At 67.8% G+C, this 44229-nt stretch carries 20 protein-coding genes and 3 pseudogenes; 12 read left to right on the plus strand and 11 right to left on the minus strand.

The window, feature by feature from the left end:
* Positions 1 to 628 precede the first annotated feature (628 nt).
* Together ACLJQE_RS32570 and ACLJQE_RS32575 are read left to right on the plus strand one after the other, a co-directional pair.
* The gene (locus tag ACLJQE_RS32570; RefSeq protein WP_410643358.1) at positions 629 to 1471 is read left to right on the plus strand and encodes a recombinase zinc beta ribbon domain-containing protein; all 843 of its coding nucleotides are present in this window, start codon (positions 629 to 631) and stop codon (positions 1469 to 1471) included.
* 159 nt (positions 1472 to 1630) lie between these two features.
* Positions 1631 to 1825, plus strand: a pseudogene (locus ACLJQE_RS32575) (helix-turn-helix domain-containing protein); the annotation flags it as partial.
* Between the two features lie 185 nt (positions 1826 to 2010).
* On the opposite strand, the pseudogene ACLJQE_RS32580 reads toward ACLJQE_RS32575, so the two are convergent.
* The 3 genes and pseudogenes from ACLJQE_RS32580 to ACLJQE_RS32590 form a co-directional block, all read right to left on the minus strand.
* A pseudogene (locus ACLJQE_RS32580) lies at positions 2011 to 2148 on the minus strand (LysR family transcriptional regulator); the annotation flags it as partial.
* Positions 2149 to 2509: 361 nt separating this feature from the next.
* On the minus strand, positions 2510 to 5785 hold the full coding sequence (locus tag ACLJQE_RS32585; protein WP_410643359.1) for an ATP-binding protein: 3276 nt from the start codon (positions 5783 to 5785) through the stop codon (positions 2510 to 2512).
* Positions 5786 to 5850: 65 nt separating this feature from the next.
* The gene (locus ACLJQE_RS32590) at positions 5851 to 6546 is read right to left on the minus strand and encodes a Crp/Fnr family transcriptional regulator (protein WP_410643360.1); all 696 of its coding nucleotides are present in this window, start codon (positions 6544 to 6546) and stop codon (positions 5851 to 5853) included.
* 145 nt (positions 6547 to 6691) lie between these two features.
* Here ACLJQE_RS32590 and ACLJQE_RS32595 point away from each other — a divergent pair, with 145 nt between their 5' ends.
* Positions 6692 to 6931 (plus strand): hypothetical protein, encoded by a 240-nt coding sequence (locus ACLJQE_RS32595; RefSeq protein WP_410643361.1) that lies wholly within the window; start codon positions 6692 to 6694, stop codon positions 6929 to 6931.
* A gap of 385 nt (positions 6932 to 7316) precedes the next feature.
* Here the strand turns inward: ACLJQE_RS32595 and ACLJQE_RS32600 are convergent, their stop codons facing one another.
* The 3 genes from ACLJQE_RS32600 to ACLJQE_RS32610 form a co-directional block, all read right to left on the minus strand.
* The gene (locus ACLJQE_RS32600; protein WP_410643362.1) at positions 7317 to 8306 is read right to left on the minus strand and encodes a hypothetical protein; all 990 of its coding nucleotides are present in this window, start codon (positions 8304 to 8306) and stop codon (positions 7317 to 7319) included.
* 116 nt (positions 8307 to 8422) lie between these two features.
* Positions 8423 to 9097 carry a hypothetical protein gene (locus tag ACLJQE_RS32605; protein ID WP_410643363.1) on the minus strand — a complete coding sequence of 225 codons (675 nt, stop codon included), beginning with the start codon at positions 9095 to 9097 and terminating at the stop codon, positions 8423 to 8425.
* A gap of 17 nt (positions 9098 to 9114) precedes the next feature.
* The gene (locus ACLJQE_RS32610) at positions 9115 to 13125 is read right to left on the minus strand and encodes a hypothetical protein (RefSeq protein ID WP_410643364.1); all 4011 of its coding nucleotides are present in this window, start codon (positions 13123 to 13125) and stop codon (positions 9115 to 9117) included.
* A 35-nt stretch (positions 13126 to 13160) separates the two neighbouring features.
* Here ACLJQE_RS32610 and ACLJQE_RS32615 point away from each other — a divergent pair, with 35 nt between their 5' ends.
* A complete protein-coding gene (locus ACLJQE_RS32615; protein ID WP_410643365.1) occupies positions 13161 to 13544 on the plus strand; it encodes a hypothetical protein in 384 nt (127 codons plus the stop codon).
* On the opposite strand, the gene ACLJQE_RS32620 is transcribed toward ACLJQE_RS32615, so the two are convergent.
* The 4 genes from ACLJQE_RS32620 to ACLJQE_RS32635 are packed head-to-tail and all read right to left on the minus strand — an operon-like array spanning position 13526 to position 21865.
* Positions 13526 to 15994, minus strand: coding sequence for an RNaseH domain-containing protein (locus tag ACLJQE_RS32620; RefSeq protein ID WP_410643366.1), 2469 nt, complete (start codon positions 15992 to 15994; stop codon positions 13526 to 13528). The two genes, ACLJQE_RS32615 and ACLJQE_RS32620, sit on opposite strands and share 19 nt — an antisense overlap.
* A complete protein-coding gene (locus tag ACLJQE_RS32625; RefSeq protein WP_410643367.1) occupies positions 15988 to 19239 on the minus strand; it encodes a hypothetical protein in 3252 nt (1083 codons plus the stop codon). Before ACLJQE_RS32625 ends, ACLJQE_RS32620 begins: the two co-directional genes overlap by 7 nt.
* Positions 19236 to 20339: a hypothetical protein gene (locus ACLJQE_RS32630; RefSeq protein ID WP_410643368.1), complete on the minus strand. Its 1104-nt coding sequence runs from the start codon at positions 20337 to 20339 to the stop codon at positions 19236 to 19238. Before ACLJQE_RS32630 ends, ACLJQE_RS32625 begins: the two co-directional genes overlap by 4 nt.
* A complete protein-coding gene (locus tag ACLJQE_RS32635) occupies positions 20336 to 21865 on the minus strand; it encodes a PD-(D/E)XK nuclease family protein (protein WP_410643369.1) in 1530 nt (509 codons plus the stop codon). Before ACLJQE_RS32635 ends, ACLJQE_RS32630 begins: the two co-directional genes overlap by 4 nt.
* A 153-nt stretch (positions 21866 to 22018) precedes the next feature.
* Between ACLJQE_RS32635 and ACLJQE_RS32640 the strand changes: the two genes are divergently transcribed.
* Together ACLJQE_RS32640 and ACLJQE_RS32645 are read left to right on the plus strand one after the other, a co-directional pair.
* Entirely contained in the window at positions 22019 to 25051 is a 3033-nt protein-coding gene (locus ACLJQE_RS32640; protein ID WP_410643370.1) for a DEAD/DEAH box helicase, read from the plus strand.
* Between the two features lie 721 nt (positions 25052 to 25772).
* Complete coding sequence (locus tag ACLJQE_RS32645; RefSeq protein WP_410643371.1) at positions 25773 to 26504, plus strand: hypothetical protein; 732 nt, start codon at positions 25773 to 25775, stop codon at positions 26502 to 26504.
* A gap of 204 nt (positions 26505 to 26708) precedes the next feature.
* Here ACLJQE_RS32645 and ACLJQE_RS32650 read toward each other — a convergent pair whose 3' ends face one another.
* Entirely contained in the window at positions 26709 to 27680 is a 972-nt protein-coding gene (locus ACLJQE_RS32650; protein ID WP_410643372.1) for a hypothetical protein, read from the minus strand.
* Positions 27681 to 28593: 913 nt separating this feature from the next.
* Here ACLJQE_RS32650 and ACLJQE_RS32655 point away from each other — a divergent pair.
* The 6 genes and pseudogenes from ACLJQE_RS32655 (at position 28594) to ACLJQE_RS32680 (ending at position 44089) form a co-directional block, all read left to right on the plus strand.
* Positions 28594 to 30120 carry a lipase/acyltransferase domain-containing protein gene (locus ACLJQE_RS32655; protein WP_410643373.1) on the plus strand — a complete coding sequence of 509 codons (1527 nt, stop codon included), beginning with the start codon at positions 28594 to 28596 and terminating at the stop codon, positions 30118 to 30120.
* Positions 30121 to 30130: 10 nt separating this feature from the next.
* Entirely contained in the window at positions 30131 to 33760 is a 3630-nt protein-coding gene (locus ACLJQE_RS32660) for an AAA family ATPase (protein WP_410643374.1), read from the plus strand.
* Entirely contained in the window at positions 33753 to 37334 is a 3582-nt protein-coding gene (locus ACLJQE_RS32665; RefSeq protein ID WP_410643375.1) for an AAA domain-containing protein, read from the plus strand. The genes ACLJQE_RS32660 and ACLJQE_RS32665 overlap by 8 nt, the downstream gene beginning before the upstream one ends.
* Before the next feature lie 8 nt (positions 37335 to 37342).
* Positions 37343 to 40492, plus strand: coding sequence for a hypothetical protein (locus ACLJQE_RS32670; RefSeq protein ID WP_410643376.1), 3150 nt, complete (start codon positions 37343 to 37345; stop codon positions 40490 to 40492).
* Positions 40492 to 42900, plus strand: coding sequence for an ATP-binding protein (locus ACLJQE_RS32675; RefSeq protein ID WP_410643377.1), 2409 nt, complete (start codon positions 40492 to 40494; stop codon positions 42898 to 42900). Before ACLJQE_RS32670 ends, ACLJQE_RS32675 begins: the two co-directional genes overlap by 1 nt.
* Before the next feature lie 360 nt (positions 42901 to 43260).
* Positions 43261 to 44089 (plus strand): annotated as a pseudogene (locus ACLJQE_RS32680) (IS5 family transposase).
* The last annotated feature ends 140 nt before the right edge of the window (positions 44090 to 44229 follow it).

Consider the following 44229-nt stretch of genomic DNA (forward strand, 5'->3'; position numbering starts at 1 on the left):
CTCATGACCATCGGGATCCCCCCAGATCCGTGCGTTCGTCGCGGTTGCCGACAGCGCGACCGCCGGTCGCGGTGAGCAGATACACCGAATGCGGGTGGCGCCAATCCTTGCGCGGTCACGCCACCGGTCGTCGAAGTCGTCGAAATCCGATTTCGCGCGCGCCAGGCGGACTCCATATAATTGTCAGGAGCAGCCTGGACACACTGGTGAATCGCCTATTCAAATCCCCTGAAAGATTTACAACCCACGCACCGGCCGCCCCTGACCGTCGCGCTCATCTCTTCAGCGTAGACGCGTCGGCCCGAGGGCGTCAACGGGCACACAAGGGACTCCGGGCAGTTGCCCTGATCGGAGTACGGCCCATTGCGAAAGTCCACGCCGGCAGGGTCAGTTCGCCGTGGAATTCGAAGCGGGGTGCGCACCGAAACGACGTGCGGTCGATTTGACCGAGCGGCCGACAGTTCTCGTTGAAATCCATAAGGGCCACGGTCGTTTCGAGATCGTTTGTGATCTGACCTGATCGGGTCGGTGTGTCGGCGAGGGCGGTGGTCTACGAGGTTGCCGACCGCAGCGTCGAGATCGCACCGGCGCAGCCCCGTCCCACTGGTCGCCGGGCACGAGCCGTGGCGTGGTTTACTGCCCGTGCGGCCGTCGCATGGTGGGGGAGATCCGGCACGGCCGGGCCTACTACCTGTGCCGGCCGAGCAACAACAACCGCGGACGGCCCGACAACTACCTGGGCCACCCCAAGACCCTCTACCTGCGCGAAGACGTACTCCTCGACGCCGTCACGGCGTTCTTCGCCGACCGCGTCTTCGGCCCGGAACGCCGAGCGATCCTCGACGCTCAGCTGGCCGGCATGGACACCCGGGAGGCCGACGAGCACGAGGCCCAGCGCGCTCAACTGCAGAAGGCCTTGGACGGCCTTGCCAAGAAGCAGGAGTCGGTCCTCGAGCAAGCGATGAACGGAGACCCCGACGACGCGTTCACCAAGGCACTGAGGGGGCGGTACAACGACCTCGAAACCCAACGAGCCGATCTGGCCGCCAAGCTTGCGGCCGTTGACGCGTCGATCGGAGCCGAGCCGGACACGCCGAGCATTGAAGCCCGCTCGATCCTCGACGCGCTGCCGTACCTGGCGGTGAACCTGGCAAAGGCACCCGAGGAGCTCCTGAGGACCCTCTTCGAGGTGGTCCAGCTCAGCGTCCAGGTCCACGACGAGGGCGAGCATGCGACAATGACGATCACCCTGCCCGCCGACCAGGTCGGCGAGGTGGCGAGCACAGCAGAGAGGATTGGCGACCAGATGAACCCGCAAGGAACGCCCGAGGGGCGTGCCGGTGGGGTTCTGGATCGTGCCCCCGGTGAGATTCCGGCGGCAATCACACCAATCGTCCTGCCCGAGGGGCTGCTGATCCGGGTCGACGTGCTGCTGGTGATGGAGCGTCGGCCGCGGGGTAGTGCGCAGTGAGCGGGGTTGCGCGTTCGGCTCTCCGGCAGAGCGTCACACGCTAGATGTTGCGGGTTATGACGTTGGTGACGCGGGCGAGGGCCTGAGACAAGGGACGGGTCTTTCAGCGGCAGGATGAGAAGTGCGACCCACTCGTCCACCGAACAGAAAGACTCGTCCGTGTCCCACCCTAACGCCCCGCTGTCTGTCGAAGGCCGCCGCCGGCTCGTCGCGCGTTGCCAGACCCACCCGATCGCCCACGTCGCCGCCGAGATGGGCATCTCCCGCCAATGCGCATCCAAATGGGTCAACCGCCGGCGCCGCCACGGCGAGGCCGGCCTGCTCGACCAGCCCAGCGTCCCGCGCCACCAGCCACCGCGAAACGGCAAGGTGCAGAAACCGCTGTAACCCTCAACCTGCACCAGCCCGCCGTTCGCCGGCCTGTTCGGTGAGAGCACAAACCCCGGCCAGCGCAGCCCGCGCATCGGCGACGACATCGGCCCGAGCGGAGTGGGCATGCACCCGCTAGGAGAGCGGACGAAGAGAGTGTCTCCAACGGCCCGTTCAACGCGGCGCAGAAACTCGGAGAGGGCAGGTTGCGAGAAGTAGAGGGTGCGAGCACCACGGGTGAGACTACGCGCATCGGCAACGACCACGAGCGCGCGCAAGTGGGGCAGTTCAAGCTCCACGGCCTTCACTGTAGGCGGAATGATCAGCGGAAGCAGCCGACGTGAGTCGGTCCCGGGGCAGGTGATCTGGGTCAGCGCCTCGGCAAGAGAGCGCTGCGGCGTGGTGACGAGGACGCTGAGCCTGTCGAACAGCCGAGCCGACCATCAGCTGGGCCACTGCGCCGGGTCGCGTTGACGAGATCCGGTCTCGCTCGCCGGACACCTTCCCGGTGGGTGCCGCTCCCGCAGTGCGGCACCCACCGGCCGGCCGAGCCGAGGCACGCCAAGGTCCTCGTCGGCCGGGATGTCGGCTCGCGACCGCCACCCTGGGCCGTCATGGCAAGGGCGTCGGCCGGGTGGCCAAGGCGACGCTGACTTCGCGACCATGTCCTCAGGGCGCCTTCAGGTCTCCGGCGGACACTCGGATTAGCCGGATGCCTGTGATCTCGGTCAGCTGGTCGTACAGTTTGGGAAGAACCGCATTCGCCGCCCGAAGCGACTTCTCGTCCAGGACGTCCTTGCACAACCGATCGAACCAGTCTTGAACCAAGCTCACCTTGGCCTCCGATGCCGTCTTCAGGTACTTCTCCAGCTCGGCGATGTGATCGTGCCGGCGGTTCAAGATAACGCGCGGTCGCTCGGTCGCACTTGTTTCGAATCGTCGCCTCACGAGACCGACGTCGCGCGCAACGCGCTTTTTCCCCGGTAGCTGCAGAGTCAGCGACGCTCCGAACACAGTTCCTTCCGCCAGGGCGTAGTCGGCGCGCAACAACCGCCAGAATTTTCCCTCGCGAATCTCCGGCAGCACGGCCTGGAAGTCTTCATACAGTTGCGCCGCTTCGTCGACGAGCCGCAGCCGGGTGTCATGCGGCCACGCCTGTTCCAGCAACGAAAGCTCGTGCTTGCTACCCACCACGATCCACTGTGACAGGTCGGTTGCGCGGACGAACGCCGGGAACGCGGCGTGCGCGCTCAATGACTCGACGATCGCGACGGCGCACTCCTCCGGTGCGATTTCGTTCAGCATGATGTAGCGAATCTTGCCGTCCGCGCCGGATACCTGCACAGGGCAGTAGTTCCGATACGCCGACGCCGCGGCCTCGAGAACCTCCTGATTCGGATGAAATTCCGTCACTGCGCCTCGGTGCCAGTAGTTGTGAGAACGACTGCCGACCAGAAGGTCCGACAGGGCCGCGTACACCGCGTTGTGCTGGTCTCGGGCGGTGATGCATGACGCTCGCACAGCCTGTGCCAGGTCAGGGAGGATCTGGGACACTTCACGGTGCACCAGCTGCTCGAGATTCCGTTGAAGATCCTCGTCGAGGTCGAGAGCGTTACGAGATGCTGTCACCGGCGCGTTGTCTCGTCCGAAGTCGACAGTGATGTAACACCCGGACAGGTGCAGGTCGCGCTCGTACTGGCGGTTTTGGTTGTGCGGATTGTCTCCCGGCTCGTCAGGGCTGATGTGCCGGTGATGCTTGACTCGCACCCCGTCGACGCAGTATGTGATGGCAGTGTTCCCCATCTCGCTGTATTGAGGTTGATCGGAGTAGCGGTCCTTGCGCTTGTGGGGCTTGGGATGGTGCAGGATCTCGATCTTGAAACCGACGCGGTACGGCCCCAGTTCCTGCATCCCCGATCGCGCGATGGGTACCCTCCCCTTGCAGTGCTCCTTGTATCGGGTGAGGCTGGAGTACTCCGCGAGTGATGCCGGCAGCCCGAGGTCTGGTGTCACCGTGACACTAGGGGGTAGGTAAGCGAAGAAATCCGACATTGCCTCGCGGAATTCGGCCGCCGTCAGCCTGTCGGACAACGAGATCCGGATTTCCGTCCCGACCGGGCACTGGGTGAAGTCGGTGTAGAACGGGCGGTCGGGTCCGGAGAACTGGACGGCGATGCCGTACGCCGGACGGGCGTCCACGGTTCGGGTCTGCACCTCGACCAACGAGGCGACGCTGAACACGGACGCGAACCCGATCCCGAATCGTCCGAAGAACGTGCTTGCCTCATCCGTTCCTTTTTCCGCCAGGGAGTCCCGCCAACCTGACCGGCCCAGCACCGCCAGCTGAGTGGGTATCTGCTGGTAGGTCATGCCCACGCCGTTGTCCCTGACCGTCACGTGCTGAGGCCCGTTGAGCTCCACTTCGACCCTCGGCACGTAGGTGCTGGCCCTGTGGGAGCCGAGTTCCGTGGCGTCGACTGCGTTCTGGATCAGCTCGCGCAACCACACGTGTTTGCGATCGCCGTACAGCGCACGCCCCATCAGCAGCCGGGTGATCGGCCGTGGATCCACACGGACCTCGTGCACCTGGAGGGTACGGGCACCCCAGCCCGGGGTGTGCAGTTCGAAGTGGGTGGTGGGAGCGATCAGGTGGGACCTCCGCCACAGGTCCTCCAGGTCGGCGAGGTATCGACGGACCATGTGTTGCGCCTCCGCAGCGAGGTGGAAACCGCTTCGTTCGGTCACCGCCAGGTCGATGTGCACCCGGCCGTCGTCCGCGGCGGCGCGGAGGTTGACGATGTTCCTGTTCCGCTTGCTTCCGGGGGGCAGTTCGGTGCCCATCAGGCCGGGCATGTCGAGCAGCTGAGTGAGCCGGGCGAATGCCCAGAGGAGGCTGAAGCACCGGGCGACGGGCGAGTTCTGCACGCTCGTCGCCCGCTTGAGCCGCTCCGGCTCGGTCAAGCTGACCGACTCGACGAGGCGCCGGGTCACCTCGAAGTCGGCGATCTGGCTGCTTGTAGCTACTTCGGCGAGCAGATCCATATCGCGCTTGGTCTGCGCGGCGCACCGGAACTCCGCGCTGGCGTCCGCAGGGTTGCCGGTGTTGTGGATAATCGACAATTCCGCCAGCACGTACGCCAGCCCGAGCTGGTCAACATCGCCGTACGCCGTCAGCGGCGCGTTCGCATCGACGAGCTCGACGACCTGGCTGAACATGTCCAAGGTGTGCCGGGTGTCGGAGTCGCATTCGAAGCGCCCGGCAAGAGTCGCGCGAAGCTTGTCCACGACGGGCGCCATGCTTGCCAGGCTGGACGCTCCCGGCGATCTGCGGTCGCTTTCCGCGACGACGGCGTGACGGAGCGCCTCGACCTCTACTCCCGGCATCCACATCCAGGCGTCCTGGGCGAATTCCTTCTCTTCTACGTGAACCCGAACGAAATGCGAGGGTGGGACCGTGGTGCGCCCGGCGACGACCACGTCGGTGTACAGGTCGTGCGACAGTACCGCGAGCAGGTGTGCTTCGGGCACGTTCGCCAGAGCTTGCCGGGCACGGTCAGAGTCGATCAAACGGCTGACCTCGACCACTGCCTTCCCGACGAATCCGAGAGGCCCCGGGCATACTGGACCGTGCGTGATCGCCAGCCGCAGCCTCAATCGGGAATCCAGCGGCCGGACGCAGTTGCGCCGGTACAGTTCCGTTGCGAGCCCGCTGATGAACGCGTCCAGGACCCGATGTTCTGGTTCGGACGCCGGGATCAGCGCCAGCTCCTCGTCGCCTCGTGACTGCTTGATCCAGGCATCGCGGTTTAGGCCGGCAGCCCGCGCTGCAGTGTCGAGGACGTCGCTCAGGTCCTCTTGAACTTGGGACTGTTTGACGTCATTGCCCTTGCCGTATCCCTGGACATCGACCGAGAGGCACAGCCGGCGTGTGAAATCTTCTTGCATGCGCGGCAGCCTGGCAGGTATCGGGGAGCGAAAACCGGTGCGATTCCCGGTTTCCCGTCATCACTTCAAGCCGGATCCTCGTACTGCCGCAGCAGCTCGACGTCGGTGATCACGATGCGGCGATAACTGTTTTCGATCAAGGCATGATCCCGCAGGCGACGCATGGCCTGCCGAACGGTCTCCTCGCTCGCGCCGATGAGCTGGCCCCACTCCCGCTGTGACAACTGGATCCCCACCGCGCGTCCCTGTCCGGTGGCGTGGCCGAACCGATCGGCAACATCGGCGATCATGCGCGCCAGCCGAACGAGCACCGGGTACTGCGTGAACTCATGCCGACAGCGATTGGCCCAGTTGAGCCGGCTGGCAAGCATGACCATCAATTCACGTTGGGCCTCAGGCCACTCGGCGAGGAATTGATCAAAACTGCCGCGTGTGAACTTCCGAACCGCGGTCGCGGTGCACGTCGTCACGGTCGCTGTGCGGGGCGCGCCGCAGATGGAGGCGAGTTCCCCGATGACATCTCCGCTGGTTCGAAGGCCCAGCAAGCTTTCGTCGCCAGCTTCGGAGGTGACGACGACCTTCACGCAGGCACGGGGGCTTGATCGGGCGTTTTCCAACAGGAGCACATCCGTGTCCCAGTCGCCTTGGCGAAGCAGCGTTATGCCCGCAGGGTACTCGGTCCAACCACCGCGGGACGACAATGCCGACTGGGCCGGGAGACTCAAGCGGTTCATGAACGTGCCGTCCGCCCACTGTGTCATCCCGGAATCGTAGCTTCACCGGCGTGCTGGTATGACGTGCGGAATCGGCAGGGGCAGCGGTCGGCCACTGAGAAACCGGTCTGGCGCCTTGTCGGTGATGGTCCCACTATTCGCACATGTTGTCTCGTAGTGGGTGCGCTGTTCGGTGATCAACGTGATCCTGTGGGAATGTCCTGTGCACAATGGCCTCGGTAAGCCGCACCCGCGCCGGCACCGTCTTCAACAGAACCTCTGCCAAAGATGTCGGCAACCGGCCGGCGCCGATTACACCTACGACGCCGTCGGCCAGTTCACCCGACGCCTTGGCGCGCGGGCACCACTTCAGTTACGACTTGTCGCTGGTCGCGAACATCTGCTCGGCGCCGAGCTGGAAGCCGCAGGCTGAATGCAGGTACGGCACTGCCTGACGCACGGCTTGGCCAGTGGCGCGGCGCCCGAAGTCTGGCCGGCCCCGTCGCGGCAAGGCAAGCCGCATGCGTCGACAGTTCTGCGGCCGAGACAGAATGGAAAGCACTCGGTGAACCTCTACGGTGCGATCAGCTGCGCTCGCGTCTACCTCGCCGGGGCACAGCACATGGCCGATTCGGTCGCAACCGAGCTGAACCAGCGACTGACTTGGAAAGACGTCCCCCGAGTTCCGCTGCTCGCCAACCCTGCGTAGGACGGGCGGCGCACCCTCGGAGGCCGACGGCAGCTCGTTGCTCGGGTCGATCGCGTCGAGGGCGGGTTCGCCTGAGCGGCTTGAAGCGAGCGGCACGCGGGCCCCTGCCTCAACGGCGTGGCCGGTAGAGCCAAGCACGCCCGGAGAACCCCTTTTCCGGCATGGAGACCGCGGCTTCGACGAAGTCCTGCCCCGTCACGCCGCCGTAGCCGTGCCGGCCCACGTCCTGGTAGACGGTGTCCGAGACGATGATGGCGCAGTCGAGTTCGGGATGCTGCGTCAGCATCGAACGCAAGGGCGGTGAGTCGAGGAGCCGGTGGATCGCGATCGTTGACCAGCCAACCCAGCCGTTGACGCTGGGTTGGACGAGACCACGGTCGATCGCGACCCGGATGCGCAAGCGGGCGTCGTCTTCGAGTGCGTCGTTCGCCGCCCGGGTGGCGCGCACGAGGCCGTCGAGCAGCCGGGGGAGCACCACTGATTCGTCGAGTCCGGGAGGCAGCACCGCGTACTGGCCGTCCCCCGAACTGTCGGTGACCACGAGTGACTCGGCTATGCCGGAGTGGGCTCGTGCCGACCTGAGCAACTCCACGAACCGCTGCTGCACCCGGGCTGATTCAACGGTGGGTATCCGGCTGTAGGAAGCGATGTCCGCCGCGACGCACAGCCGTACCGACGCCCGGGAAACTGCTGCCACCGGAGGAGTCGGGCTGGGAACCGGTGCTTCCGGATCGGCGGGCAGCGAAACCGGGAACGTCCACGGCCTGTCGGTGCGGCCGTGCTCGACCCGGTTCCGGAACGAGAACGCCGTCCGTGGTTGACGGAACGAGGCATCCACTCGGAGGGTCAGTTCCGCATCGCGTGCGCGGGCGGTCGCCGGGACGACCAGTTCGAGCAACAGGGGGCCGGACGGCAGGTGTCCGCGGTCGAAACCGCCGATGTACCAGCTGAAGGTGGAGCCACCGATCCCCGAGACCGTCGTGATCCCGGAAGGACCACTGAGATCGGCGACGGTCGCCGTCGTCAGGGTGCCGCGGACGAACACGACCGCCAACCGCCGGCGGTCCGACCGCGGTTCGAAGGTCAACGAGACCGTCAACGCGATCGTGTGGTCGGGCCGCGTCGTGACACTGACCGGCCAGCAAACGGCTGCGGATAGGGCAGGGGACGTGCTCGGGCCGGTGGTGAGCGTCCGCCGCTCTGGCGCCACCTCGCTCATCGGAGCGGGGGGAGGTCGTGCCGGGTCCGGTCGTCCCCGATGAGGTATGCCGCGTGCGGGGCGATCAAGGCGGCGCCGGCGCGGCCGTGCTCGATGTCGGACGAACTCGCCTCGATGATGGTCGGCACGGCCGGATCGGCACTCAGCTGGAGCAGGGTGCGGTGCAGCACCAACGCCGGGCGGCTCGCCAGGACGAGGCCGTGGAACTCGAGGTGACGCAGCTGTTTGAAGGACTCGCCGGGAACGGGTGCCGGCCCCTCGACCACGGTGCGCAACGGCGTGAACCCGAGCTCGCCGACGTGGTCGGCGAGCTCGGGAAAGCCGACCAGGTCCAGCTCTTCCGTCAATTCTCTTCGCAGGCACTCCACGGCGTCTTCGCGGTAGACACCAGCGGCGAACCACCGGGAGAACTCCGGAACCGCCCGCGCCGGCAACCGGCCCCGCAGGTCCGCGGACATCCCCGAGTCGCGCGCTACCCAGCGTTCCGGCCGGAAGTCCCACGTCTCCAGCAGGTCCGCGGCGGGGGCGAAGTACTTGAACGCGCCGCCGGGCGGCGTGAAGGCACCCGGCCTGGATTCCGAGCTGAACAGCACGTAGCGGTCGTCGTCGCTGATCCGCACCAGCGCTGCGCAGGAGATCCGGACGGTGCTCGAGCCTCGCCGTGCGGCCACCGGCCGCCGGTGCCGGATCAAGCGTGTGGCCGGTTCACGTCGTCGCACGGGGGTTCTCCTTCCGGGGCGCCGGACTCGGTGTTCGAAGACAGCTGTGCCACGGCGGCGCGCAGAACCTCCGAGATCGGGCGGTCGACCGTGCCCGCGTTCGAACTCAGGGTCAGTGCGGTGTCGCCTGCCGCCGCGGCCAGTTCCCGCAGATGGGGCACAGCGGTGCGCATCCCTGCCGTGACGACGGCCCGAGCCCAGCTGTCGATCTCGCGAGGCGGTGTTTCCTGCTGCGGCCGGGAGGCCAAGAGGGCCGCCCGCGCCGGGGCGCTCAAGTCGTCGGGACCGGCCTTGCCGGAATCCAGGACGTCCCAGCTGGCCAGAGCTTCGATGCCGAGCACGACGTCGGTTTCGTCGCCGCAGAGGAGGCGGTCGAGGTCGGCCAAGCCGCCTCGGCACCGCGCCAGCGCCAGCTTCCACGGCCAGTGGTGACGTTCGGGTATCTCCCGCGCGGCGAACGACCGCGTGGCGGTCCACGCGAGCCGGACTCCCCGTTCGCGATCGGCGCGGAAGAGGGCGACCACCAACGCGGACATTCCCTCGAGCGGGGGCGGCCCAGGAGCGGCGAGGACAGCCGAGAAGAGCCCTTCGGCGTCGTCGACATTCGTTTCGTCCACGACCGCGGCGGCGATCAACAAGTGGTGATTTTCCGCACTTCCCCAGTCCACCGCCCACCAGACGTCGCTCGACCGGCCGGGCGCGTCCCGGAGCAGCCGGTGCGCGGCCTCGGCCGCTTCCGCCGTCGAGCCGTGACCGATCTGGGCGAGCCATGCGTCGGGGGCCGGAACGGCGGTGCCCGGCACGTGGGGATCGAGCAGTGTTGCGACACCGGAGACGTCGAACGCGAACCGGTGCCGGAGCAGGATCTCCTTCGCCGAAGGGTGGGGCGCGATCGTTTCCAGGAGATCGAGGCGTTCGTGCCGAAGGTGCCGGGCGTGGCCGACGTCGGTCGCGGCGCCGAGTTCCTCGACCACCGCGTCAAGCCGGTGCTCCACAGCGTCGTGGTAGGCGGCGCGTTCCGGCTCCGGAAGCGCGACTCCGAGCTCACGCAGGGCTTCCGCGGCGTGGCGGACCACTTCCCACGAGTCCGGTTCGGATAGCTGCGCGGCGATGTGGAGTTCCAGGCCCCGCAGCCGGAACCGGCTGACGGCACGCAACGCCGCCACTCGCAAAGCCGGGTCGGCAGGGCCCGCCAGAACTGCGAGGGCCGAGTCGGTCAGTGCTGCCCGTGCCGACCGGTGCTCGAAGCCAGGGCGGGCCCGGTCGGTCAGCCGTTCGAGCGTGGCCAGTGCCGTCGCTCGTGCGTCGGACCGGGCTGCGCGATCGCGCACGACTTCGGCCAGCGCTTCGGGGTCGCCGAATGCCTGAAGCCCTTCGGGCCGCAGCTCGGCACGAAGGAGCTCCTGCTGGGTCCGGACGAAATGCGCGACCAGCTCCGCCGGCGCGTGGTGCGCGGCGCGGAGCAGCTCACCGGCCCGGACCGGTTCGCCGGAGAGCTTGCCGATGATGCGGCGGACGATTTCCGGGCTCGTAGTCGGCAGGCTGGCGAACAGGCACAGCGCGTGGTGCCAATTCGGCCGGGCGGCTTTCGAGACCTGTTCCGCTCCGGTACGAGACCGCAGGGCGTAGGCGGCGAGGAAGTCCCGATCGGACCGATCAGCGAGCCGTGACCCCGAATCGCCGTCACGTCTGAAAAAGTTCATCGCGGCGTGACACGCATCCGGTTCGACGACACCACCATCGAGCAGACCAGCCGCAATCCGGGCGGCGGCAGCGAACCCGTCGTCACCGAGTTCCTTCCGGAGGCGCCGCTCGTGCAGGGAGTGCGGCCGGGCCGGGAGCGCACCCGACCGGATGTGACCGAGCAGCATCGCCAGCGACCGCGGCTGGCGGAGGTCGAGCGGTGTCCACACCGGATCGTCCAGCAGCGAGTGCAGCAGCACCGGAACCGCCTCGGGAGGTGCGTGCTGGTAGAGGAAAGCGCCGATCGCGGCCTCGTCGAAATCCTTGAGCCGCAGCTCTGGGAACGGCAAGCCGTGGTCTTCCCGGCCGGCGACCACGATCGAGAGGTGGGGATGAGCCGTGTGAATTCGCTGAAGCTCCGCCACCGCTGCCGGGCGGTCGGGTGCGTCGTCGAGATCGTCGACGAGCAGCAGCACGGCCGCAGTGGACAGCGTCTCTGTGGTCAGCAAGGGAGAGCCGACGTGCCCGGCGGTGAGCAGGACGGGGATGCGGCGGCCGCTGACCGCCGTCCGATGCGCGATCTCCCGCAGGAGACTGGTCTTGCCCGAGCCGCGCCCACCGGTCAGCACAGAAACGGTCGTCCGCAGCACGGCATCGACGGCATTTCGCGTTGTGCCCGGTGTGCTTGTGTCCTCGACGAGCAGGTCGATAAAGGTCTCGTGGTCACGCCGGTGCCCGGCCAAGACCTGGTCGCGGTAACCCGTGCTGAGTGCGCTGACGATCCTAGGCCGCAGGCCGGCCACCGCCCGTTCGCGGTCGACCGGAGACCAATGGGCGAACGGAGACGGTTCGGTCAGCCACTCCGTCGCGACCGCGGCCGCGGCCACCACGGCCCGGATCTTCGCGGGGCTCTGCACCGCGCCGCTCCACTTGAGCGTGCGATGACCCGCGAGGAGGAGGTGGGAACGGTGGTCGTGCACCCATTCCGGACCGGCGTCGTCGTGCGGGTAGCAGGCGTGCGCCCGCGCCCTGATCCTGAACAGGACCTCGAACTCGGTCGTCCCGGCCCCCGTGAGCAGGCCCAGGCCGAGGTTGCAGGCTTCGTCCGTAGTGGCGCCGCGTTGGAGCAGATTGCTCGCCACAGCCAAGGCTCGCTGCACCTTGAGGAGGTGCGGGAGAGCCGCGTCGGCGAAGACGTCCCGCAGGAAGGAGATCTCCAGCCACGCGTAGTCGGCTTGTTGCGGCGCCTCGCCCGTCGTGTGGGCGTAGTCGATGAAGCACGGGTGGTCGCCCACCACGACCACGTTGCCGACGTTCAAGTCGCCGTGAGCGGCGGAATACACGCGGTCGACGGTGTTCTCGGTGAGCACCTGAGGGAGAGCCGCGAACGGGTCGGCGAACACGTCGTCACCGACGTGCCACCTGCCACCGGTGACCTCGTCCGGACACACGGAGTCCGTGACCAGCCGGCGTCGTTCGGCACCGCGGGTGGTGAGCACGGTCCCGCGGACGACGCTGGTTCGTCCGAGCTCTCCGCGGTAGCCGATCTTGATGTCCTGGCCCCCGAGGAACGCGCCGTCCGCTGCGAGCCCGCGCACCTCGACCCGGTCACCCGGCTGCAGATCGGTGTCGAGTCCGCCCAGCGTCCGCCGGAGCACGACGTCGTCGGGGTGCCAGGGTGCGGCACCGTCGTCGAGGTCCAGGGTGAGACTCGGACCGAGCCCAGGATTGAGGGAACGCAGTGAACGGATGCCGGGATGCAACTTGTGGGTTCGGTGCAGGGCTGCGGCGGCGCCGCGCAGGGTCCGGTCGAGAACGGTCAGGGCGGCCGGGAGCCGGGTGGCGTCCGCGTGTGCCGCCGCGACGAGTTCGCCGAGTGTCAGGACCGCATCCCCCGGTTGGCCCGTGTACTCGGAGGCCTCTCCGTAGACGAGCGCACCGAGCTCGTCCGGGCTCGTGCCCGTGACGACGTCCGAAGTGGCCGCGATGACCGGCGCGAACAAACCACTGACGAGCGTCTTGACATGACTCTGGTAAGCCTGCCACTCCCGGTGGAGATCGCCCGTCCGGTCGATCTTGACGACACATCGTGTCCGGTGTCGTGCCTCGTGCCGGTCCGCGAGCAGCACGGTGCCGCCACTGCGGCCCCCTCCCAGCGCGCGGACGACCTCGACGTGATCGGTGGTGGCGGGCCAGCTCCCGGCGCCGCTGTCGGGGATGCGTCGCACCAGCCACCGGATTTCGGGGGACCCGGGTGATTCGGGGCCGAAGGTGACCTCGACACTGTGGTTCAGCATCGGTACGCACCAGCTTCACGGGCGGAGGGACGACGGTGGACGGAAGTTGCACGTGGTCGACGCTCTGCGCCCGGTACGCCGAGATCAGGGGTGACGCACACGCTTACGACCTCGGCAGCCGGTGGCGGCGGCTGGTCGACGCCACCCGTGCGGGGACCGCGACGCTGCTCGAGTGGGACGCGCTGCTGGACGAGATCGAAACGCGTGCCGACGAGGAGCTCAACTTCATCAGCAAGGGCAACGAGCGGGCGCGGCGTCTTATCGCACTGCGCGCTTCCGCGGGGGACTTCGGGTGCCCGGCCGATCTGTGCGACCGGCACGCGCCGGAGGAGCGTGCCGACCGCGCCCCGGTGTGCCCGTTGCTCGAGAAGCCCATGGTCCCGGGCCGTGGACGGCCCGGTCACCTGGCGGCCCGGTAGGAGGGGTGGTCCCGGTCCGCGCCCACCGCGAGGTGCAGCGGAACCGGGAACGACGTGCGGTGGTCCCATGACACCGGGTGCTCGCACAGCCGTGCGGTGATCGCGGCGAGCTCGGCGGGCTCCCAGCCGCCGGCTCGCACGACGAGGATCTCCGTGGCGGTGTAGGCGTGCCAGGAGGCGCGTAGTTCCTTCTTCCGCTCAGCGGGCAGCGTCCACCGGGTGAAGTTCATGCTCGGCCGGCCCGCCAGGGAGTCGAGCTTGCGGGATAGCCGGGGGAACAGCCATAGCGGCTGTGCCGATTCGGTCAGCCGGTAGAGCTTGGGCTTGCGGCCGGGCGAACCCGGGGTGTCCGGGTCCGCCGGGCGGCGGCCGCCGAGCCGGTCGACCGGTCGCCCGATTTCGGCGATGTCGTCGTTCAACCGGACGAGGGCAACGTCGTGGCCGTCCTGGACGAGGCGGTCTCCGGGAAGGGCGCCGTCGCCGAGCGACTGGTCCCGCAGGCCGGGCCAGATCGATCGCGTCGCGACAGTGTCGACGAACAGGACGACCGGAATGCCCACGCGGTCCCCCGTGACCAGCTTGCGGAGCATTTCGTCGACGTGGGCCCGCGTGCGGGCGGCCTTCTCTTCGGACCGCCCCAGGTACGGGTCGCCGATCGAGCCACCGTGGAAGTCGGTGATGCCCCGCGCCGCGGTACGCCAGTCCTGTGTCGTCGTGCTGGCCATCAGCGTCGACCACGATCCCTCGGGGCACGCGTGGACGGCGACCAAGGTGAGCACCAAAGGCACCTCGCCGTCAGCGGTCTGCTGGCGACGTGCGTGGATGCCGACCAGCAGCGCTTCCCTGCCGAGCAGGTTCTCGTCCGCGCCCGGCGGCCGGGCCAGGTGCCGTCCGGTGGCCCCGGCGATCCGGAAGAGATCGCGGAGGGCGCTGCGGGCTGCGTGCGCCTTCGCCTCGACCTTCGCCTCCCGCTGCTTCTTGGTCCGCGGTTGACGGACGCCGGCGGGGTCGGTCGCCAAGAACTGCGACGGGATACCGTGCTGGGCGAGCAGCCTTCGCAGGTATGGCTTCTTGTCGTCGTCTTGCTTGATGTCGACCTCGGGGTGGTATTCGGTCTCGACCCACGCGACCACGAGCTGGTCGTCCGCGGGTTCCCAGTCCATCGTGCTCTCCAGCAGCGCGGCCCGGCCGCCCGGCCCGTGCCGGAGAAGGTCGGGGCAATGCCTGATCAGCACGTCCACGCCCTCGATGACGGGTACGGCCGGGCCACCCTCGACCGGGGAAACGTCGGTATCGGCCAACGCACGGAGTTCGCCGAGCATCCGCTGGTGGGCGTCGGTCGTCGCGTACAGGCAGGTGATGAGCACGCGCTGGAAACCGGTCGAGGACACGTCGACGTCCGGTAGTCCGCTCTTCGACGGCCGTTGGGGGACGGAGATCTCTTTGGCCTGCCGGTAGGTCAGCGTCCGCAGCTGCGGAAGGCAGTTCGTGACGTGGGCGTGGAGCCGCGCCATGTAGCGCGGTCCCGGGCCGCTGCCGACATCGTGGCGCTGGAACTCGCGGGTGCTCGGCCGCGCCGCACCCGGTTCCGGCGGCAGTTCGGTACCGACCTCGATGCCGCTCGTCTGGCACGCCTCGAGAACCTTCACGATCGGTGGATCGAGGTAGGTCACCCACTCGTCCTCGGTGCGGCGGTGCCGGACCGGGAGACGCAGGATCGGCTTGTCGTCGCCTCGGTACAGCCAGGTGTTCTTCGTGAAGGCCCAGTCCGTCGTGAAGCGGGAAATGTGCGCGTCGAACGTCACGATCAAGTCCTCGACGCCGCCGCGGGTGGTCAGTTTCGCGCTGATGCGGCCCATGGCGAAGATCCCGGGACGACTGCCGGCGAGCAGATCGGCCCGATCCCACGCGAGGAGGCAGCCGTCCGTGTCGATCATCAGCCGCTGGCTCCTGTTGCCCGCCAGGGCCAGCGGGCGCTCCGCGAGTCTCCGCATCAGCTGCCAGGTCGCGATCCGGAACACCCAGCCGGGTGCGAGCGGGACCGCGCCCGGCCGGTATTGCACGTGCTCGGCGAGCAGGCGCGCTTTCTCGGGCGGCGGAAGCCGGTCGGCCAGCTCGGCGTCGGCGGCGCCGCTCCGGACCTGCCGCTCCCACGCCCGGACCGCCGGCTTGAAGCGGTGGTCCAGCGCCTTGTCGGTGATGAGCAGCATCCGGTTGCCTCGAGCGCGTTCGTCCTCCCCGAGTTCCCATTCACCGAAGAGGCACACGCGCTGCCCGGTGGCCGCCGTGAGCGCGGTGGCGAGCGCGGAGTACGGCTGCCGGTGGGTTCCGCGCCGGGGCAGCTGATCCCAGATCCGCTGGAACTCTTCCGACAGGGGATAGGCGGTGACCGAGCCGAGCAGGTCAACGACATCTTCCCGCGGGAGCCGGAACGCGAGTGTCGTCAACATGGTTTCTCCGGGGTGTTCGCGTTCTTGTCGGCGTAGTCGAAAAAGGCCTGCAGGGTCGTGCCGTAGAGCGATTCCATCCTGGCCAGCACACCGGTCGTGCGCCACTCCTGCCTGAGCTCCTGCACGAGGGCGGCGAAATTGGGCCCGCGAGACGGGTTCAGGAACGCTCCGTCGACGAGGTGCAGTCGTGTGTCGGTACCGCCGCGACGTGCGCGTCCCACGAGCTGAATCGCGCCGTTCAAGATTTCGGCGACGACACCGAGCTGCGCCGGCCGCGGCTGGCTGCTGAAGTAGGGCTTGCTCCGCACGATCTCGTCGAAGTAGGTCCCCGCCTCAGTCCTGCGCCGCTCCAGCACCTCCAGCGGGTCAGCGGCGTCGCCCGGGACCTTCCGCAGGGCCGTCGACTGGATGTGGGCGACGAGCTCTTCGGGCTCGTCGATCAAGGGGATCGGCCGGACGAGCAGCCACACCGACCCCAGCGCCGAGCGGTCGCCGGCGCCGATGATGTTCACCCCGCGCTGCACCCGCGCGAGCGGAGCGATGAGGATGTTGCAGGGATGCCGGGGCAGCTCGTCCAGTTTGTCCGCGGGGAGTTCCCGCCAGCCGTCTTCGTGGGCGTGCACCTCCGCGGGCGTCCGCTCGCTCTTGTCCGGCCTGGTGGCGAGGCAGATCCTCGGGGGTTCGACCCCCGCCGCCACGAGACCTTCGGCGATGAGCTGCCCCGAGGCGTACGACGTCGTCGCGAGCAGGACCCGGGCGCGGTCCTTGTCGTTTTTCTTCAGCTGGGCCAGCTCGTCGCGCAGGTGCTCCTTCCAGAGGAGCGTCGCAAGCTCCCGCGTCGCCGCGTCCCGCTCGGCGCCGCTGAGCCCGGAAATCCGGATGGCGCCGCCGACTTCGGCCGGGACGACTTCCACCGAGTCCGTGTCATCCCGCACCCACCACCGCGGTTCCACGTGGACGTGGTGGTGCGGTGCCAGCGGGAAGAACGCGGTGGCGGACAGCCCGAGCACGACGCGCCGGGTGCCGGCGTGGGCCAGCGCGGTCGTGCCGCCCAACTGGGCGACGTAGACGTGCGGATCACCGCCGAAAGCAGCAGCTCGCAGCCACGCGTCGTCACTGTTGTCGGCGTCGACGTGCTCGGTGAACGCGAAGACCAGCCGCCCCAGCGGACCGGTCGGGGTGAACCGCCAGCGCCCGTACGTGCCCAGCGCGTCGGCGATCACCTGCACGGATTCGATGCCGGCGTCCACGAGCTGAGGGCTGTTGTTCATCAGCCGGTGCAGGTAGACGCGGATCCGCTCGAGGATGGCCCGGCGCACGAGGCGGTCGACCACCTTCGCGCGCTCCTTGCTGCCGGGGACCACCGCGCGCTCTTCGGCTGTCTTCTCATCGGACTCTTCTTCCTCGTCCGCCGGCCGAGGGCCGAGGAGACGGTCGAGCTCGGCGCGCACGGAGGCGACGGTGCCCGCGCCCAACCCGGCCGTGGTCAGCAGTTCGAGCAGCGGCCGCATCGCGGGGAAGAAGCCGGGTTCCCCGGCGTGGGGGTGGCAGTCCCGCCCGGGGAACAGGGACTGGAACACGACGACCTGCTCGGGTGCGACGTCCTCGTCGGTCATGCCGAACAGGCGCGCGGTCAGCCACGCGTCCCACCGGCGGGGCACTGTCCACCGGCGATGCACGCCCGGCGCGGGTTCGCCGATCCGGCCGTAGGCCAGGTGGCTGACGTAGTTCTCCGACAGGTAGCGGATCGCGTGGTAGGAGTCCCGCACGCTCGCGTCGACCTGGGCCCGGACGCGGCCGAACGCCGCCCCGAACTCGTTGTCGAGCCGGCGCAGCTGGGTGTCGATGTTTCCGGCCTCGTCGAGCACGAGTCCCCGGCCGGCCTGCGAAATCGTGCCGCGCTGAAACTCGTCGACCTCGTCGATGACCACGACGTGACTGCGCCGCATGACCAGCTCTTCCACCGACATCCGGTCGGTGACGCCCAGGCCGTCGTCGACCGGGAACTGGAGGACGCCCAGATGTAGGTTCGCGTGCGAGGTCACGATGACGTCGGCCGAGAGCGCCGCTCGTACCAGCCGGTAACGACCGCAGGTCGTCCGGAACGGGCACGCGACGGTCCGGTCCCCGTCACCGCGTTTGCGCGGCTGCTGCAGCGAGGTGCAGGGTTCCTTGCCCGGCGTCCAGGTGTCGACCGCCTCGTCGGTGGAGGCCGCGGCGGCGAGGGCGCAGCCGTAGCCGAACTGCCGCCAGACCCACTCGGCCGGCGGCCCGGTCACCATGCGGGCCACGTCCATCATGGACCTGGGCGAAATCAGGGGCGTCACGGTTCTGCCCGGCCGGATCGCGGTGAAGGCCGTTTCGATGGTGTGGGCGTACTTCGCCACTTCCGCGTTGTTGGGCAGGACGTAGGTGACGACGACCTCGTTCTCGACGGCCCAGCAAGCGAAGCTTTCGATCAGCACGACCGACTTCCCGAACCCGGTGTAGGCGATCAGCTCGTTCAGCTCACCCGCTTCGAGGACCAGCTTCGTCCCGGTCTCGTCGAAGGTTCCGGGGCGGCCTCGGATCTTGTCGATGAACCTTCGGACCGACTTGGTGCGGTGCTCCGTCCCGAACCGCTCGTCGAGCGTGACGGCGATGTCTTCGAGCTCGTCGAGCGGAACTTCGATCCGTTCTCGGTCGGCGGCGGTGGTCACCACCGCCGGGTGGCTCGCGTCGGGAAGGTGGTGCTGCCGGATCTCGTAGCGGGCGTCGACGATTTCGTCGTGCCCGCCCTCGCGGGGGACGCGCAGGATGGAGCGGTGCCCGCCGGGCTCGGCCACGGGGACGCACCGGGGACGCTTCTGCTCCAGGCCGTCCAGGACCGCCAGGCAGTCGTCGGTGAACCGCAGGGGCGCCATGCCGAGCTCGACCAGGAGCAGCCCGGAGGTTTCGTAGTCGTCGGCACGACGGCAGCCCGGGAGTTCGCCGGCGTCTAGCAGTTCGTCGAGGACTTTCCTCGCGACCTTCGCGTCGGCGAGCCGGTTGTGCCGCATGCGCATCAGCCGGCCGAAGCGCAGCCGCTCGGCGGACGGCAGGACGCGCCACCGGTCCCAGGCCTCCAAATGACCGTCGAGCACGAAACCCACGTGGTCGGCGCGGACGAGGTCACAGCCCGGCGCGGGGGAGTCGACCGGGAAGTACGCGGTGGCCAGGCCGAGTGCGGCTCGCACCGCGAAGAGGACCTTCGAATCGTCCTTCACCGCGCCTCCCCGGCCGCCCGGCGGGCCAGCTTGACGGCGTCCTTTTCCGAGAGCGCGGCGAACCCGGCCTGCCTGAGCGGGTCGATCTGGTGGGAATGCGTGTCGGGGAGCAGGAGCATCGCTTTGGCCCCGTCTTCCCGCAGCCGCCTGATGAGCTGCTTCAGGGAAGCGCATTCCTTAACGTCGTAGTGGTAGTCGCCCGTGACGACGTGGAGGTCGTAGGTGTCGAAGCCCGGCCAGAGGTGTACCTCCGAGTACCTGCGGAGCCGTTTCGCCAGCCGGAGTTCGGTCACGCCCGGGACGACGACGGACCGCCACACCCCGGCGTCGACGCACTCCACCCCGGCCGCCGATCGCGCGGCCGGTCCCCGGTGCCCGGCGTTCAGGACGAGCCGGGGCCGTCGCGCCGTTTCGTCCAGGCCGAAGCGTGCTCGATGCAGGCGGTACGGGCAGCGGACCTCGGGTGGATCGACGACCATCGGGTACTTGCACACCGGGCAAGGCCACCAGTACTCGCGCCCGTCACGACCGGTGTGCTTCTGGTGAGCTGCCAGCGGCCCGCATCGGCCGGCGGGCCGGGCGCCGGCCTGGAGGCGCTCGTCGGGAAGCAGCTCGGGCAGGCCGGTCGGATTCTCGATGATGAACTGGCGGGAGTTGACGTAGACCTTCTGGGAACCGTCTTCGATCAGGGCGCGGAACACCTCCCGGCTGACGCGGTCGGACCGCATCCTGGTCCACGACGGCAGCCAGTCGCCGGTGCCGGCACCGGTGCGGTCGAGTGGACAGGCGTACTCGGCCGCGAGATCGTGTGCGGCGTCGGTCAGCTCGTCGCCGTCGAGCAGCTCGATCTCCCCGACCCCGGTGTCGTCCGACGAGAGCATGAGCCCGCGCAACGGCCGGCCGAGGGCCTCGACGAGGTCCAGCGGACCCGTCGGCGACTTCCCCGGGCCGTGCGCCTCCATGATGACACCGGTCATCCGGCAGATCTCGGTCATCGCCTCCCCGCCGTGCTCGTCCCGGGTGGACCACGCGTAAGCGGCTCGCACCGCCGCGGCGATCACCCGTTCCTCGCGGACCGGCACGGTGTCGTCTTCGTTCACTCCTCGTCCTTCTTCGCGTCGGGACACCACAGCGCCACTTCGCACGTTTGGCAGGCATCTCCGGGCTGCGCGGCCATCGTCAGGTCCGCGTGCCACGGCGCCGCGAGTTCGTGGACCACCTCACGGGCGCGGGCGACGAGCCAGTCCTGGTCCGGTGAGAACCTGTCGACCAAGGGGCCCGCCGGAGTCAGCCGTTCGAGTTCGATGCGTGAAGTCGGGCCGAACACACCTTCTGCGGCCAGCACCAAGGCCAGTGCGACCTGCGGGTATCGGTCCAGCAGGTCGCCCTCGTGGATCTGCCCGGTCGACTTGGTCTCCCGGACGACGACGGTGTCTCCCTCGGTGTAGAGGGCGTCCACGGAGGCGTACACCACAACGTCGGCCTCGGGGTCGTACACGACCACGTCCTGTTCGGACCGGATCGTGTCGGCTCCGCTCATCGTCCGGACCGGGCACCACAGCGAGTGGTCGCCGATCATCTGTTCGCCGAGCAGCGCCGCTCGGCCGGTGACCCCCCACGCCGGCCACCACGACGGTCCGGGCGGGACGTCCCCCGGACGGCACGGACGCGGTGGCTTCCGGTCGTGCTGGTGTTCGAGCCAACGGTGCACGGCCTTGCCGCGCCGGGCATCGAGGCCGTACTCCCGATCCTCCGGGTAAGGCAACCGGAGGTCGCGCAGGTGTGCCTGCGCAGGGCACGTCCGATACCGGCGTCCGGTGGTGACGCTCCAGCTCCGGGCCGGTTTGGACTTATCGTGGATGCCGAGCAGGCCGGGCCGCCGCACCAGTTCTGGGCAGTCGGAGCGCAGCGGGCAGCGGACGCAGTCCCGGCCCGGCCGGTAGCCCGTTCCTTCGGTCACGTCTCGCAGGACTTGGCGCGATACCTCCCCGTAGAGGTGGCGGACCCTGGTCGCGGTTTCGTCGAAGACCACGGCCCATGAGCCATCGGAGAGTCCGATCTCGACTATGCGGACGCGGTCCACCGCGGCCGCTGCCGGGCTCACGACCAGCGGGGCGCTCCACGGGCCGATTACCGTGTGACCCGCCACGAGCACGAACGCGATGGCGGCCAGTTCCGGAAGCTGAGGTGGCGGCACCTCTCGCCGGTCGGGATCGACCGAGTGGGTACGCAGCAACCGGATCTCACGGACGTCGCCGTCCTCGCTCTCGTACCACCGGCCGGAGGCCCGGATCTCGAACACGTCGTCGTCGGGTCCCGGCCGGATCGGGTACTGGACGGCCCACTCGCGAGAACGCGGGTGCAGACGCCGCCCCGACGCGTGAGCCAGCGCCTCGTCGGCGCGCAGGTAGCCGAGCACCGCGTGCTCGGCCCACCGGAGGAGGCCGGCGTGGCACCGGGAACCGGAGGGGGAAGCGCGGTGGCGGCGGTGTGCCTCGGGGACGCTCATCCCTTCGAAGACGATGAGGTCGAGTACATCGCGGACGGCCTGGTCAGCGAAGGTTTCGAGCCCCCTCTTCTTGATCGGCTCGTCCGGGCGTGTCCGGGAGCCGGGCCGGCACTTCACGGCAAGACTTCGTGGACACGCTTTGTCGGCCTTCGCGATGTAGCGGGGGCTGAGCCGCAGGATCGACCGCTGGGTCGGCGACACTCAGCCGGCCTTCCGCGGCTTCGCCGCTATCCTCGCTGCTCGTCCAGCGGGATCGGAGGTGGTGAGCTGGTGGGGCACGGGCGAGGTTCCTTCCGCGGGCTGTTCGTCGGCGTCAACACGTATCTGTCGGACGGGATCACTCATCTGCGTACTGCCCGTTGGGACGCCGAGACGCTTCACGCGTTGTTTTCGGACAGCTTTCCCGACGAAGACTTCACTCTTGTGGTTGACGAGAGTGCGACGCGAGAACGGCTGATCACCGAACTCGGAAGGCTGCGCGCACTCGGCGCCCCCGAGGACACCGTGATCATCGTGTTTTCGGGCCACGGATCCACGACGCACGACTTGCTCACCCATGACGCCGATCCGGCCGACCTCCCGGGAACGGCCGTGCCGTTGACCGTCCTCTTCGAGCACCTGCACGCGCTGGCGGCCCGGCGAGTCGTGGTGGTGCTCGACTGCTGTTTTTCAGGCGGCGCCGGCGCCAAAGTCGTGGCGTCGGCGGCCGTGAACCCCGGAGCGACGCCCGAGCTGCCATGGTCTGGTGTGGCCGGTCGCCTGGTGCTGACCGCGTGCGCCGCCGACCAAGCCGCCTACGAAGATCGCGCCGGCGGGCACGGCCTGCTGACTCGCCAGCTGGTCCTAGCCTTGACCGGCCGGGCCGAGGTCACGGCCCGGAACGAGGTGCCCGTCGGCGAGCTCCTCGAGGTCGTCCGGCGTCAAGTGGCGGGGCGCGCCGAAGTCCTCGGGCTCGAGCAGATCCCCGCCGTTCATGGCACGGCCACCGCGGACATGGTCTGGCCTCGTCTGCTGCCGGGCCCGCGGTATGCCGCGTTGGCGGCCCCGGACGACCGGGAACCGGTGACCGCCGACGTCGGCGGACTCCGGCCGTACGGCATCCCGGACGTCGTGCTGGCCGGATGGCGCCGGCGGATCGGGGAGCTTAACTCCCTGCAGCGCGAAGCAATCAACCGGGCTCACGTCCTCCAAGGCCGGAGCGTCGTGATCGTGGCGCCGACGGCGGCCGGCAAGACGATGGTCGGTGAGATGGCGGCTGTGCGTGCCGCGTCCGCGCGGGGACGCGCGGTGTTCCTGGTGCCGACCCGGGCACTGGTCAACGAGCTGTACAGCCGGTTCGAAGCCGAATACGGGGCGGCCGGGATGACGGTCGTCCGTGCCACGGGCGAACTCGCGTCCGACATCCCGGCGATCGTCCGGGGCCGGTACAGCCTCGGCGTGCTCACCTACGAGACCTACGCGGGCCTGGTCCGGTCCCACCCGGAGCTGCTCGACCAGATCGGAACGCTCGTCGTCGACGAAGTGCAGAACATCGCCGACGACCAGCGCGGACCCGCGCTGGAACTGCTGCTCGCCTCGGTGCTGACGATGCCGGAGCCCCGCAGGCCGCAGATCGTGGCCTTGTCGACCGGTCTCGGTGACGATCACAGCCACTTGGACACGTGGCTGGAGGCCACTCCGCTGAGGTGGACCGAGCGGCCGGTTCCCCTCGTCGAAGGCATCCTTCGCCCGGACGGCGCTTTCCGCGGCCGCACGGACACGGGGGAGGAGGTACGGAAACAGCTGGTGGTGCGGCCGAAGTACGACCCGGGCTTCGACGCGACCACGGCCGTGATCCGGGAGGAGATCGACCACGGAGGACGGGTGATCGTGTTCGTCGGCACGCGCAGTGCCGCGGTTTCCGAAGCCCGGCGGCTGGGGGAGGTGCTCGGCCTGCCACCCGCCACGTCACAGGTGATCCTGCCGCGAGGGGACGACACCCGCCTTAAGGCGAAGCTGGTGGAGTGCCTCGGGCGGGGCGTCGCGTTCCACACTGCCGATCTCGGAACCCGGACGAAGAAGGCGCTGGAAGACGCCTTCCGCTCCGGTGGGGACATCAAGCTCCTCGTCTCCACGGCCACCCTGGCCCAAGGCGTCAACCTGCCCGCCGACCTGGTGGTGATCCGCGACATCGGGAACCGGACCCCCGGTGCCGCGCGGACGGTCGCGGCCTACAAGAACATGGCGGGACGAGCGGGCCGGGCGGGCCCGGGCCGAGCGGTCGTCCCGGTCACCACGGCGGAAGAAGCGGACGTCCTGGACACCTACGTCGCCGGAACGCCCGAGCGAGCCGTGTCGGCGCTGCTGCGGCACGAACCCGACCTCCCGACGTTGGTCCTCCAGATCGTCGCCGCGCTGCACCGCCGCAACCACCGTGTCCGGACGGGCGACGTCCACGGATTCCTGAACCGCGGTTTCGCGAGTCACCAGGGCCGGCTGGGCGGAACGCCGGTGACCTGGAACCGCAGGTCCCTCTGGGACGCTGCCGAGCACCTGGCCGAGCAGGGCCTGCTGGACATTCACGACGACCTCCTCGCACCCACGCCGCTCGGCGAGGTAGTGAGCACCGGCACGGTGAGCGTCACCTCCGCGGTCCGGCTGATCCGCCTCCTGCGCGCGATCGGCCCGGACGACCTCACGGACGAGGTCCTCCTGGTCCTCGCCCAGTGCACGGAGGAGCTCGACGCGATCGATGTCGAATGGACCGTCTCGTGGCGGAACCTGGTCCCTCACTTCGCCGGCCGGGCCTTGCCCAACGTTATCGTCGGGGCCGTGGTCAACGCGCCGAACAAGGTCGACCGGACGGCACGGGCGCTGATCTGCCTCACCTGGACGAAGTTGATCTCGATGGATCAGCTCGAACGCCTTCTGCTGGGCACGGCGAACCGCCGGAAGCCGATCATCCCGGTCGCGTCGGTGCTGGGGCGGACCCGCGACGTCATCGACACCATCGTCGAGCTCGCGGGCGAAGTGCACCCGATGGCTCGGCAAGGTGACCTGGCTCAGCTGCCGCTCCAGCTCGACCACGGAGTGCCGTCGGCGTACGCGGACTTGGCTGCGCGAGCCGGTGACGCGCTGGATCGGTGGGACTACCAGTGCCTGTGGCGGTACGAACTCCGTCACCCGCAGGCGATCGCGGAAACCGACCCGGCGACTCTGGCCTCGATCTTGGGTGATGATCACCGCAAGGCGCGCGCAGTGCTCCGGCTCGTCGCGGAGATGGTCGAGGCCCAGCGGGCCTTCGACAGGTTGGCGAGCAGCTGACCCCGCCGGACTGCCGTACTGGCCGGGTGCAGGTTCATCTGTTCGGCCGGGCAGCGAGTCGGGCCCAGTTGCCGGTGGCGAGTCCGCCGAGGCAAAGGACGCAGCGGCCGGAACCAGCGTTGGCTCGATGGCCGAGCGCTGCACTTCGATCCCGGTGCGGGCTTGGATCGAACAGGCAGGCGTTACCGGACTTCGCGGCACATCCACGACGTCCAGTATGGGGCCGGCATCGCCAGCCCGGCCATCAGGCCACGGCGCTCCTCGTACGCTCCAGCAGGAGTGACTTAGAGCAGATCGAAGAGGAAGGTTCGTTGCGACGGACCGATTCGAACTCACACGGCTTGACCTGGACAAACGCGTCCACCGAGTCGCTGCTTCGACTAGGAGTATGGCGCTGACCTGCGAAATCTCCGTGCCCCCGGTGAGATTCCGGCGGCAATCACACCAATCGTCCTGCCCGACGGGCTGCTGATCCGGGTCGACGTCCGGCTGGTGATGGAGCGTCGGCCGCGGGGTGCGCGGTGAGCGGCATGGGCAGGTTCGAGTCTTCGGCAGGGCATCACACCGACGGCCCTGCGTCTGACCAGGGGTTCTCCACCGGAATGCTGGTCATCGAGGGCGGCTTCCAGCTCGCCAACCCGAGTGGCGATGCCTGATGGCCATTGCAGACCGGAGTCGATCGTCCGATACTTCCACTATCGTCCGGGCAGTCTCAGTGATCATGGGTACCGTCGTTGGGCTCACGTTCCTGTTCGGCTTCGGCAACGTCCTCAGCCTCGCCCTCCAGCTGGGAGTGCCAGCCTGGGTGGCGCCGCTCGTCGCGCCCGCAGTTGACCTCTCGATTCTCGGTCTGCTGCTCAGCACCAGGCACTTGGCCCTCACTGGCGCTTCGCCAGCTGTGCTCCGTCCGGCCCGCCGGCTGCTGATCTTTGCCAGCATAGTTACGCTGGCGCTGAACGTGGCGGAGCCGCTCGTGGCGGGGGAGTACGGGAAGGCGGCGTTCGACGCTGTTGGTCCGCTGCTGTTGATCGGTTGGGCCGAGGTCGGGGCCGGCTTGCTGCAGGCGATCGGGGAAGCCGGTCAGAAGCAGGCAGCCCTCGACTTCGCCGATGTAGAGCAGGCTGAGGAACGAGCTCAGGAGAAGTCGAACGGTCGCTCGGCGTGCAGCCAAGTGCAACCTGCTGCGCCGCAGGACGGTCGGCGGGTGCCGGCCGAACGCGCGTTTGATGCGCTCCTGGACCAAGCCCGACGAGAGAACGCCGCTCATCGTGCAGCTCATCAGAAGCCGATATCGGCCGATACTCTGCGTGTTCGCCTGCGCGTTGGTGCCGCTCGAGCGCGACAACTCGTCAAGATCGTCCGTGCGGAGGACCAGGCGGAAGTTCCATGTAATGCGGTCGGCGGAAAACCCGCGCGTGACGCACAGAGTCGTCCAACAGCTCTGGTCGCCTGACCGCCGGCAAAGACGGCTGCCATATAGCCGTCCGTATAGCTATTGCGGAGGTTGTGCTCACTGTTGAGCGGCCGATCGCGGACGCGCGGCCGGATTGGCTCCAGAGGAGTTGCTCGAGCATGTGTGCTCTTGCGACGCGACTACTTGTCTGGGCCGGGAGAGACCGGGCGCTCGATGGATCGCTCAGACGACAACTGTCTCAGGTCATCCTCCTTTGCTCTGCACAACAATGACCGTGATCAAGATGGCGATGATGGTGATGCCGACGGCGCCGGTGATCAGTCCAGCGCGGAAGCGGTCTGTGACGTGCTGGATTACCGTTCCGCCATAGTCATCGTGGCTCGTGTTGTACGCGGAGCTGTTGAGGTCCGCCACGACCTGTGACAACTGTTGGGACGCGCTCACGACCTCGCCGGCGGCCTGCTGGACGTCATACGATGACCAATTATCGAAAATCGATGAGAAGTCCGTTGCCGCTGACTGGAGCGATCCTGCGGTGTCGGCTGCGTCAGCGAGCCGCGACGCGGCCGAGCTGAGCATTACAGCGCTGTCGCTCAGGTTGCCCAGTTGTCCCGCGGCGGAGCTCAGCATTGCCGCCGAGTCTGGCAGGTGCCGCAGGGCTGTGGCCGAGTCTGCCAGCAGTGCCACAGCATCCAGATCGAGGTAGGGCCGGTCGAACGTCTCTGCGAGGAGTTTCCGCAGTGTCGCAGCGGTGCTCTTGCTGACCTCGGCAACCTCGTCGATGGCGTCGAGGATCTCGTCCTTGGTCTCGGCGACGACCGAGACCAGCATGTCGTTCAGGTCGTCCTTGCCCAGTACGTCAAGTCCTGCGAGTCGGTCGTAGGAACTACCCTCTCTTTCCCGTTTCCAGCCTAGCAGTAGGGCGACGGGGTACTTGTGCTCTTTGATCTTGTCGTCCACTGGGCCGTGGTGGGCCTGGCAGAGTAGGAGTAGATTGCCGAAGCTGTTCAGCTTCGATATCGGAATGGTCGGGTCGAAGCGTGCGCTGCCCGGATTCAGACCGTTGATGTGTGCGATCTGAATATTGATGCTCGGGTCGTCGTCGACCATGCGTAGCACGCGCTGCGGGCACTTGGGTGCATAGCAGCGGCCTCTGCTCAGCATGAATAGAGCTTCTTTGACGCCAGCCTTGTAGTAACGCTCGCGGCGGCTCACTGCGACACCGTCTCGGCGATGGCCGCTGTGTTGGCGATGGATCGAGACGGGCATCCAGATGGTCGGTAACTGGGGACGGTCATGTGCGTGCTCCTCCCACTTGCCGCTATACGGAGCACCATAGCGAGGGGCACCGACAAACCCGGCCATGCATGAGCCCGATCGTCGAGTCGCCGGTCGCCGTAGCTGAAGGCGAGCCTACAGTGGTGGTGTTTTCGCCAACGTCGTCGAGCATGCTGATCAGATCGACCCGGCCGATGAACGTGTCGAGCCACTCGGCCCGCCTGCGAGTTTGCGGCATGCCGTACGGCTCGCCGGATAGCTTGCCGGTCGTGACGGGGTAGTCCTCGTGCCGGAAGGCCCCGGCCATGCGCTGACAGACGGGCAGGAGCGCGGGAACCTGCTCGAAGGCGAGTTACTCGTAGGGGCGGTCGTTGACGTCGTTCCCGCTGGTGATCCAGGAGGCAGACCTACGTCGGCCGCAGCGTGTTGGCACGTGGCCAATAGTGACGGTTATGATTGGTGCAACGCCACAGATCGAGGTGTCGACTCGCATGGGGGCAATCTGGGTCGTCTATGGCCTCGCTGCAGTCGGCGAAAACCTACCTTCCTCCAGGTGGTAATCGACCGGATTCGAACTAGGTGGAGTCATCGCACGGTAAGTGCGGTACGTGAGTCGAGACGATCGACTTTTCGAACAACTGCACGGATAGAATTTACCGGCGCGTTCCTCAGTCCGGTGGATGACCCGACGCGACAGAGTAGCATTGGGTAGCTTTAGGGGTCCCGGCACGGTCGATCGTTGCTGGTGGCGTGTGCTAGGCCGATCTCTCCTGTGCGATTTGCTCCGGCGGTATCGAAACCTGATGAAAAATAGGACCGCGCTACGTGAGTATGTGGGAAATTTCTCCCCTTGGTTGTATCGATTGAGGTGAAGGGCGGTGCGCTGTGTAACAAGCGCCGCGATCGCGTCGACCTTCTGTCCATGCCTTCGACTTCACCCAATGTGCCAAGCGGGCCTTCGCAGATAAGGCTGCTGCACGACGCCGTGATCGTCGTGCCCGGTATCATGGGCAGCACGCTGAAAGACCTCGCCACGGGTAAGACCCTGTGGGGCGTCGGCGAACTCTTCAAGTACAGCGTCGGGATGCATTCCGACCGGCTGCGGGCTTTGGCGGTGACCGACCGGGAGCGTTCGGGGCAGTGCGTGCGGATCGAGGCGACCGGCGTGCTGAACGTCGCCGACTGGCTCCCGGGGCTCGGCGGTGCGCAGCCCTACAGCGAGATCATCCGGCGCCTGCGGAAAAATGCGGTCCACAAGAACGCTGTTATGGCATTTCCGTACGATTGGCGGCTCTCCGTCACCCATAACGGAGCCCTCCTTCGGACTGCGGCCCAGCGTCACCTGCGGACCTGGCGTGACCACGCCGCCCACCGGAGATACCTCCAGAGCCATCCCGAGGCAGGACCCGCAAGGCTGCTTTTCATCGCTCATTCGATGGGCGGGCTTCTCGTTCGCGAACTCATGCGCTACGGGGACATCGCGCGCGAGATCAGAGCAGTGCTGACTGCGGGGACGCCATTCCAAGGGTCGGTGAAAGCCGCGATCATGCTCAACTCTGGCGAGGGTGCGCCGGTACCGATCAAGCCTCCGCTGCTGCGCGAGGTCGCCGCGACGATGCCGGGGCTGTACGACTTGCTCCCCTCGTATCGCGCGCTGGACGACGGTCGCGACATGCGAAGGCCGGGCGTGCAGGATTTCGTGGCACTGGGCGGGCGCGAGGACCTGGCGCGGACGTCGTTCGAATGGCGGCAAGGAATAAGTGGATCACCTCTGCCGAAGCACAGCATGGTTGTGGGCTTCGGGCACAGAACCTTGCAGAGCTACCGCATGACAGCGGCTGGTGCGGTGGGTCAGGAATTCATGTATACACGCGACAGCGGTGATCGTGTGCTCGTCGGATCAGACGGCGTTCCCCGGCGCGAAGACCGCCAGGGAGACGGCACGGTGTACCGGTTCGCCGCGCATCTGCGGGATTCCGAAGCGGCACTAATCTCGGTCCGGCAAGAGCACAGCGCCCTCATCCGCAGTAGTACGGTCGGCGACTTGGCGATCGGCATGCTGAGCGGCCTGAGCCATCCGGACGAACTCGGCGTCATGCTGGGCGACGGACAGCTAGGTCTCGACGTTCCGGAATGGGCCGAACCAGGCAAGCCATTTCCCATCGGGGTAACGCAATGGGACGGAAAGTCCGCTCCCACCTGCATCATCCGGGAAGTCACCGGTAGCGGCGCAGTCCACCACCTTGAGCTCCGCCCTGCGGAGGGCCGGTTGACGACGAACTACACACTTCACCAGACCGGGCTATACGAGATCGAAGTCACCGGTGGCCGGGAACCGGTGTTCCGGCTCATCCTGGTCGTGGCACCGGAGCAATGAGTGGTGTGTGATGGCAAACTTCGACGTCCACGTGATCCCCGTCGGACCGGTGAAAGACTTTCCCGAAGCGGATACCGCGAGTGAAGCCAAGCTCGCCGCTGCCACGCTGGCACGAATGGGCGGTCGGCCCGTCGAACCCGTGGAGAATCCCGAGCTGATTGGTTCCCTCGCCGAAGCGGACGACGCGCTGGCGCGGTGGTCGACCAAGCGCGACGGAGCGGGCAGGTCCTCGGCCGTGTTGTGGTTCGGCCACGGCCAGACTCGTCCTGTCGGCGCCGTCCTTCACGTGCCGCGGACCGGGCTGGACGTCGGAAATGCTTTCATCACGCCGGAAATGGTCGGCCACCACATCTACGACGAACAGACCCACCGCCGCCGGATAGACGACGAACTCTGGGCCATCGTCGTGATCGAGGCGTGTAACGGGAAGAACTTCGCCGAGGACGTCGCGAACCTGTTCTCGGGCAGCCGGAAGCCTTCGGGGCACGCGTTACTGCTCATCGGCTCGGGGCAGATCGACGGCCCAGGCTATCTGGGCAATTTCCGGCGGGCGCTCGAGCAGTATCTGGGCGATCTGACGCACCAAGACCAGGTCTTCACCTTCCGAGATATCCAGGACAACGTGTGCAAGGACTCCGACGTCTTCTCCGCACGGGTCCTTGGCGACGCCAGTGCCGAGTTCCGGCTGGCGCTGCCCGACAATCTCCAGGGCGCAGGTGCGATGACCGTCGCCGATCGGCAGCTATTGAAGGCGGGAGAGGTTGCAGTGCCCGCGCCGGTCGGCGAGGCCGTCCCCGGGGCCGGTCAGCTCGAGACGACAACACGGTTCGCCGGCCGGGCGGCCGATCTCCGGGAGATCGCTGAGTGGGCCTCGAACTCCGGCACGCCACCGGTGTTCGTCGTCACCGGCCCGCCGGGCGCCGGCAAGTCCGCTCTGCTCGCCGAACTGGTGAGGCGCGGTGCCTCCGCCGGGGTGCCTGGCATCGCCGCAGTCCTGCCGCTGACCGGAAGCACGCCGGCTGATGTGGTGGATCGGCTTGCGACTGAGCTGGCCGTACCGGATCGGACTGTCCGTGCCCTCGATGCCGTGCGCGCCCACCTCGAAGCCGGCGTCGGCGGGCTGATCGTTGCGGACGCGCTGGACGAGGCCCGGGATCCGGTCCAGGTGGCATCGGTGCTCCGCGAGCTCACCGACGTGCCGGGCGTCCGGCTGCTCATCGGCACCCGGCCGACGCCGCCGGGCGCCGCCGGCATCGACCTGCTCGAAGTGCTCGGGTCGCGTACCGAGCATGCACAGGTGTGGCAGCTGACACCCGATGCCGGCGCGGCTCGCGAGTACACGGAGGAGAGCGTCCGCCGCTTGGTACGGAACGCGGCGGGCGGGGACGACTGGCGCGAGCGAGTCGTTCGGATCGTGGCCGATGCTGTCGAGGCGCACGTGAAGCGCGGGGACTGGCAGTTCCTTCACGCAACCCTGGTGGTCCGGGAACTCGAAGGTAGAGTCACCCTGCTCACTGACGGCGAAGCCCTGCAGCAGCTTCTCCGAGGAGATCGGACCGGCCTGTTCGGCGCGGCGGTGGCGCGGATCACCGAGGGTATGCCGGCGGCGAAAGCATTCCTGCGGGCGCTCACCCACGGACATGGGCGTGGCCTGCCGAGGGCGGAGGGCATCTGGGAGCGGGCCGCAGCTGGCGTCGCCGGTGACCGAGTACCCACGGTGGCCGGTGACCTGGCGCGGTTCCTCCATCGCGCCGCCGCTTATGTCCTCTTGGACGGCGAGGATAAGCGGAGTGTCTACCGTCTGGCCCACCGCAGCCTCGCCGAGCAGCTGCTCGAGAGCGGTGACGCCGAGCAGGAGCGGCTCGGCATCCTCACGGCGTTGCTCGACCTCGCCGCCGGGCAGGCTAGCCGCGGCGAACGGCTCAGCCCTCACTTGCGGGCACGGCTCGCCGAGTACGCGGCGGACTGCGGGAGCCGTGGCTGGGCGGCCCTCGCAGCGCACCCCGCGGTTCTGGACCGGCTGCCGATGCCGTCATTGAGTGCGCTAGCCCTCAGCCCGCGTCCGGAGGCCGGTGCCGCCCCCCTCGACCTGCCGATCGAGGTGCTCGGCTCGATCACCTCAGCGCACCTGATCGAGCTGTCCGAACCGGACGACCGTCCCGGGCTCCGCCAGCTGGGTGGCCTGCGGGCGACCGGCCGCCTGCACCCGGCCGGGCCGGAAGCGGCGTGGCAGGTCCAGCAGGGACAGGTGCGCCGCGTGCCGCCGCACCTGCAGTTGGAAGGTGTCGACGGCGCGGTATCCGCCGTCGCCTCGAACGCCTCGGCGAGCTGGCTGGCGACGGGTTCCCTCGACGGTACGATCCTGGTGTGGCAGCCGTGGCGGCGCCACCGGCCGAGCACACTGGTGCGGGAGTGTGCCCATGCGGTGACTGCGATCGCGGCGCACGGCCGGGCCTCCGGACCGGACCACCCTTCGGTCCTCGCTGCCGCCCACGAGAACCGCACAGTCCAGTTGTGGGACTTCACGCAGGAGCGGCCCACTCCGCACACGGAAACCGCTCGCGAGGTCATCAAGGCGATGGTCGCGCTGGACCATGCACCAGGGTGCTTCGCGATCGCGGGCGAAGCCGGGTACTTGGCACTCCTGGACTCCGCTGGAATCCGGCCGCATGTCACGGAACCCCCGTCGCACAGCGACGTAATCGGGATCGCCGCGGTCACTGGGCACGACGGCGAGCAGTTCGTGGTGACCGCGCAGCAGTCGGGGCACTTGGTCCTGTGGTCAGTCGCGGGAGCGGCGCCGTCGCGCAGGTCCTTCGTCATGACACGCGGCGAGCCGGTCGGATTGACCGCTGCCACCTCCGGCGGCAGGACGACGCTGGTGGTGACCGCCGCGGACGGGGCGGTCGAATACTGGGAAATCGACGACGGTGACCGACTCGTGCCCGAAGTCTCCGGTCGGCGGGACGACCGGCCACAGAACCTCGAGTACGGCGCGGTGCCGACTTTGCTCGAGCTGTCCGGGCGGCTCGTTCCCGTCTTCGGTTGCCCGGAGGGCACGCTGATGGTGCCCCGCCCCGACGGACGGTTTGAGCCGGTTCCGGTGGGCACCCGGGCAGTCCGGGCAATCGGCGTCCTGCGCGGACCTCACACGGGGCCGGTGCTCGCTGTGATCGTCGAGCGCGACGCGCGCGTCCACTTCTGGGATCCGTCCGTCGCGATCGGACACGACGGCGACGATGGAACGCCCCTGGACTTGGACGCCGTATGGCAGCAGGTCTTGGCCGACGCCGAGCTGCCGGCGCACCCCATTGCGATTGAAGACATACCGGAGGACTTCAGGGAAATCGCCGGAGGAAAACACAGCCGGATGGTGTCTGCGGTGACGCTTGACCACGCACCCGGCGACCCGATCGTCCGGGCGCTCGCCACCGCGGGCCGCGACGGCAAGGTGATGCTTTGGCAGCCGGCCTCCGGCGGGCAGTGGACACGGGTTCGCGTGATCCAGCTCGGCTCGCCGTGCCGTGACCTCGTGGCGCTGGCGGGACGACGGCTGGCAGTCCGCACCGATGACGGCGTTCTCGTGCTGAAGCTGGGAAAGCCGCGGAGACCAGGCGAAACGGAGAACGGCGATGAGTGACGACCACGAGCTCCACGACCTGATCGACGAGCTGTTCACCGGCAAGAATCCCGCACACGGCAGCTACACCCTGGTCCGGCCACCGGAGGTGGTGATCGAGGACCGGCTGGTCAACCTGGTGCTGCGGAAGGCCGAAGACAAGACGGAAATCCGGAACGCGACCCTGTTCCTCGGCCTCCAGCCGCCCGGTGGTGAACTCTGGGAACACGAGGTACGCAGCCTGCTGCGGCTGCAGACGTTGGGACACCCCGCGCTCCCCGACATCGAGGACGGTAAGTTCGATCGCGGACGCGGTGTCGCGTACATCATGACCAGGTTCGAGGGCACCCCGCTGGCCGGCGAATGGCGGGACGTGCTGGCCGGTTGGGCGCCGAAGCAGCCGGTGGTGGCGTTCGAGCAGTTCAGCTTGCTGACGGACGCGCTGTGCCAGCTGCACGGCACGCGCATCATGCACCGCAACCTCGGTTTGGGCGCGATCCGTGTCAGGACAGTGCCGGGAAACCCGAGCAAGACGACTTTCTCACTCGCGCGGTTCGAGGTCAGCGCACTGCTCAGCAACCTGTTGCACGCCGTGTTCGGCGAGGCCGGCCGGTCCGAGTACGAGCGCCTGGTGCAGGTGCTGTTCCTCACCCCGCCCGAGTCCGTGACCACCGCGCACCACCTGGTGTATCTGCCGCCCGAGCGGCACGCCGCCATCTTCGACGACGTCGCCTTCCGGCGGCTCGACTACGGCAGCACGGATGTCTTCGGACTTGGCGTGCTCGGCTGGGAGTTGTTCGTCGGCCCGGTCGTCAACAAGCTCCCAGCCCAGTGCGAGGCGGTCGAGCGGGCAACCCGAGCGGACCTCCCCGCGGCTCTATCGGACCTGCATACGGCGATGCGGCGAGAGCTCGACGGCTCGCCAACTCTTCCTCGGCCGTTGCGTCAGACATTGCTGAAGATGCTCGAGCCTTCGCCGGCCGCACGGTACACCTCCTTCGAGGCGTCAGGCGAGCTGCAGCGCCACTGGAGCAAGATCTGCGTGATCCTAGCCGGGGAGACGGCCGAGACGACCCCGAAACTCCTCGCCTTTATGCCGGATGACTGCATTGTCACGGTCCACAAGGTCCGCGGCTGGACCGATCACTCGCCGGGCACCGCGGAGGGCCGTGCCGAACTGCAGGTTTTCCTGGAAACCGAACTGCGCGAGGCGGAACTCGTGTGCCGCCACGGTGGCGCTGCCAGCTTCATCAAGGGAACCAAGAAAGACGTCGTGGCGCTACGCGAAGCGAAGTGGGTGCTGATCGGTGAGCAGGCCGTCTGGTTCTGCAGCTTCCATTACGACGAGTCCGCGTCGGGCAAATACCGGACGACGCATGACGATACGCTGGTGATTAGGTACATGACCGACAAGCGGCTCGCCGCGGAGGTTCTGGGCATTCGCCCCCGGCGCCGAATCGGGAAGGTCGATCTCGTCCCTTTCCGGAAGGGTGAACCCCTCGACGACTACCGCCGGGGCCGTCCGTCGTGGAACGAGCTGTTCGAAACGGTCGCTACGGAGCGGTCGGCCGAGGAGGAGAAGGCCGACGCGCTGCTTCGCGAAGCGAGATTCACCTTGCAATACCGGGGATTGATGCACAGGGCTCGTCAGTATCCCTTCGACCGGCGTGTGCGCGACGACGGAGCGATCGTGCTCGTGCATAACAAGGAGGTGGACCGCGCGCTGCAGCACCAAGATCCGCTTTACACTGCGTACGCCTCCGTCGCGGGCGGACGGCTTAGACAGTCACTGGGCGCCTTCGCCGAGCAACTGCTGGCGGAATCGGACACTCCGGTGCTGACCCTGGGAGAGGACCGGCCTCATCCGTACTTCGGCGGCGATTCGAGTCAAGTCGTCGTGGTGGCGGCCCTCGACGACGATGCCATCGTCGTACGGCCGCTGCAGGGGAGGGCATCCGTGCGGGAAAAAGGGTGGTTGCGGGCCGACGCGGACGTCGGCACCGAAGTGCAGCTTCGCAGGGAGATTCGCGGGGTGGAGTCCCTGCGGCTGCGGCCGGGGCTTGCCAAGGTGTTGAAGTCGCCTTCGTCGATCGAGCTGCGCAGCCGGCAGGAGCAGGTGCTGAACATCCCGCTCGCGCCAGGCACGAAGTCGTTGGTGGGTCGGGCGGACGGCATCATCGCGGACATGCTCCGGATGCATCCCTTCTACGCGGTGCAAGGCCCACCCGGAACCGGGAAGAGCACGGTCGTGTCCCGCGCGCTGCGCCAGTACCTGACAACCGAGCACGGCGCGAGAGTGTTGGTGAGCGCACAGTCGAACGACGCGCTCAACCAACTGGCAGTGAAGGTGGTTGATCTGCTCAAGCCGGTCCTGGCCAATCAGTCCATCCTGGCGCTACGGGAACTGGCCCGAACCAAGGACCCGGAAAGCCTCCCAGCCGAGCTGCGATCGCTGACTGCCGAAGGCATCGCCGAGGATCTGGCCAATCGCATTGAGCAGAGGGTCGCCGCCGGCTTCGAAGGTGCTGTCGGCAAAACAGAAGCCGACCTCATGCAGCGGTGGGCGGATGTTGCCCGGGCGAACCTGGTCGAGTTGACCGAGCGTGTGCGCTCGAGCGCCGATGTCGTGTTCGCGACGTGCTCGGTCGCGGGTGCGCTGGCGGACGAGCTCGAGGACGTTTCGGACGTGTTTGACTGGGTGATCGTGGAAGAAGCGGCGAAGGCTTGGCCCACTGAGATCATCATGCCGCTCGTTCGGGGTGTGCGCTGGACGCTCGTCGGTGATCACCGGCAACTGGGGCCGCACCGGGCCCAGGACATGAGCAGCTTCCTGAATGAGCTCGCTGATCACGAGCATGAACAGGTCGAAATGCACTACGAGGCTCGGGATGACTACGAGAGGTTCGTCAGGTTGTTCGAAGGGTTCTTCGAACAACCTGGGAAAGACGCTGCTGGCATTGGGAAACCGCCGGTCGATTCGCTCGACACGCAGTTCCGGATGCATCCCAGCATCGCTGCGCCGTTCGCGCGCGCGTTCTACGGGGGCATCAAGTCCGGCCCCGGTACCGATCGGGCGCACGGTCGGACGAGCCCGCCGTACTTGACGGACGCACCTCTGGTGTGGCTCGACACTTCTCTTCACGACGACTGCCGCGACGAAGGCGCTTGGTACAACCTCGGTGAGGTGGCGCTGGTGCAGAACCTGGTGGCGGAGCTGAAGCTCGACCGGGACACGGATCCGGGCAAGCTGGTCGTGCTCACACCGTACCGGCAGCAGGTCGGCAAGTTGGACCAGAGCTTCCTGCGTGACAGGGTGCACACCGTCCACTCGTTCCAGGGTGGAGAGGCGGACGTCGGAATCATCTCTCTCGTGCGCAGTGCCGAGCGTGGCGGCGATGTCCGGGAGAACATCGGCCACACGGCGACTCCCGAAGTGATCAACGTGATGCTGTCGCGAGCGCAGCGTCTCATGGTCGTCGTGGGGAACCTGCTCCATTTCGAACGCCACGGAGGGCCCGACTGGGCGAGCGTGATCGCCACGTTCCGCGATGTCGGCCGAATCGTCGACGTCACGACGGGGGAGGTCATCGTATGACTCGGACCGTGCTCATCGCGATTCCTTGCCGGCTGATCACGCTGAACGTGGTGCTCGGTACCGAGGAGAGCGCATCGACGCTCGAGGATCTCGTGCTCCAGGCCGTCGCGGGCGGACGGGCGACAGTGCGGCAGCTGGCCGAACTCTTTTCGTTGCCCAGCAGGCTGATGCTCGACGTGGTTCACGGACTGTGGAGCCGTGGATTTCTGGCTGTCGACTTCACGACGAACGCGCTGGAGACCACACCGACCGGAGCGGCGGTACGCACCTTCGCCGAAGGTAGGTCGGCTTCGGCGAAGGTGGAGAAGGAGAAGTTCATCTTCGACCCGGTGACCGAAACGATCATGCCGCACCGCCGCGGCATGGAGCGCGTGCCCTTCGGCGCACTCTCCATGCCGATGACTCGCGGAGTGGACGAGAGTGACATCCCGCAGGTCACGTTGCTGCGGGCTGTTGGCGAGGCCGTGGGCGCCGAGCGTAGGAACGGCATGCGCCGCAAAGTTTTGGAGGTTTCGTTCGCGAACCCGTTGCTGAGCCCGCCCGAAGCGGTGCAGTGGAAGAGCGTCGAAGCGGTGCTGCAGCGGGATCCTGCGACGAACCAGATCACAGTGGTCCCGGTGACTATGCCGACCGGGTGGAACCAGAGGGCGCTGGAACGGTTCCAGTCCCGGGTGCGGGAACTGGTCCGGGACCGGCCGGACAACCGGTTCGTCGAGCAACTGCTGAACCAGGAGGCTCCGGTAGCGGCGCCCCCGGCGGACCTGCGGGCGGACCTGGTCCAGCTGGCCAAGCTGGCCGAAGATCTCAGCTCTATCGAGCCTGGCCGACTCGAGGACCGGGACAAGCGGCTGAGGGGCAAGGTCAAGAGTGTGCTCAGCTACCTCGACGAAGCCGAGCGGGGAAGATGTTCCGTGGAGTGTGTCAGGCCCGGCGCCGGCGTCGACTGGGTGCTGACCTACTTGCTGGAGCAGGCGGAGCACCAGGTGGTGCTTGCCGTGCCCAGGATTTCCCACGGGGCGCTGAACAAGGTACTGCCCCAGCTGGAGAGTGTCGCGGCGACCGGTCGCACGCTCGTGTTCCTGTGGGGTGATCACCAGTCAGCCGTTCTCGAGGGCAAGATCAAGACGGCGCTTCTCGACCTCAAGTCGAGGTTTCCGGACACTGTGCTGCTCGAGACCCGCAGCGGTCGGTGTATGGCCTCGGCGATCGTCTGCGACGACAAGTACATGTTCGTCGGATCGCGCAGCGTGCTGTCCGACGACAGCGGGGCGGGTGTGCTGGTCGGCCCCGTTGCCGGAGCCACTGAAGGCCCCGAATGCGTGCTGGATGTCCTGCAATGGGTCAGAAAGGTTTATCCCGACTGGGAGAACGCGCGGCGCATCGCGGTGCGGCCGGCCGACTTCGGGACCGGCCGGGAGGTGCCGGCGGTCGCAGAATCTCGTCGGTGGCGGCGGCTGACGGTGCCTGAGCTTGCGACCGATTGGCGGGAGGACGAGATCGCGTACCGCACGGCGTGGTCCGCCGACTGGGGCCGGGTGCTGCGCGAGCTAGTCTTGTCCGCGGAGGACGTGTACCGGGGGGCCCCGGTGGTGCGAACGGTGTGCGACGGCTCGTATGTCGACCTGGTAAGCCGGACCATCGCTGGCGCGGCCGAGCGGTTAGCGATCATCGACGACGGCGCCCAGGCCGAGGCCTGCGGGCCCGAGGTGGCCCAGGCTGTGCTGGACATGGTGGACCGCGACCTCGTCGTCCACGTGCAGCATCCGCCGTTCCGGGACAATGGCCGGCCCGCCGGAAAATACGCGGAGGTGCTCGAGCGGGTCGCCGCCCGGCAGACCCTGCGCACCAGCAGAGGGAAATCCCGTGCCGTGCTGCGTGACCACGAGCTCGTCCTGGGCAGCCATGGGCCGGTGGGCAGCAGGGCGGCCCGGCCGACGCACGGGCGGCCGGTCGCCGCTCTCGGCCTGCACGTCATCAGTACAAGCTTCACCGCGGAGTTCGGCGCGCAAATGGGAATTCCGGACTGGTTCGGCCGGCCGGACACACCTGGGGAGCTGCCGGGCTACCTGCCACCGCTCGTGTCGCTCAGCTCCGCTCGCGTGGACGACGATCCGTGGACGGTGCTCGACGATCGGGAGGCGGCCGGTGCTCCCGACGACCGATTGTGCCGGGAAGCAGCGGTGCTGCTGTCCCGGACCACCGGGAGAGCGGACCAGCGGGCCAAGTGGAGCCGGCGCGTGCTCTACGACGCGTGGGACAGACGTGCCTTCATGGAGGCCAGCCTGCTGGCTCCCGTGCTCGGCGAACCGACATTGCCGGCGGAGCTGGCCTCGGTGGTGGTAGCACTCGAGCACGGACCACTCGGCGAGGAGCTCTACTACCTGGCCGCCGAGCTCGCCGACTCCCCGCCGGCGAGCCGTCTTGGCGTCCTCATCGGTGTCATCGTCGAGTTACTGCTGTACGGCGGCGAAAGCGGGCGGTACGTGTACGAGGAGTTCACGGAAGCGGACAGTGAATACCTGACGGGCGTGCCAGTGACGTGGTGCCGGCTGGTGGAAGAAGCAGCAAAGTGCTTCGCCGGCACCGGCGCACCCCTGCCGTTGCAGGACATCGACGGCTGGGCGCGGAAGCAGGCGAGGTCCGCCGACGTCCGGCACAGCCGGCAGAAGCTGCGCGGCGACGTCGAGGATTTCGAACGAGGTGAGCAGCACTTCAACTTCGTGGCAGGTCAGAAGCTGCACCGCGCGATGTTCCTGCCGAACGAGGCTATGGCGGATGTGCTGCACATTGCCCGGAACGACGTCGACGATGCCGAGCGGGCCCGCATCACGAACCGGCTGCCGGGCGACGCGCGCAGCTACATCGACCAGCTGGCCAAGCGCCTGCAGATCCTCCCGATCGCTTGGAGCAACCACCTGGCGTACGCCAAGAAGGTGGATCGCTTCGTCGCCGAGGCTGGCCGGCTGGTCCGGATACCAGACGAAGTGCACGAACGACCGGCGCTGGCTCCGGAACAACGGGCCTTCGCTCGCTTCCTGGAACGGGAATGGCGCCGGCTGAAATCCGAAGCCCAGGACGTCGGCGAGCCCGTCTGCCACGCCGCGAACGCACTGCTGCACAGACTCGGCTCGATGCCGATAATCGGAAAGGACAGCTGATGGGCGACGGCGCAGACTTCGAACTGCTGAGAACGTGGCCGGGCAGGCTGCGGTTCCCGGATGTGCTCATCGCGCTGACGAGCCGACTGGAGCCCGGGGCGCCGGACCCCAGCACGCTGGCCGGAGCGGTGTTGTCGACGCTCGGCGGGCTGCCCGAGGAGGCGGTGTTCGACGATCTGCTGACCCGAGGTGAGTTCGCCGCGGCGGAGTACCTCCTGGCTGCGTGGTCGGACATTTCGGACCGCCGGCCGGCCGATCTGGAGCACAGACTCGAGTCGGCGCGAGAAAATCGCGCGGCGGTGCTGGACCGGCGGGTCCGCGAGCTGCTCCGGCGGGCCGAGGCTGCCGGTGTGACGTTCACACCGCCGGATCCCGCCGTTCTGGCCGAGCAGAACCGATGTCGCGTCGTGGCCGCCGAAGCGGTGCTGGCTCCGCTGGAGTCCGACTTCGCCGAGCGGGTCGAGGCCCGTTCCGCAGAATTGGAGAACCGGATCGTGGAGCAGGAACAGTCGGCGGGCACAGACGCCGCGCGGTTCGCTTCGGAGCAGATGCGGACCCTGGTGCGGGCGGGCGAACTGGTCGCTGTGCAGGCCCGGCTCGACCGGGAACCCCCCGGAGCGCCGATTCCGGAGGCGGCACTGCCGTTGCCACGGTGGACCAACCGGTGGACGCCGGCTGAGATGCTCGGTTGGCACCTGACTCCCACGTGGAGCAGGCCGCCTGAGCTCGCCGCCTGGCGGCCGTCCGGCGTCGGCGCTATGGCCGTGCTCAAGGCGTTCAGTCGGCTGGGTATGCACCATTCGCCGGAAGCTGCGGCGGACTTCGCGACGGCGCTCGCGGCTTTTCTCGGTGTGCCGGAGCCGAAGGTGGTGGCCAACCGGGCCGAGGGCGGCTACCTGACGGTTCTTCACGGCCTGTTCCTCGGCGAGCAGCTCGCACGTCTACATCCGAACGGCAAGGTCGATCTTTACGTCAGTAGTCCCGGGACCATTGCCGTGCCGGCCGAGATGGCGTCCATGCCGCCGCACGTCGCCGTCGGACCGGATCTCGCCACTGCCGCGTATACCGATCGGCAGTCCACGGCCGTGCTGTCCCTGGCCGATTTGCTCAGGCTGGTCGTGCTGCCGTCCGACCGGGCGGCCGGACTGCTCGGCGTGATCGCTCCGCAGTGGCCGGTCGACGCGCTGATCGGCGAGGATCCTGCGGCGCTGGACCGGGTCCTCGGCACGGACGCCGCGACCCGGTGGCTGACCCTGCGATGGATCACACATCTGTCCCTGCGCGGCGCCGCTGATATGGCGTTCTCGATTGAACAATGCACCGGAATGGATCCCGATCTCCTGCGGGTCGTGCTGCGGTACGCACAGGACACGAGCCGTGACCTGCCGGGAACACCGGAACTACGCTGGTGCGACGACGAAGTGCTGCGGCAGGCGCTGCGCGACGACCTGCTCGCCCGCTGTGGCGCGCCGGAAAATCGAGCGGCCTGGTGGGCCGCGCTGGCCACCTGCGACGCGGAAGAGGGACTTGTGGCGGTCGAGGATGCCCTTGACTACGCCGAAGTGTGCGCGACGTGGGACGGCGCGCGCAGCGTGGTCGAGAACGGCTTGAAAACGTTGACAGGAAAAGGGTTGCTGACCGTCGAGGACGCGGGCACGCTCCGCGTGCCGCTCAGTGGTGCGGCTCGGTCGCTCCGGCCGGAGGCCGAAGGCCGGCTGACCACACTTCTCGAGCACATGAAGAGGCGAGCGCCCAGCCGGGTTATCCCCGAGGGTGAGCGGGATTGGACCCCCTGGCACCGCAACCGGTTCATCGTCACAGCGGCGTATGCGTCATACCTCGCCGCAGAAGCCGCGGGCGCCGGACCGGAGCAGCTCGCCGCACTCGCGGAGACGGCGAGAACTCAGCTCGCGGACGGTTCGTTCGTCGGCCTTCGCCCGGCCACGACAAGCTTGAGCGAGGTGCTGGCAGCGCTAGCCGTGGACTGGACCGACCAGTACCCGGAGATCCACCTGGACCTCCGCTGTCCGCCGCAGGTGTGGGTGCCGGTTCCGGAGCCCGTGGTGCGCGCTGTCCTGTACGAGGTGCTGGACAACGCCGCGGAAGCCATGCCGGGCGACTACAGCTGGATCGTCCAGATCGCGGTGCAGGTGGAAAGCCCGGAGATCGTCGTCGACGTGCGGGACAACGGACCCGGCCTGCCTGCCGAAGCTCACGGCCGGCGGATCTTCGGCAGGGAGTGGAGCACGCGTGGACCAGGCCGTGGTGCCGGGTTGCACCGGTCACGCCAGCTCCTGCGAACGTTATCCGACCTGCCGATCGAGCCCGAGATCGAGGTTCTGGAAACGGGACATCCGACACTCACAGGAGCGGCGCTCCGGCTCGTGCTTCCCGAAGAGGCAGTCTAAGGAAGTCTTGACTCGATTCTGTGACGGCGCGGGCAGTTGAGGACGGTTGCCGTGACGCGGCATCCTGGACCGGGAGAACACCGGTCATCAAAGTGCAGGTTCGAGTCCCGTCGGGGGCACCACGCAAACCATCATCTCCCTGATCGGCCTCGACTGACCGGCACGCTGGTCATCGAGGGCACGTACGACCTCTCTTCGATGCGCGGGAGGTCATGATGGGCTCCTCGGACGGCGTGACCAGGTTCGTGACCACGGTGATGGGCATCGTCATCGGGCTGACCTTCCTCTTCGGTTTCGGGAACGTCTTAGACCGCATCTCATTTGGTTGTGTTGGTGGGTGGGCGATATCGTTGATCAGCGATGACCGATGTGGAGAAGTGGTGCCCGGAGCCGTTGTGGCTGCTGGCGTACCCGCTGTTGCCTGATGCGCCGCAACGCCACCAGGGCGGAGGTCGGCGCCGGCTCGACGACCGTGCGGTGCTGGCCGCGATCCTGTACGTGCTGCAGACCGGTTGTGCCTGGTCAGCGCTGCCGGCCTCGTTCGGGGTCAGTGCCGCGACCGCGCATCGCCGATTCACCGAGTGGGTCGAGGCGGAGGTGTTCGCCCGGCTGCACCAGATGATGCTGGACTTGCTCGGTTCCGCCGGAGCGATCGACTGGTCACGAGCGTCGGTGGACGCCATGCAGGTCAGGGCGGTAAAAGGGGGGATCTGACCGGCCCCAGCCCGGTTGACCGGGGCAAGCCGGGCTCGAAGATCCACGCGATGAGCGAGCGTGGTGGCCTGCCGTTGGCGGTGGTCATCTCCGCGGCCAACCGCAACGACCACCTGACGTTCGAGGCGGTGGTCGATGCGGTCGCGCCGGTCGCCGGGCCGGACGGCCGCGGCGCCGGCCCCGCAAGCTGCACGCGGACAAGGGCTACGACTACCCGGCGTGCTGGAAGGTGCTGCGTACGCGGGGAATCGTTGCCCGGATCGCCCGTCGGGGTATCGAGTCGGCCAAGCGGCTGGGACGTTATCGATACGTCATCGAGCGGACCTTGGAGTGGGTTTCCCGGTTCCGTCGGCTGGCACGTCGCTACGAGCGCAAGGCTGCCCACTTCCTGGGCTTCACCCAGCTGGCCTGCGCAATGATCTGCTACCGCCGGGCGATCAAGCTGGATCTTCTAGCCCACAACAACCCCAAATGAGATGTGGTCTTAGCTTCTCTGAACTTGATCTTGATTGGCGGTGCCGGGCGGTCGGTGTCGGTCAGCGGGCCGTGGTGAGCGTGGGGATGCCGAGCTCGACGGTGTTGCGGCGGGTGGTTGTCGTGTTGAGCTGGGTGAGT

Origin of the sequence: Amycolatopsis sp. lyj-346, from assembly GCF_046548975.1 — a bacterium.
Taxonomy (GTDB): domain Bacteria; phylum Actinomycetota; class Actinomycetes; order Mycobacteriales; family Pseudonocardiaceae; genus Amycolatopsis.

Bases quoted from the DNA above. Each gene is read 5' to 3' on its own strand.
- ACLJQE_RS32585 (WP_410643359.1), bottom strand. From the start codon at position 5,785: ATGCAAGAAGATTTCACACGCCGGCTGTGCCTCTCGGTCGATGTCCAG.
- ACLJQE_RS32590 (WP_410643360.1), bottom strand. From the start codon at position 6,546: ATGACACAGTGGGCGGACGGCACGTTCATGAACCGCTTGAGTCTCCCG.
- ACLJQE_RS32610 (WP_410643364.1), bottom strand. From the start codon at position 13,125: ATGCTGAACCACAGTGTCGAGGTCACCTTCGGCCCCGAATCACCCGGG.
- ACLJQE_RS32620 (WP_410643366.1), bottom strand. From the start codon at position 15,994: ATGTTGACGACACTCGCGTTCCGGCTCCCGCGGGAAGATGTCGTTGAC.
- ACLJQE_RS32645 (WP_410643371.1), top strand. From the start codon at position 25,773: ATGGGTACCGTCGTTGGGCTCACGTTCCTGTTCGGCTTCGGCAACGTC.
- ACLJQE_RS32660 (WP_410643374.1), top strand. From the start codon at position 30,131: ATGGCAAACTTCGACGTCCACGTGATCCCCGTCGGACCGGTGAAAGAC.
- ACLJQE_RS32665 (WP_410643375.1), top strand. From the start codon at position 33,753: ATGAGTGACGACCACGAGCTCCACGACCTGATCGACGAGCTGTTCACC.
- ACLJQE_RS32675 (WP_410643377.1), top strand. From the start codon at position 40,492: ATGGGCGACGGCGCAGACTTCGAACTGCTGAGAACGTGGCCGGGCAGG.